50 protein-coding genes (1 of these 50 running past the window's edge) are annotated in these 47,666 nt (G+C 59.5%); 11 read left to right on the top strand and 39 right to left on the bottom strand.

Annotated elements, in window-relative coordinates; translation table 11 throughout:
* Positions 1 to 285: 285 nt before the first annotated feature.
* A complete protein-coding gene (locus BWR02_RS05300) occupies positions 286 to 2,187 on the bottom strand; it encodes a DUF8201 family protein (RefSeq protein WP_139556702.1) in 1,902 nt (633 codons plus the stop codon).
* A 182-nt stretch (positions 2,188 to 2,369) separates the two neighbouring features.
* Between BWR02_RS05300 and fae the strand changes: the two genes are divergently transcribed.
* Both fae and BWR02_RS05290 read left to right on the top strand, forming a co-directional pair.
* Positions 2,370 to 2,918 (top strand): formaldehyde-activating enzyme, encoded by a 549-nt coding sequence (gene fae / locus BWR02_RS05295; RefSeq protein WP_139556701.1) that lies wholly within the window; start codon positions 2,370 to 2,372, stop codon positions 2,916 to 2,918.
* A gap of 100 nt (positions 2,919 to 3,018) precedes the next feature.
* Positions 3,019 to 4,377, top strand: coding sequence for a porin (locus tag BWR02_RS05290; protein ID WP_162560029.1), 1,359 nt, complete (start codon positions 3,019 to 3,021; stop codon positions 4,375 to 4,377).
* Between the two features lie 30 nt (positions 4,378 to 4,407).
* On the opposite strand, the gene BWR02_RS05285 is transcribed toward BWR02_RS05290, so the two are convergent.
* The 6 genes from BWR02_RS05285 to BWR02_RS05260 all read right to left on the bottom strand — a co-directional run bounded on the left by BWR02_RS05285 (position 4,408) and on the right by BWR02_RS05260 (position 11,721).
* The gene (locus BWR02_RS05285; RefSeq protein WP_139556699.1) at positions 4,408 to 5,691 is read right to left on the bottom strand and encodes an MFS transporter; all 1,284 of its coding nucleotides are present in this window, start codon (positions 5,689 to 5,691) and stop codon (positions 4,408 to 4,410) included.
* A 47-nt stretch (positions 5,692 to 5,738) separates the two neighbouring features.
* Entirely contained in the window at positions 5,739 to 6,236 is a 498-nt protein-coding gene (locus BWR02_RS05280; RefSeq protein WP_139556698.1) for a tetratricopeptide repeat protein, read from the bottom strand.
* Positions 6,237 to 6,478: 242 nt separating this feature from the next.
* Positions 6,479 to 7,195, bottom strand: coding sequence for a radical SAM protein (locus tag BWR02_RS05275; protein WP_139556697.1), 717 nt, complete (start codon positions 7,193 to 7,195; stop codon positions 6,479 to 6,481).
* Between the two features lie 4 nt (positions 7,196 to 7,199).
* The gene (pflB, locus tag BWR02_RS05270; protein WP_139556721.1) at positions 7,200 to 9,431 is read right to left on the bottom strand and encodes a formate C-acetyltransferase; all 2,232 of its coding nucleotides are present in this window, start codon (positions 9,429 to 9,431) and stop codon (positions 7,200 to 7,202) included.
* A gap of 134 nt (positions 9,432 to 9,565) precedes the next feature.
* Complete coding sequence (locus BWR02_RS05265) at positions 9,566 to 10,003, bottom strand: low molecular weight protein-tyrosine-phosphatase (RefSeq protein WP_139556696.1); 438 nt, start codon at positions 10,001 to 10,003, stop codon at positions 9,566 to 9,568.
* A 365-nt stretch (positions 10,004 to 10,368) separates the two neighbouring features.
* Positions 10,369 to 11,721, bottom strand: coding sequence for a sugar transferase (locus BWR02_RS05260; RefSeq protein ID WP_162560028.1), 1,353 nt, complete (start codon positions 11,719 to 11,721; stop codon positions 10,369 to 10,371).
* A gap of 810 nt (positions 11,722 to 12,531) precedes the next feature.
* Here BWR02_RS05260 and BWR02_RS05255 point away from each other — a divergent pair.
* A complete protein-coding gene (locus BWR02_RS05255) occupies positions 12,532 to 13,041 on the top strand; it encodes a hypothetical protein (protein WP_139556694.1) in 510 nt (169 codons plus the stop codon).
* Positions 13,042 to 13,332: 291 nt separating this feature from the next.
* Here the strand turns inward: BWR02_RS05255 and BWR02_RS05250 are convergent, their stop codons facing one another.
* From BWR02_RS05250 to BWR02_RS05235, 3 genes are all read right to left on the bottom strand, one after another.
* Positions 13,333 to 14,091: a YdcF family protein gene (locus BWR02_RS05250; protein WP_139556693.1), complete on the bottom strand. Its 759-nt coding sequence runs from the start codon at positions 14,089 to 14,091 to the stop codon at positions 13,333 to 13,335.
* 443 nt (positions 14,092 to 14,534) lie between these two features.
* Positions 14,535 to 14,978 (bottom strand): REP-associated tyrosine transposase, encoded by a 444-nt coding sequence (locus tag BWR02_RS05245; RefSeq protein ID WP_139556692.1) that lies wholly within the window; start codon positions 14,976 to 14,978, stop codon positions 14,535 to 14,537.
* Between the two features lie 391 nt (positions 14,979 to 15,369).
* A complete protein-coding gene (locus BWR02_RS05235) occupies positions 15,370 to 16,896 on the bottom strand; it encodes an alpha/beta hydrolase family protein (RefSeq protein WP_139556691.1) in 1,527 nt (508 codons plus the stop codon).
* A gap of 662 nt (positions 16,897 to 17,558) precedes the next feature.
* Between BWR02_RS05235 and BWR02_RS05230 the strand changes: the two genes are divergently transcribed.
* The gene (locus BWR02_RS05230; RefSeq protein WP_139556690.1) at positions 17,559 to 18,626 is read left to right on the top strand and encodes an SDR family oxidoreductase; all 1,068 of its coding nucleotides are present in this window, start codon (positions 17,559 to 17,561) and stop codon (positions 18,624 to 18,626) included.
* A gap of 267 nt (positions 18,627 to 18,893) precedes the next feature.
* Here BWR02_RS05230 and BWR02_RS05225 read toward each other — a convergent pair whose 3' ends face one another.
* From BWR02_RS05225 to BWR02_RS05160, 15 genes are all read right to left on the bottom strand, one after another.
* Positions 18,894 to 19,661, bottom strand: coding sequence for a prenyltransferase (locus BWR02_RS05225; RefSeq protein WP_201276166.1), 768 nt, complete (start codon positions 19,659 to 19,661; stop codon positions 18,894 to 18,896).
* 414 nt (positions 19,662 to 20,075) lie between these two features.
* Entirely contained in the window at positions 20,076 to 20,345 is a 270-nt protein-coding gene (locus BWR02_RS05220; RefSeq protein WP_139556688.1) for a DUF2442 domain-containing protein, read from the bottom strand.
* On the bottom strand, positions 20,342 to 20,545 hold the full coding sequence (locus BWR02_RS21615) for a DUF4160 domain-containing protein (RefSeq protein WP_201276165.1): 204 nt from the start codon (positions 20,543 to 20,545) through the stop codon (positions 20,342 to 20,344). Before BWR02_RS21615 ends, BWR02_RS05220 begins: the two co-directional genes overlap by 4 nt.
* A gap of 89 nt (positions 20,546 to 20,634) precedes the next feature.
* Positions 20,635 to 20,856 (bottom strand): HepT-like ribonuclease domain-containing protein, encoded by a 222-nt coding sequence (locus BWR02_RS21610; RefSeq protein WP_407941053.1) that lies wholly within the window; start codon positions 20,854 to 20,856, stop codon positions 20,635 to 20,637.
* A 45-nt stretch (positions 20,857 to 20,901) separates the two neighbouring features.
* Positions 20,902 to 21,306 (bottom strand): zinc-dependent alcohol dehydrogenase, encoded by a 405-nt coding sequence (locus tag BWR02_RS05210; protein ID WP_201276164.1) that lies wholly within the window; start codon positions 21,304 to 21,306, stop codon positions 20,902 to 20,904.
* A gap of 381 nt (positions 21,307 to 21,687) precedes the next feature.
* Positions 21,688 to 22,122: a DUF29 domain-containing protein gene (locus BWR02_RS05205; protein ID WP_139556687.1), complete on the bottom strand. Its 435-nt coding sequence runs from the start codon at positions 22,120 to 22,122 to the stop codon at positions 21,688 to 21,690.
* Positions 22,123 to 22,160: 38 nt separating this feature from the next.
* Entirely contained in the window at positions 22,161 to 22,412 is a 252-nt protein-coding gene (locus tag BWR02_RS05200; RefSeq protein WP_201276163.1) for an MDR/zinc-dependent alcohol dehydrogenase-like family protein, read from the bottom strand.
* Between the two features lie 38 nt (positions 22,413 to 22,450).
* Complete coding sequence (locus BWR02_RS05195) at positions 22,451 to 22,843, bottom strand: DUF6431 domain-containing protein (RefSeq protein ID WP_139556686.1); 393 nt, start codon at positions 22,841 to 22,843, stop codon at positions 22,451 to 22,453.
* Between the two features lie 71 nt (positions 22,844 to 22,914).
* Positions 22,915 to 24,456: a heparinase II/III family protein gene (locus BWR02_RS05190; protein ID WP_201276162.1), complete on the bottom strand. Its 1,542-nt coding sequence runs from the start codon at positions 24,454 to 24,456 to the stop codon at positions 22,915 to 22,917.
* Positions 24,457 to 24,589: 133 nt separating this feature from the next.
* Positions 24,590 to 24,961, bottom strand: coding sequence for a HepT-like ribonuclease domain-containing protein (locus BWR02_RS05185; RefSeq protein ID WP_139556684.1), 372 nt, complete (start codon positions 24,959 to 24,961; stop codon positions 24,590 to 24,592).
* The gene (locus tag BWR02_RS05180) at positions 24,958 to 25,329 is read right to left on the bottom strand and encodes a nucleotidyltransferase family protein (protein WP_236101941.1); all 372 of its coding nucleotides are present in this window, start codon (positions 25,327 to 25,329) and stop codon (positions 24,958 to 24,960) included. Before BWR02_RS05180 ends, BWR02_RS05185 begins: the two co-directional genes overlap by 4 nt.
* 192 nt (positions 25,330 to 25,521) lie before the next feature.
* Positions 25,522 to 25,881 carry a Gfo/Idh/MocA family protein gene (locus BWR02_RS21065; RefSeq protein WP_201276161.1) on the bottom strand — a complete coding sequence of 120 codons (360 nt, stop codon included), beginning with the start codon at positions 25,879 to 25,881 and terminating at the stop codon, positions 25,522 to 25,524.
* A gap of 154 nt (positions 25,882 to 26,035) precedes the next feature.
* Positions 26,036 to 27,364 (bottom strand): group II intron reverse transcriptase/maturase, encoded by a 1,329-nt coding sequence (ltrA, locus tag BWR02_RS05170; protein ID WP_201276160.1) that lies wholly within the window; start codon positions 27,362 to 27,364, stop codon positions 26,036 to 26,038.
* A 677-nt stretch (positions 27,365 to 28,041) separates the two neighbouring features.
* Complete coding sequence (locus BWR02_RS05165) at positions 28,042 to 29,007, bottom strand: Rpn family recombination-promoting nuclease/putative transposase (RefSeq protein WP_139556683.1); 966 nt, start codon at positions 29,005 to 29,007, stop codon at positions 28,042 to 28,044.
* A 1,132-nt stretch (positions 29,008 to 30,139) separates the two neighbouring features.
* On the bottom strand, positions 30,140 to 30,625 hold the full coding sequence (locus BWR02_RS05160; RefSeq protein ID WP_139556682.1) for a hypothetical protein: 486 nt from the start codon (positions 30,623 to 30,625) through the stop codon (positions 30,140 to 30,142).
* A gap of 661 nt (positions 30,626 to 31,286) precedes the next feature.
* On the opposite strand from BWR02_RS05160, the gene BWR02_RS21430 reads away from it, so the two are divergent.
* From BWR02_RS21430 to relB, 3 genes are read left to right on the top strand one after another with little or no spacing between them, the layout of a single operon-like run.
* Positions 31,287 to 31,415 carry a BrnT family toxin gene (locus BWR02_RS21430; protein WP_268921380.1) on the top strand — a complete coding sequence of 43 codons (129 nt, stop codon included), beginning with the start codon at positions 31,287 to 31,289 and terminating at the stop codon, positions 31,413 to 31,415.
* A 26-nt stretch (positions 31,416 to 31,441) separates the two neighbouring features.
* Positions 31,442 to 31,567, top strand: a complete 126-nt coding sequence (locus BWR02_RS21605; RefSeq protein ID WP_201276159.1) for a BrnT family toxin — start codon at positions 31,442 to 31,444, stop codon at positions 31,565 to 31,567.
* On the top strand, positions 31,548 to 31,877 hold the full coding sequence (gene relB, locus BWR02_RS05150) for a type II toxin-antitoxin system RelB family anti-toxin transcriptional regulator (RefSeq protein ID WP_139556681.1): 330 nt from the start codon (positions 31,548 to 31,550) through the stop codon (positions 31,875 to 31,877). Before BWR02_RS21605 ends, relB begins: the two co-directional genes overlap by 20 nt.
* A gap of 322 nt (positions 31,878 to 32,199) precedes the next feature.
* On the opposite strand, the gene BWR02_RS05145 is transcribed toward relB, so the two are convergent.
* Positions 32,200 to 32,583 (bottom strand): DUF1640 domain-containing protein, encoded by a 384-nt coding sequence (locus BWR02_RS05145; protein ID WP_139556680.1) that lies wholly within the window; start codon positions 32,581 to 32,583, stop codon positions 32,200 to 32,202.
* 563 nt (positions 32,584 to 33,146) lie between these two features.
* Here BWR02_RS05145 and BWR02_RS05140 point away from each other — a divergent pair.
* Positions 33,147 to 33,371: a BrnT family toxin gene (locus BWR02_RS05140; protein WP_139556679.1), complete on the top strand. Its 225-nt coding sequence runs from the start codon at positions 33,147 to 33,149 to the stop codon at positions 33,369 to 33,371.
* A gap of 25 nt (positions 33,372 to 33,396) precedes the next feature.
* On the top strand, positions 33,397 to 33,627 hold the full coding sequence (brnA, locus tag BWR02_RS05135) for a type II toxin-antitoxin system BrnA family antitoxin (RefSeq protein ID WP_139556678.1): 231 nt from the start codon (positions 33,397 to 33,399) through the stop codon (positions 33,625 to 33,627).
* A 378-nt stretch (positions 33,628 to 34,005) separates the two neighbouring features.
* On the opposite strand, the gene BWR02_RS05130 is transcribed toward brnA, so the two are convergent.
* Together BWR02_RS05130 and BWR02_RS05125 are read right to left on the bottom strand one after the other, a co-directional pair.
* Complete coding sequence (locus BWR02_RS05130) at positions 34,006 to 34,380, bottom strand: DUF5615 family PIN-like protein (RefSeq protein ID WP_139556677.1); 375 nt, start codon at positions 34,378 to 34,380, stop codon at positions 34,006 to 34,008.
* Positions 34,377 to 34,604: a DUF433 domain-containing protein gene (locus BWR02_RS05125; protein WP_139556676.1), complete on the bottom strand. Its 228-nt coding sequence runs from the start codon at positions 34,602 to 34,604 to the stop codon at positions 34,377 to 34,379. Before BWR02_RS05125 ends, BWR02_RS05130 begins: the two co-directional genes overlap by 4 nt.
* Positions 34,605 to 34,675: 71 nt before the next feature.
* Between BWR02_RS05125 and BWR02_RS05120 the strand changes: the two genes are divergently transcribed.
* Entirely contained in the window at positions 34,676 to 34,855 is a 180-nt protein-coding gene (locus BWR02_RS05120) for a ribbon-helix-helix domain-containing protein (protein ID WP_139556718.1), read from the top strand.
* Positions 34,780 to 35,211 carry a DUF2887 domain-containing protein gene (locus tag BWR02_RS05115; protein WP_139556675.1) on the top strand — a complete coding sequence of 144 codons (432 nt, stop codon included), beginning with the start codon at positions 34,780 to 34,782 and terminating at the stop codon, positions 35,209 to 35,211. Before BWR02_RS05120 ends, BWR02_RS05115 begins: the two co-directional genes overlap by 76 nt.
* 781 nt (positions 35,212 to 35,992) lie before the next feature.
* On the opposite strand, the gene BWR02_RS05105 is transcribed toward BWR02_RS05115, so the two are convergent.
* From BWR02_RS05105 to BWR02_RS05050, 11 genes are all read right to left on the bottom strand, one after another.
* Positions 35,993 to 36,748, bottom strand: a complete 756-nt coding sequence (locus tag BWR02_RS05105) for a glycosyltransferase family 2 protein (protein WP_236101938.1) — start codon at positions 36,746 to 36,748, stop codon at positions 35,993 to 35,995.
* 130 nt (positions 36,749 to 36,878) lie between these two features.
* The gene (locus tag BWR02_RS05100; RefSeq protein ID WP_139556673.1) at positions 36,879 to 37,790 is read right to left on the bottom strand and encodes a glycosyltransferase family 2 protein; all 912 of its coding nucleotides are present in this window, start codon (positions 37,788 to 37,790) and stop codon (positions 36,879 to 36,881) included.
* Positions 37,791 to 37,841: 51 nt separating this feature from the next.
* Entirely contained in the window at positions 37,842 to 38,435 is a 594-nt protein-coding gene (locus BWR02_RS21525; RefSeq protein ID WP_139556672.1) for an LbetaH domain-containing protein, read from the bottom strand.
* A 72-nt stretch (positions 38,436 to 38,507) separates the two neighbouring features.
* Complete coding sequence (locus BWR02_RS21600; RefSeq protein WP_162560026.1) at positions 38,508 to 39,155, bottom strand: class I SAM-dependent methyltransferase; 648 nt, start codon at positions 39,153 to 39,155, stop codon at positions 38,508 to 38,510.
* A 355-nt stretch (positions 39,156 to 39,510) separates the two neighbouring features.
* A complete protein-coding gene (locus BWR02_RS05085; RefSeq protein ID WP_162560025.1) occupies positions 39,511 to 40,656 on the bottom strand; it encodes a glycosyltransferase in 1,146 nt (381 codons plus the stop codon).
* A gap of 28 nt (positions 40,657 to 40,684) precedes the next feature.
* Positions 40,685 to 42,289 carry an O-antigen ligase family protein gene (locus BWR02_RS05080; protein WP_139556669.1) on the bottom strand — a complete coding sequence of 535 codons (1,605 nt, stop codon included), beginning with the start codon at positions 42,287 to 42,289 and terminating at the stop codon, positions 40,685 to 40,687.
* A gap of 61 nt (positions 42,290 to 42,350) precedes the next feature.
* Positions 42,351 to 43,502, bottom strand: a complete 1,152-nt coding sequence (locus BWR02_RS05075) for a glycosyltransferase family 4 protein (RefSeq protein WP_139556668.1) — start codon at positions 43,500 to 43,502, stop codon at positions 42,351 to 42,353.
* 15 nt (positions 43,503 to 43,517) lie between these two features.
* Positions 43,518 to 44,378, bottom strand: a complete 861-nt coding sequence (locus tag BWR02_RS21595; protein WP_139556667.1) for a glycosyltransferase family 2 protein — start codon at positions 44,376 to 44,378, stop codon at positions 43,518 to 43,520.
* A 919-nt stretch (positions 44,379 to 45,297) separates the two neighbouring features.
* A complete protein-coding gene (locus tag BWR02_RS05060; protein WP_139556665.1) occupies positions 45,298 to 45,531 on the bottom strand; it encodes a hypothetical protein in 234 nt (77 codons plus the stop codon).
* Positions 45,532 to 46,007: 476 nt separating this feature from the next.
* Complete coding sequence (locus BWR02_RS05055) at positions 46,008 to 47,228, bottom strand: glycosyltransferase family protein (RefSeq protein ID WP_139556664.1); 1,221 nt, start codon at positions 47,226 to 47,228, stop codon at positions 46,008 to 46,010.
* 5 nt (positions 47,229 to 47,233) lie between these two features.
* Positions 47,234 to 47,666: the end of a DegT/DnrJ/EryC1/StrS family aminotransferase gene (locus BWR02_RS05050; RefSeq protein WP_139556663.1), read on the bottom strand. 680 nt of this gene lie beyond the right edge of the window; 433 of the gene's 1,113 nt are visible here — the last part of the coding sequence; its start codon lies off the right edge, out of view; its stop codon occupies positions 47,234 to 47,236.

Genomic DNA, 47,666 nt, shown 5'->3' with positions numbered 1-47,666 from the left:
CAAACCCTGTCAACACCCCCCGCTCCCGTCCGCCTCAGCACCCCAGCAACCAGAACCAAAGCCCCAATCACTCAGCACCAGACGAGCCGCACATTATCCAGAAATAGGATCAGGGTGTCAACACCCCAATCAAAAGAAGGCGGCGCCAAACAGACACGAGTTTCATCGACTGCTGCGTGACCGCGTCGCGCCAATGACTTAGCAAGGCTACGCCCCTTCAATACGGCAAACCGCGGCAATAGATGCACGAGCATACCATTACCGACTGCCCGTTGCGCGAGGACCCTATTTCCCACCCGCCTTGCCACCGGCCTGCTGCGCCTCCCACTCCCTTGCCAGACGGCTGCCATCGAAGTCCCCCACGGAACCGGGCACCGCACGAAATCCCGCCGCGAGACCAGGACCACGCGCTTCGATCCGTCGATAAAGATACGGGGTGCACGGGAGCGCTGCATCCCAACAGTGCTGCCCTGTCGCTGGGCGATAGATCTGGAGGCCGCCCAAAGGGAATAGCAAGGTTTCGACGCTCGGATACGGCGTCTGATAAACGAGAGCGGCTCGGTCCACTTTGCCTCTCCGGATGCGGTCGACCCGGTTTACGTAGAAGTCGGAAACCGCTACGCCGCTACCGAGGGCATCGCCCGGGAACGGTCGCGGCGTAGTGAATAAAAGGGCAGCCGCGAAGATTACCCCCACTCCATCGACGAGCGCCCGCCGCCCTGCCTGACTGCCGGCCTCACAACGGACCAGGCCCGCAGGCGCTGCAGGAGTGAGACGGGGCAGGCCGCGGCCGGCGGCCAGCAGCCCCAAAATACCGGCGGCCGAAAGAAAACCATAGGCAAAGCGCACGTGCGGGGCTGTCACGAACCAGTAAACCAATGCCAGGAGCACGACCGTAAACGCAACCCAATAGATACGGACGATTTCCAGCGCACCTCGGCGCCGCATCAGTAGCGTCACCAGGAACGCGCTGAACGTGAAGGCCCAGGCCTGCGCCACCGGCGCCGAGAAGAATCGCGGCACCCAGTCGGCGAACCAGTCGCCGAAGCCACCCGCCAGAAGCTCCCCCGGCCGATCGAAGCGGATTCGCGCCATCGATTCCACGTACGCCTTCTCGATAGCGACCACCTCCCGTGGCATCTTCCAGTCAACATCGAACCAATCGAGGCCAGGAAACGGATAGACCAGATACCCGGACAGGAGCACGCTTCGAATCAGTTTGGGGCCCAGCATGACAACGCCGAGGGCCGTCATGGAGGCCAACAACCGCCACCCGGCGGCCTGAGCGCGCTGCAGGGTGAAAGCCGCCGCCAGCAGAAGCAGGGGCAGCACACTCCATTTCAAGCCGACCGAGAACAGCGCCAGGATCGCGATCGCCATGAAGAGCGCGCTCGTCTCCCGCGCGTCGCGTTGCCGCTCGATATAGCGGCAACCCAGTGCCAGCGTGACCAGAACGAAGACAGCCGAGGGCTCGTCGCCCGAGTCCGAGACGATGTAGTTCCCGAGTTCCAGCAGTGGCAACATCACCAGCGCCCGGAACAGATTGCTCGGCGTCCGCCCTGCCCCGCCCCCGACCCACTCGCGCAGTCCGCCGAACGCAAAGCAAAAGGCCCAGAACACCACGAATCCCATCAGCGCGTGCAGCCGATGCGGCAACAGGAACGAGAAACCGAAGAGCGCTGCTGGCTGGAACCACAAATAGTCGACCGCGAGGGGCGCTAGCAGGTTGCCCAGACCGGGCACGACGCCATACTCACTGATCCAGCGAATCGAGGGCGCATGATAGTAGGCGGTGTCGGAGTGGAAGACCCGGGTCAGGGTACCGTCCACGACGATCGCACTCTTGACGAGCAGCACCACGAACAGCAGGGCCGGCACCGCCAGCTCCCAGCGTCGGGCGATGCCTCCCACCCAGCGACGACGCAAACAGTCCAGACGATGTCGGCGGATCCACAGCAAGACGATCGCCACCACCGCGACGATGACATTCGCCGCCAGGCCGATCGGCATCGCAAGCGAAAGATAAGCGGTGAGGACGGCAATCTCGGCCAGGCCAATCAGCGGCAGAACCGACAGCGGCACAGTCAGACCGCGGTCGTCGGCAGAAGCGTCGATCGCGCCGACGCTCGCCCACCCGAAGGCGAAGCAAAGCGCGGACATATAGACCCAAGCGAGGGCAATCGTCACCATGAGAAGGGAGAAGGCAGCTCAAAAGGCGCACATTGTGGCGAGCGACCGTAGACCTGTCCACGTGCGCGGTCGGCCAACGTACCAAGCACCAGTAGCCACCCGGGGGTCGCTTCGGCAGAGCGCGGCTGCGGGCGTGTTACCATCCGGCGAGAATCGTCGCTACCAAGGAGCCATGCAACATGAGCCAGCGAATCATCATGCGCACCGGCGAAGCGCTCGTTGCCGGCGGCCCGCCGGGTACGGCAGCCGAGCCGGAAGTCATCATCGGCGCACTCGACGGCCCCGTCGGGACGGCAATCGCCACACTCACCGGCGATCAGGTCCAGGGACATACCCGAGTGTTCGCTATTTTGAACACCGACATACAGGTTCGGCCCGTGACCTTGATGGTCAGCAAGGTCACTGTCAAGAACAGCCGTTACACCAACATCCTGATGGGAACGGTCCAGGCCGCGATAGCCAACGGCGTCCTCGACACCGTTCGGAGCGGCGACATTCCCAAGGAACAGGTCGACGAACTCGGCATCATCGTGTCCGTTTGGTTGAATCCCAGCGTGATCACCGACGATAAACTCGACCACAAGATCCTGTTCGACATACACCGGGAAGCCATGTCGAAGGCGTTGCGGAAGGCGCTGCGCAATGAGCCGACCATAGACTGGCTGCTGGAAAACCAGGAAAACATCACCCACAAGTATTTCCAGATGGGGCTGGACGGCAAGATCTAGCAGCGCCCTGCGCGGGGCCGCCATCGCCCGCGCTGGCCAGGCTGCGGTTCCCCAAGGCGCTGCGACCACTGCATTCAGTCAGATGCGGCACGCGGGTTGGATGACATCAATCGCGATCGCCGCAGCCTGTTCGCAGCTTCCGGCCAACGCCAGCGACCCGACGGGTCTCCTGCCCCTGCTCGGGCTGCACCCCACCGAGTGGACGTCGCTGTCGTCCCGGGGGCTGACCTTCGGCGGCTGGATCAGCGGCGGCATCACCGTCAATAACCTCTCGCCATCGAACAACTTCAACGGCCCGGTCACCTTCGGCTCGCGCAACGGCGAGCCGATGCTCAATCAGCTTTACTTCTTCCTAGAACGGGCAATCCAGGTCCAGGGAGACCACTGGGACTTTGGCGGGCGCGCGGATTTCCTCTACGGCACCGATGCCATCTACACCCAAACCTACGGCTCCCCGTTCGGGACGTGGGATTACTATCTCGCGAAAGGCTGCAACGACAAGAATACCGACTGCAGCATCCGCTTCTATTCCGCCGCAGTCCCCCAGGTCTACCTGACGATCAATGCGCCGGTTGGCAACGGCCTGGAAATGCGCCTCGGCCATTTCTACACGCCGTTTGGGTACGAGGCCGTCAAGGCACCGGACAACTTCTTCTATTCCCATGCCTACACGATGCAATACGGGGAACCCTTCACTCACACCGGACTGCTGGTCCGCTATCCCGTGACGCCGAACATCGGCCTGGGCGCCGGCAGCGCGACCGGTAACGCCGCGAACGGTTGCACCTGGCGACGCTCGCCCTCCGGCGAGCCGGTCCGTGCGGGCCCCTGCCTGAGCGGGGGCGGCTGGGATGGCGACTTCAATTCAGGCCTGAATGCGTGGTCTTTCATGGGCGGCGCCCAGTACACCAGCGACGACCAGGCCACCCAGGTATCGGCCAAGGGCACCATCGGACCCACTTCGGCGGAGAATCGCAATGACTGGGGTTTGATCAGCCTGATCCTGCAACAGGATTTCGGCGAGAACTGGCATTACGTGCTGCAGCACGACCGGGGATTCGCCGACCGCGCCGTCCTGGACCAGCAGAATGCACTGCGCAATGCCACCTGGTATGGCGTCAACCAGTATCTGTTCTACGACTGGAGTGACCGCCTGTCCGTCGGCATTCGCGCGGAATGGTTCAGGGACCAGAACGGATTCCGCGTTTGCGAGGACCCCGGGCCAACCGTAACCGTTTGTCCGAATCCCCTGGCGGGAATCCCCAATGGGGCGGGCAACAGCTATTACGCGGTCACCGCGGGTCTCAAATGGCGTCCGTTGCCGTGGGTCGCGATTCGGCCCAGTGTCCGCTTCGACAAGTCGGCCGACATCGACGCCTTCGGTTACGATCCGACGACCCAGGCGGGCACGGCTTCCAGCCAGGTGCTCGTTGCCACCGATGTCATCGTGAACTTCTGAATGGGGCGGGCAGATAACCCAACCAACGCATCATGCGAGCGGCTCGAAGCGCGTTTCCCGGACCAGAAACACCGCAGTCAACAACGACACCGTGGCCGCCGCGGCGATCCAGTAGGCCGGGCTGACCGGATTTCCGGTGCCGACAATCAGGGCAGCGGCAATCAGCGGAGTGCTGCCGCCGAAGTACCCGATGGAGGCGTTGTACGCGAACGCCAGACCGGTACAGCGCACCGGCGCCGGTATCAACTCGACATTCGCAGCGACGGTCCCGCCGCTGACCAGCCCCATGATGACCGCGAAGCCGGCCTCACCCAGCGCGATGTGCCAGTCGACGGGGCTATGGATCAGGTGGAATAGAGGAATGGCAGCGCTGGCCAGCAAACCCAACGCCACGATCATGACCGGTCGCCGACCATAACGGTCCGACAGCCATGCGGCGAATGGCAACACCAGCAGCATCAGGGCCATCGCCGCCGAGTTCAGTCGCAGCGCCAGTCCTTCCGGCACCCGGTCGATGTCGCGGATGTAGGTCACCGCATAGACGAAGGCGGCATAAAACCCGACACCGGCGCCAATGTTCAGCAACGCGGTCCGAACGACCGGCCAGCGATAACGCCCGAAAACGTCCCGGACGGGCGACGGCGAATGACCCGCGACGACCGGCGCATGCAATCCGGCGCGGAGCCAGTAGCCTATCAATGCGACCAGCCCCCCCAGCGCAAAGGGCACACGCCAGCCCCAGGCGGTGAGTTGCGCCTCATCGAGCATGCCAGTCACCAAAGCACCAACACCAGACCCGAGCAGTATGCCGGCCGACGCGCCCCAACTGCCCCAGACTGCCGTCAGGGCGCGCCGATTGTGCGGGGCATGTTCCACCAGGAAGATCAGGGAACTCGTGTACTCGCCCCCGACGGACAGCCCTTGGACGATACGCAGTGCGACGATCGCGACCGGTGCGGCGATCCCAATATCGGCATAGGTGGGCAACAGCGCCATCAAAACCGTCGGGCAGGCCATGGCCATGACCGACAGCATCAACGCGCGCTGGCGGCCAACCCGGTCGCCGATACGCCCGAACAACAATCCGCCCAGGGGGCGCACGAGAAACCCGGCGGCGAAGGCCCCGAACGAGGCGATCAGCGAGACCGAGGGACTCTCGGCCGGGAAGAACAGCTTCCCGATAACCGTCGCGAAGTAGCCATAGACGGCAAAGTCATACCACTCCATCACGTTGCCGATCAGGCCGGCGAGGATGATGCGCAGCAGCGGCGCCAATGGGGCCGCGCTGGACGCGGCCGGCGGGATTCCGGTCATAAGAGCGAATACGGCAAGGATGGACGGGTGTGTGACACGCCCCCAGTTCAGCGCCGACCCGGCGCTCCGGACCGTGATTTCCAGTCGGCCACGAGCCGAGTGACCTCGGCTTTCTGTTCCGGCGTCAACGCCTTTTCGACCGCCGCCGCATCCGTCTGGGCACCGGCCAACCGATACCACTTTGCTGCCTCCACCACGCTCTGCTCGACGCCGCGCCCCTCACGGTACAGGGTGCCGAGATTCTGCTGTGCCTCGGGATTGCCCTGTTCGGCAGCGCGTCGGAACCACAGCACCGCCTGAGTCGGGTCCGCCGGAACCCCCTGCCCATCCAGGAACAGGAAGGCCAGGTTGAGTTGCGCCGCAACAACCCCGAGTTCGGCGTCCCGCCGGTATAACGCGGCGGCTCTCTCGAAGTCGCCCGAGGAGTAAGCCTGATCGGCCTCCGTCAAACCCGGATGGTCATCGCCTGCTGCAGCCCATCGCGTTGGCGCCAATGCCACCAATAGCAGTAGCCCCCGCAGTAAGTCCGAAAAGCGGTGCGTCATATGCAAGCTCCCCTCTGCAAAATGCGGGAGTGTACAAGACCACGCCGCCGCAGTTCACCTCAACGCGGCCCCAAGCGGCGTCGCGCGGAGCGGGTCAGGCGGTACCTGCCCGCCCCGGGGGTGCTCGGCAGCTTCCGCTGCCCACCGCAGCCCGATATCGCGCCTGGGAGACGGGATTTCGATCCCTTGAGCGCGCGGGGTCACGATGGATTTCGAGTACGGCCGCGAAGGCCCAGATCAGGTCAGTGCATACAGAGATCCACACCGACCAACTCACGGGCTCGCTGGATGGCCTGTTCGTGCAGTTCGGGGAGGGGGGAATCGAACAACGGACTGTGCATGCCCAGCGCTTCCCATTTTTCCCGGGCCAGGCTGTTGAAGGGTTCCAGTTCGACGCTCTCCAGGTTGGGAAACGTCCGGGCAAAGGCCCCGAGCGACCGCAGCACGGCATCATCGTCGGTGAAACCGGGGATGAGCACGTAGCGCAGACGCACCGGTGTCGGTTGGTCGCGGAGCGCGGCAATACTGCGCTGCATGGGTTTACCGCAGGCCTTGCAGAGCCGAGTGGCATCGGCCTCGGGCTTGAGCGAACACATCATCAGATCGACCGCCGCTGCGGCCGCCAACACCTTCTCGGGAGTCGCACAGGCCGAGGTGTCCAGCGCGACATGCCAACCCTCGTGCCGTGCCGCCGCACACAAGGCCATCACGAAATCGAACTGCAGCAGCGGCTCCCCGCCGGTAATGGTCAAGGCGGGGCGCGACAGAAAGGAGCGGAACCGCTCCAGCCGGCGCATCAGATCGTCGAGCGTGATCAGCGTGCCGCCGGCCGGATCCCAGGTCTCCGGGTTATGGCAGAAGAGACAACCGACCGGACAGCCCTGCATGAACACGACGGCCCGGGTTCCCGGGCCATCGAAGGTACTGAACGACAGGAGCTGGTTGATCCGGCCTTGCATGCGGCTACATGCGCTCGAAGATCGTGCGTTCGATGACTTCCTGCTGCTGTTCCCGGCTGAGGCGATTGAACCGCACCGCGTAACCCGAGACCCGGATCGTCAGATTGGGGTACTTTTCCGGATGATCCATCGCGTCGATCAGCATCTCGCGTCCGTACACGTTCACGTTCATGTGATGGCCGCCGGCGCCGAAATACCCGTCGATCAGACTGATCAGGTTGGCGCGGCGTGATGCCTCGCCGTCGCCCAGCGCCCGCGGGGTAATCGAGAAGGTGTAGGAAATGCCGTCGCGACAAATGTCGTATGGCAGCTTCGCGACCGAACGCATCGCCGCGACCACCCCGTTACGCTCCCGGCCATGCATCGGATTCGCCCCCGGCGCGAAGGGCTTGCCTGCCTCGCGCCCGTCGGGCGTTGCACCAGTCTTCGAGCCATAAACCACGTTCGACGTAATGGTCAGTACCGACAAGGTCGCTTTTGCCCGGCGATAAATCGGTTGCCGGGACAGCAGGTCCTGAAAGGTCCGAACCACCCGCACGGCCAGGCCGTCGGCCCGGTCGTCGTCGTTGCCGTAGGCCGGGTACTCCCCGACGACCTCGAAACGCTCCGCGAGGCCGCTCGCGTTGCGCACCGGCCGCACGCGCGCGTAGCGCACTGCCGCCAGCGAATCGGCCACCACCGACAGGCCGGCCACCCCGAACGCCATGTTGCGGTTCGGGACCGAGTTGATCATGGCCATCTGCACACGTTCGTAATTGAACTTGTCGTGCATGTAGTGAATGCAGTTCATGGTCCGGCTGTACAGCGTCGCGAGCCATTCCAGCACCTTCTCGAAATTGGCCCAGACGCTCTCCCACTCCAGGTAGTCGCCCGATAATTCGGGCACATCGACCACTGGCTCGCCGGTGAACTCGTCCCGCCCGCCATTCAGGGCCAGCAGCAGCGCCTTCGCCAGATTGACCCGGGCCCCGAAGAACTGCATGTCGTAACCGATACGGGTCGCGCTGACACAGCAACTGATGCCGTAGTCGTCACCGAAGATGGGACGCATCAGGTCGTCGTTCTCGAACTGCAGCGCCGAGCTTTCGATGGCCATCTCGCTGCAGAACTGCCGAAAGCCCCTGGGCAGACGCGGGCTCCACAGGACGGTCAGGTTGGGCTCGGGGGACGGGCCGAGATTACGCAGGGTCTGCAGCCAGCGAAAGTCCGTTTTCGTCACCAGCGGCCGGCCGTCCTCGCCCATCCCGCCCAGCGATTCCGTGACCCACGTGGGATCGCCGGCGAAGAGCTGCTCGTATTCGGGCGTGCGCAGGTGGCGCACCAGCCGCAGCTTGATCGTGAGCTGGTCGATCAGTTCCTGGGCTCCGGCCTCGTCGAGCCGGCCTTCGGCCATATCCCGCGTGATATAGATATCGAGAAAAGCGCTGTTGTGGCCGAAGCTCATCGCGGCGCCGTTCTGCTCCTTCACCGCGCACAGATAGGCGAGGTAAAGCCATTGCACCGCCTCTTGCGCGGTCTCGGCCGGGCGGCTGATGTCGCAGCCGTACGCGAGGCCGAGCTGCGCCATCCGCTCCAGCGCCCGGATCTGGTCGGCGATGTCCTCGCGCGTGTGGATCGCGAATTCATCGACGTTGTCCATGCGCTGCAGGTCGTCCTCCTTGTCCTGCATCAGTCGCGCCGTGCCGTACAGAGGCACGCGGCGGTAGTCCCCAATCAGCCTGCCGCGACCATACGCGTCCGGCAGGCCGGTGATCAGCCCCAGTTTTCGCGCCTGCCGCATCGCCGGCGTGTAGTTCCGGAAAATGGCCTCGTTTTGCGTTCGCCGATAGCGCGTAAAGATCTTCGCCATCGCAGGATCGGGCGTGGCGCCATAGGCCTCGCAGGCGGCCTCGACCATCCGCCACCCGCCCCAGGGGTTGACCATGCGCTTCAGCGGCTGATCGGTCTGCAGGCCCACGATTACTTCGAGTTCCTTCGCGATATAGCCCGGAGGCCAGGCCGTGATACCGGCGACGCGCTTGGTATCGATATCGAGCACCCCGCCCTTGGCCCGTTCCTGGCGCATTAAGTCCTCGCACGCGGCCCACAGTGCGGCCGTGCGCTCGGTTGACTTCGCCAGAAACGCATCGCCATCGTAGTAGGGCGTGTAGTTTTCGCGGATGAAATCAGCGACCTCAACGCGCTTCTTCCAGAGCGTGCCATTGAAACCGCGCCACGCGACGCCGTTGTGCTGCATATCCACGGTCTTTCCTCGATTTCGTTTTTCAGAGTTTCGGAGCGCGCCGGCCGGGCTGAGTCAATGTGTGACCCCAGCCCTCCGCGCAAAGCGCGCAACATCGAGCCCTTCGCGCCATCCATTCGATGCCCGCCTCACCATCGCGCCAACCACTCGTCGACACCTTGGTCGATCAGTTGATAAACCCGGCGGAATGTTTCGACCGATCGGCCGTACGGGTCGGGAATTTCGCTGTCGGACCAATGACCCAGGCAGTAGATGCGCCCGCGGGCGAAGGGGGCCCGCTTTTCCAGCTCAGCTTTGTGCCAGTGCTCCATGACCAGCACCAGCGAAGAGTCCCGCAGCATGGACGTGCGGAGCGGTTGGGAACGGTGCGTCGAGGCATCGATGCCGGACTGCACCAGCAGTTCGGCCGCATCCGTGTAGATCTCCCGTCCTGGCTCGGCTCCGATGCCGGCCGACCAGCCCGTGGCTGCCAAGCCCTTCGACACGCGCCGGGCGTTCCACAAGGCCTCTGCTGTGGGACTGCGGCAGATGTTGCCGACGCAGACGAAAAGGACTCGATCCAACATGAGTCATCACTATACAGGTTCACACGATTCCGGGCGCCCACTCAGGCGGCGTTTTCTTATGTAGGCGTCGCATCAACCCTGGCCGCGCGGTAAGCGCTCACACCCCTCTTGTTGCGGGAGGGACCGGGGAGACGAGACACGCCGTGAAGACGTCCTTGTCGGCTCGGCTGCGGGGTCGGTCCCGCAGACGGTCCCGTCTCCCCGGTCCCCCTCCCGTTACCGATCCGAGGCGGTGTGAACGGTTACGCCGCGCACTGGATTTGGCAGAGGCCTCGGAACGGGCGCCCCGCCCCTGTGCGGGGAGCGGTCGCACACTCGATCGACTGGCATACCTCTCGCCCACGCCGCGCTCGCCGAAGAAACCGCTACCGGCTGCGCTTGAAAAGCATCGTGAAGACCGTGCGGGCAATGATCTCCAGATCCAGTTGCAACGACCGGTGACTGAGATAGTACAGATCGTATTCGAACTTTTCCTGGTAGGCAGCAAGATCCGAGGTATGCCGGAACGCCACCTGTGCCCAACCGGTCAGTCCGGGTTTGACATCCAGGCGCAGGCGATAGAACGGAATCTCGCCTTCCGATGCCTTGATGAACATCTCCATTTCCGGACGCGGACCAACGAGACTCATGTCGCCCTTCAGAACGTTCCACAGCTGGGGAATTTCGTCGATATGGGTTCGCCGCAGAAACTGTCCGATACGCGTGATGCGCGCTTCCTGTCCGTCATGCCAATTTTCCGGATTCCGGAGCCCGACTTCCGGGCTTGCTTCGCGCATCGTGCGCAGCTTGTACATCGTGAAGGGCTGGCCGTGCTGGCCGATGCGCTCCTGCCTGAAAATCGCCGGACCCGGCGATTCCCTCCGGATCAGCATCGCGGCGACAAGCAGCACCGGCAGGCTCAGCGCTCCGAGGAACAAAGCCACAGCCTTGTCCAACAGCGTCTTCAGGTGCGCCTGAGCAAAGCGGTTGCTGCGCAGGCATTCTTCGATCAACCAGCCGGCGTCGATCAGGTGGTGCGGCACACGCCCCGTAATCGCCTGATAAAGCCCGACCGCCGAAATCAGATGCACACCATGCAGGCGTTCGCGAACCAGCAATTCGTTGACCTTGTGGTTGGCGCGTGAATCGAGCGCGTAGATCATCAAGGTGACATCCCGCTTCCGCCGGATATCCGGGATATCCAGGGGCCGACCCAAGTAATCGAGTGCGCTCGGCGCTTCGGCAGAGGACTTCTCGGCGACATAACCGATCGTATTGAAGCCGAGCAAATGCCCGGCCTGGAGTTCAAGGGCGATGCTGCGCATCAACAGGCGCGAAGCCGGTGTATCCCCGATGATGATCGCATTGCGGATGAAAACCTGAAACCGAAAAAGCGACAGAGCCAGTCGCGAAAGGTAGGTGAAGATGATCAGCAGCCCGGTGAACACCCAGAACTGCAAGGATGAATGAAAGAACGGATGTCCAATACTGCCTTGTATCTTCCCTATGACCGCCAGGATGAGACTGAAAATGGTGATTGCAACAAGCAGACGGATCGCAGCCCGATAGTGACGGAAATCCCTCACCGTGTAGTAGAGATCCAATACGAATGCAATTGCAATAAACGGTAATATGAGATAAATAACCGTAAAGTGGGTACGGATGTACTCCCCGAAAGTAATATTGCTTGACAGGACCTCCGAAAGAAAACCGGACCCCAACAAGGCGAAGATGTCCATGACGGCCTGAATTGCGCCATCATGTCTTTGAAATCGCTTACGCATTAACCACTTGAGATAAGGGCCAGAGTGGGCCGCCAGGTTTTATTCACAGGACCTGGCGAAATAAGGCATTCCCCTATACACACCCAAAATAACTAGGCCTTTTCCTGTACTAATGGGGAATTCTTAGCCTGTCTTGAGTAATGTAGCACACGATGAAGGGCCGCCGCGAACACCAGAACCAGGCAATCGCAGGTAGTTATTCAGCACCCTTCCGATAACCCCATGATCCCCAAAAAGAACCCAATCCAGGTTCGCCGAGAGGGCTCGGCTCCTACAAAAAAGACCGATTCGCACCCTGTAGGAGCCCGGCCCTCCGGGCGAACCAACCACCGCCCCCGACCAAAGCCTTTTCGCCGAGAGGGCTCGGCTCCTACAACAAAGCCGATCCCCACCCTGTAGGAAGCCCAGCCCCCTGGGCGAACCAACTACCGCCCCCGATGAAACCCATTCGCCGAAAGGGCTCAGTGTTTACATCATTAAATGGACCAGGCCAGGCCCGATTGCGCCTTGCGCGAATAACCCGTTCCGAATATCCACTTCGGGCAATTGCCGGGATGCGGTCGAATGCCTGTGGCACACCCCATCTTCATGCGATTGCCACCGATGGCTCGGCCGTTTATGCTCCGCCGCGAGCGAATTCCCGCGCTCTCTGCATTACCAACCCGGACTCAATTCACGGCGTACCTACGCCAAAGCCAACCGAGGTAATCCATGCGTTCCACCCTCCCACGATCGAGACTGATTGCGTCAGGCGTACTCGCTGCATTGGCCGGAACCGGTCAGTACGCGCTTGCCGGCCCAGCTGACAACCGGCTCTGTATCGAAGAAACGGCGCCAATCGGCGCACCATTGAGCGGAGGCTACGCCGACCTCTATGTGAGCGATCAACGCCTTGGCAGCGCCCAGGTCTATGGCCGGGCGTGCTTCAAAAATCCCGCATTAGGCAACAGAGAGGAATGTTTTGCTGTTGATGGCGCGATGGTCGTTGACCCGGCGTGGAGCAATCAGGTCCAGATCTCACTCGCCGCATCGGCTCTGGCCAGCGTGCCGGCGGCCGCTACTTATCTCGGCTTCGCGCAGCAATCCCTCACCCTCGATGCGTCCACCTTGACGGGAACCTATCGGAATCTGGGCTCTCTGGTGCAGGCTGGGGTCCCGACCGAAAGCTATTTCGAGGGTTCGGCCAAGGGTATCGCCTGCCCGAAGCGCCCGGTAGAAGACGAGAAGCGTGAGAGACGGATGAGTAACTTCATCCGCAAGATGGGCCGTCTGTAAGCCGGCTCCTTTAGAGCCTGCGTCAAACCTGCCCCCACATTTCGCTCCTGCAAGACCCTGCCGCAGCCTCACTTGACGAGCTCGGCGGGTCTGGCTGGATGAAATCGCTGTCTGATCGTTTTGCGCGATGCAAACCACGGCCAGACTTACGCTGCGAGGCGCTTTTCTGACGGCTTGGGCGACCAAACGCAGGCTGGCAGATCGACGACATGTGCCAACGCAACGTAGACACCCGCTCAGCACGGAGACTCACCCCACGACGCGGGCCCTAATCCATGCTCGGGCAACTCATCACCGACAGCCGCGAACCATCAAGCACCCGACATACTCCTTAATGGCCTGGCTACTGCGGCGCAGTGCATCGGCATCCGGCAACACATCCAAAAGGGTACTCGAGCGTTCCTCTGCGGTGTAGTCAGCCGCCGCCGGCATGGCATCAATGCCGGCCAAGCGGGCTTCTGCGTGGGCACGTCGCATGTGCAGAGCCGAGGTGACCAGTAGCACACGAGAAAGACCGAGCTGATTCAGCAACGCCTTCGATCGTTGCATATTCTCACGCGTGTTGGCGCTCGCGGTCTCCATCCGGACAGACGAAGCGGGCACGCCCAGAGCGGTCAGCACCGACCGCATCGCCTCCGCCTCCGACATCGATGCGTTCAACCAAGGCAGGTTGCCCCCGCTGACTACGATCAGTGGCGCGCGGCCGGCATGATACAAGCGCGCCGCATGCCACAGGCGGTCCGCCGAACTCGCCAGATCCGGGTCCACCCGCGGCGGCCTCGGCGCCGTGACACAACCGCCCAACACCAGGATGGCATCGGCCTGCGGTGCACTGTCCGCACTGGCTGCCGGATAGCGCCACTCCAGTGACCCGACGATCCTGTCCGCCACCAGCGGCATCGACCAAACCCACAGCCACAGCAGGGCGGCACCGAGCACAACGCGGGCAAGTCTGACGCTACGACAGAATATCAACGCCATGAGCATCGCCAGCAGCGACTGCGTCAAGGGGTAGAGCAGCAAGGAAATCAATTTGACTACAAAGATCAATGCACCGACTCCCCTACCCCACCGCCCCTTCTCCAGTCCCCGGCTCCTACAACAAAGCCAGCGCCCCACCCTGTAGGAGCCCAGCCGCCTGGGCGAACCGACCACCGCCCCCGACCGAAACCCATTCGCCGAGAGGGCTCGGCTCCTACAAAAAACCCGCGCCCACCCTGTAGGAGCCCAGCCCCCTGGGCGAACCAACCACCGCTCCCGACCGAAACCCATTCGCCGAGAGGGCTCGGCTCCTACAAAAAACCCGCGCCCACCCTGTAGGAGCCCAGCCGCCTGGGCGAACCGACCACCGCCCCCGACCGAAACCCATTCGCCGAGAGGGCTCGGCTCCTACAAAAAAACCGCGCCCACCCTGTAGGAGCCCAGCCCCTGGGCGAACCGACCAAGAGCCCTTCACAGATACGATACAGCCGGGCTCGGCAAGGGAACGTCATTTAAAGCCATATGGCATCCCAGTGCGGGTAGTCGGTCAGGCGCTGCACCAATCCTGCCCGTAACGGATTCGCCACCACGTACCGGGCAATCGTGAGCAGATCCTCGTCCCGGCGCACCGCATGATCGTGGAATCCGCGCTGCCAGATGGTACCGCCCAAGCGCTTCGCCGTTAACGCTTTGACCGCACGGACCACAACCGACAAGTCAGCATCCGCCCCGAGTTCCAGGAGCCAATGGAGATGGTCCGGCATGACAACGAATGATAGGGTTCTGGCTCGCCCCAATTCCTGCTCCCGACGCAGGACTCGGATCAAAATGCGCGCGGCGGGGAGATCGTCGAACACACGTTGACGATGCAGCGTCACCGCGGTAACCAGATAGATGCGCCCCGATTCCGAGTGTCGGCCCTTACGCAGGTCTCTTGCATGCCGGACCGCCTTCATGCTTCCTCCGGATCGCCGCGGGGCGAACCCACCACCGCCCCGGACCAAAACCCCTTCGCCGAGAGGGCTCGGCTCCTACAACAAAACCGATCCCCACCCTGTAGGAGCCCAGCCCTCTGGGCGATCCAACCACCGCCCCGGACCAAAACCCCTTCGCCGAGAGGGCTCGGCTCCTACAAAAACACCAGCGCCCCACCCTGTAGGAGCCCGGCCCTCCGGGCGAACCGACCACTGCCCCAGACCAACACCCATTCGCCGACGGGGCTCGGCTCCTACAAAAACACCGATGCCCACCCTATGGGCCTCCCGACCCTCGGGGCGAACAACGGTCCCCCGGGGATGGTCGGCCGGAACGGCTCCGGCCGACCACCGCCTGGCTCACTCTGCTGGCTCACTTTGGATCAGGGAGGTAAGGCATATCGGCCAAGCTCTTGGCTTTGAAGAACTTCGCCGCAAGAATCGCGCAGGGGATAAACCCATCGCCATGGGTCATGCTCTCCTGCGGACCTACGTTGCCCGAAACCATGCCGTTGAATCCCATCCAGCCGACACGCAGCCGGCCGAACTTTTTCGCCCGCATCAGTTCGATGGTGTTCTGCGCGTTACCCTGCGCGAAGGGAGCCGGGAGCCCCTTCTCGTCGAGATAGGGCTTCGGTAGCGCATAGTCGGAGCCGGCAAACGTGACCAGCGGGTCCTGAATCACACCCAACAGATAGACCGGTGTTTTCGGCCTCCAGTCGGTATTGTCGTTTTCCGCCCACAGCGCCAGCGCCGGAAAGCTCGTATCCCCAGTTCTGATCGCCGCGATCAACTCCGGCTGCAACAGCTTCTCGGGATGCGGCGGATCCGCCGAAAGCGTCACATAACCCAAGGGCATCGCGCTCGTCAGCAAGCGTGCGGCCACCGTCGAGTCGGATTGCGCTCCCGGTAACAGGCCTCTCGTCTGGGCGGCGAATGCGGGCTTTAGCAGGCCTGAAGTCGGCTGAAAAGTCAGCTGTGCAGTCGACACGCCCGCGAATGCCATCAGCAGCGGCTTCGCCATGACGTTCTGGGTGATCGTCAGCGGCGGTTGTTTGGCGACGAAGGACTTCGCCGTAGCCGAACTCATATCATAGGGCCCGGACATCGGCGCGGTGGCCGTGGGTTGCAAGCTCGGGTCACCCGTCTCCTGAAGGGCTCGAGCAAGCCACAAGGCATTGCCTCCGCCCTCGCTGTACCCGGTGACAAACAGATCAGCGCCGACAGACCGGCCGTGCGCCGCCATGAGTTCACGGACAGCCAGGATCATGTCCTGCCCCGCCATCGCGTTGAGCTTCCCCAGCGCATAGGGATGGGGCTGGCGGTTGACGCCGTAACCCAGGTAGTCGGGCATGGCGATCACATAATTCTCGCCACCAAAGACCGTGACTGCCCCGTAGACTTCCATCTCGCGATCACTCGGTGCGTTGCTCCGCTGAGCGGTCGTCGCATGCATATAGGCGATGATCCCGCCAGAGGCATCGCCGACCGACGTGCCATCAGCTGCCGCGGGCAAGGCAGCGAGTCCGCTCAGTATCGTGGGTCGCCCCGTCACGTCGGTAGAGTTGTAGGTAAGGCTATACAAGTCCATACCTTGGGTGGGTTCACCCAATCCTTCAAGGATCTCGCCATCAGGCAACTTGATCGGCTTCAAACTGATCTGGAGGTCTACCAGGACGCGCGCCAACAAGATCGTTTCCTTCGGAACACGTTGGACAAGCTTGGCGCTTCTGAGATAGCGGCTCGTCGATGCGGTGATGGCCTGCGACGATACCGAGGCGTCTTTGGCCACAGGTTTCAATCCGGCGTACACGCCGTTCCATGGTCCGGATATGTCAGTGGCTGAGGCCAGACTGGCAAAACCCAGACAGCCCAGCACGACCAGATGTAGCGATTTCATTGAAATTCTCCGAATGCTGAGGAAATCACATGTAGCGGCAATCAGCCCGCCATCACGTGGCAAGTCTAGGTCACCCGACGAACCTCGCCCGGAGACACGACCTCAACAGGAGATCACTGGGATTGACAGGGTACGAGTTGACTAAGAGGCAGGAGGCGAAGCCCTGCGAGCGTCGCGTTCAAGGGCTGGAATGAGTGACTTGGACCGATCCCACCGCGACCGACTGCCACACTCGGTCGCAGAGCGCAATGCGCTCGGCTCCGACAACAAACCCGACGCCTACCCTGTAGGAGCCCGCCATGCGGGCGACCAGACCACCGCCCCAGACCAAAACCCATTTGCCGAGACGGCTCGGCTCCTACAAAAAAATCAACGCCCACCCTGTAGGAGCCCAGCCGCCGGGGCGAACACACCACCGTCCCAGCCCGAAACCCCATTCGCCGAGAGGGCTCGGCGCCTACAAAAAACCGGCAATCCTTCCATCCGAATCCCGCGTTTCCTCGCTCTTCCCGCCCTTACTCCCAACCCCCTGGTCTTGTAAACTACCGTCAATCTAGCCACCTGCGGGTCTTCCGCAACCGGCACGACCTTGGCGAACGAAACAGCGCCAACAGGCCACCCCAACGCCCCCCGCCCAACCGATCGCCGATCTGCTAAGAGCGATGGTTCCCTACCAGCAACTCCTCGCGACACTCCCTGAGTCACCGAAAACCTGGCTGGTCACGGGTGCCGCCGGTTTCATCGGCAGTAACTTGACCGAAGCCCTGCTGAAACTCGACCAGCGAGTGGTCGGGCTGGACAACTTTGCGACGGGACACCAGCGCAACCTGGACGAAGTGCAGCGGCTTGTTACGCCCGATCAGTGGGCGCGGTTTCACTTCATTAAGGGCGACATTCGCAACCTCGAAGACTGCCGGCAGGCCATGACCTGGCAAGCACCGGGGTCGGCCCCTTCACCTTCATCCGCTAGCGTCGACTACGTACTACACCAAGCCGCCCTGGGCAGCGTACCGCGCAGTCTGAAAGACCCGATCACCACTAACGAAACCAACGTCAGCGGCTTCTTGAACATGCTCGTAGCGGCAAGGGATGCCGAAGTGAAAAGCTTCACCTACGCCGCCAGCAGCAGCACCTATGGCGACCACCCCGGCTTACCCAAGGTCGAGGACCGTATCGGCAAGCCCCTGTCGCCTTACGCCGTTACGAAATACGTCAACGAACTGTATGCCGACGTCTTCGCCCGCAGCTATGGCTTCCAGACGATTGGCCTGCGCTATTTCAACGTGTTCGGACCACGCCAGGATCCCGACGGAGCGTACGCCGCAGTGATTCCACGGTGGATTGCCGCGATGATCATCGGCGTGGATGTGCGCATTAACGGCGATGGCGAAACCAGCCGGGATTTCTGTTTCATCGACAACGTCGTCCAGGCCAACCTATTGGCCGCGACCACAACCGCTGCCGACGCCCGCAACCAGGTCTACAACGTGGCGGTTGGTGAACGTACCAGCCTCAACCAATTGTTCGAACTCTTGCGCGGTGAACTGAAGGAGCACGACGTGTGCTTCGACAAAGCCCCCATATACGACGACTTCCGGGCAGGCGACGTACGGCACTCCCTGGCCGACATCACCAAGGCTGGACAGTTACTCGGCTATGCCCCCGCGCACTCCATTCGCGCGGGCATTCGCAGAGCGATGCCGTGGTATCTGCAATTCCTGCGCGTTTGACGATACAAACAGGGCAATCGCATGAAGCCTCCGAGCGATTTCGTGTGCACAGCGCACACTACGAGATGCCCCTGCTGTAGGGTGCGCTGTGCGCACGAAAGCCCCCCATGCGGAGGCGGCTTCCGGTAATCCCTGCCGGCAAGATGCGCTTCAGGAAGCCCCTTTGGCCTGCATGCGATTATCCTGAGAATACAGGGACTCGTTGCGCAGCGGTCTGCGGCCGCGGACAAGACGAGCCCGCGAATCCCCCCCCCCGCCGGTCCCTCGCTAGCGGGATGCGCCCCGTGTGATGCCTGCGAAAGTCCAGAGGTAGGCCAGTCCAGCAATGAGTGGATAACCCCAACGCGCAAGCCGCGGCCCAAGCCGGACGACCCAGGTTCGCTTACCGGCGGCCTCGTCGGCGTTTTTATCTGGAAACTGGTTGATGAAGAGGATGTTTGTTACCAGCAGGGCGTAGCTCGCGGTAACTTCCAGCGGCATGACAGCCCAGTGTCCGCGCTGAGCGAAGTCAGCGCCAACGGCCACCAGCGAAAATCCTGTCCAGACACAGAGTTCGCCAAATCCTCGCGCATTGAGCATCAGGGGCGGTGCCGAATAGGCCCAGCCGATCGCGAGACCCAAAGCACCCACGATGAGCAGTCCTGCCCCCGAGGCCCATGCCAGGAGGATTCCAGCCAGCGCTACCAGTCCCAGCAGTGCGGCCCCATACAGCAATGTCTCTCGCGGACTGAAGACGCCGTTCTGAATGAACCGGCTGCCGCCGGTGAACGGAAAAATGCGATCGGTGTTGAGAGCATCCGTGCCGTTCAACGCATCGTAATAGTCGTTCATCACCTTGACGCCCGCGTGAGCAGCCAGCGCAACGACCACAGTGGCGCCCGCGGTTACGGCATTCAGTTCGACACCGGAAGCAAACGCCGTGGCGAGCCCGATCAGCACTGCAACCAGAGTAACCGACAGAAAGCCTGGGCGCGTGGCCAGAAAATAGCGCAGGCCTCTATTAGGGAGTGCCGCGAGAGTCGGTTCAGAGGGCAAAGTTCGTCGCTCCTTGGGCCTTGTCGCCATATGGCAAATCAGCCGGATAGGTACCAGGTAAACGGCCCGTCTGGGAATGAATCAGTTCATGTGCGGGCTTTCATGTAGCCTGGTCGCATTGAAGAAGACCGGCAGAATCGCCCGATTCGCAGGAGCACAACGCACCCCCCGTCATTACCGGAAAAGCGGGATTCCACCCTTTCGCGGCCGCAATGCCGGCGCCGGCCGATGGTCCGGCCTAGGCGTGTATAGCCGAAACCACAGCCGTCCGTAGATCTGCTCAGCTCGCAGATAGCGCAGAGTGTTTACAAAACGAACAAGCCTCACGACGGGCGGGTATCGCCATATGTGTCCGCTGACCCAGCGTTGAGCGGCGCGGGCGGATTTATCGCCCGCGTCCGCTCGAACGGTTCGTTACGCATTGATTTTACTGACCAACGGGAATCTATCGGGATAACGAATAGACTCAACGGCCAAATCCACATCTAGCTCAGGCCAATATAAATGGTTTGACGATTGAAGCTCGACATTAAGTATCCTCCTGACTGTGGCATCCTCAAACCAAGGGAAGTTGGAGAACGGGAGAAACAGTTCTTCATCTTCCAGCATTAGCCAGAAACCAAACCGAGATATATTTGTTACTTCAACTGGGGAAGTGTCTAAGCCAAGCGTTGCGGATTTCATTTTCGTGTTCCTGTACCGAGCGAAGCGCTTCGCTGATTTCGCGCCGGGAAAGTCCAACCTGCGGGGGCAATTTCAACGGTGGGCTCAAGCCAAAATTTTGCTTCTCCATTCTGCCCTTGAACATGGACCTGCATCCTTAGTTCTTCACGCGATAAGGAATAAAAACGAAAGCCGTTTTCTCGAAAAATGGTGGGACTCATTTTTTAATGCATACCGAAATAACGGCAGCGGGAATAACGCCTATTGCACCTGTTATAGCAACGACAATTTGTATGATTCTTGGGGCTATTTAACTATTATTCTTGGCAGGTTCTGGAACGGGATGTTCGGCCCGTGCCTCTTGCGAAACCCTGCTCGCGGCCTCGCCGATGATTTCTATCGCCTTGACGAGCGCCAAGGCAAGCATCTTATCCTGATCCAAGTCACTCCGATGCCTGGCAGCCGCGAAGTGGACGGCATCGCTTGCGGCCTCAAGCAGTTGCCGGAAACGGCTACGGTCACAGGGCGACATCTTGGTCTTCAGCGGCCGCCAACACAGCTGAGCGAAAGTCGGAACTCAGCTCTTGTGCCGTCCGGAGATCCACGCGCCACCAGGTCCAGTTTGTCCCGATCGAAACCCAGCCCGACCACCCCGGCAACCGCGCGCGCGCAGCAACTGGACAAGGATCAAGCCGATCAGCCCCAGCCCCGTGATGACCACAGTTTCACCCAGACTGGGCGCCACCAGCCGAATGCCCTGCAGGGCGATAGCACCGACCACCGTGAACGCGGCCGCATCGTCGGAGACGCCCTCCGGCACCTTGGCGCACAAGTTCGTCGGGATGCTTACCACCTCGGCATGCTTGCCGTTCGAGGCGACCCGCTCGCCGATAACGAAGCCGGAAGCGTCCGGTCCGACTTCCAGCACCGTACCGACATTGCAGTAACCCATGGGCAGCGGCTGGTCCAGCTTGTTGCGCACCGCCTCAAGGGTCGGGGCAGCCCATCGGTCTTCACTTTCTCCAGCACCTGCCGGACTTTGTCCGGCTGCTGGCGTGCCTTGTCGATCAGATTCGCCTTCCCGAAATCGACCAGCATCCGCTCGGTGCCGGCCGACACCAACGTCCGGCGGGTGCCAATCAAGACCTGCCCCGCGCGGACTGCCGGACACGGGACCTCGGCCACTTCCGTGCGCCCGTCACTCAAACTCTGCAAAATCTGCTTCATCTTGATCCTGTGTGCCGGCCCATCGATTTCACCCCCGGCCCTTTCCCTCGCTCGGCAGCCTCACATCGGTTTTCGCCAAGGCCGCAGGCCTTCCTTGGCGTAGGTGTACCCGAAAGGCGTCTGAAGGTAGTACTTCCTATTCCGGCAAAAACTCTGCATTCAGCGCTTCGTCGATGCCAAAAGGCGGCTGCTCGGGAAAGTTTGCTTCATCGATGGCCGTTTCGTCCGTCGCGAGGATGCGCGCTCTGCTGTACGCGCTGGCAAAGAGTTCCGGCAGCCGGTGCCTAAGCCCAGGGTTGTCTTCCAGAACACGTAGAACATCGATGCGCTGGATCTTGATCGTCCGCAACCAGCTAACCCCGCGCCGCTCAGGCTGATACCGCCATTTCAGCAAATGCTGTAGCAGGATCGAGAGTCGCGTCTCCAGTTCCCGCCGTTCCCGCGCACCCATGCTGTCCAACTCCTCGATTAAATGCTCGGTATCAAGCTCGCCCAACCGTCCTTGGCGCAACAGTTCGGCCTGTTGGTGAGTCCACGAATAGAAATCCTGGTCATGCAGTTGTGCGCTCATGGTGTCCTCGCTATACGTGCCGAATGAGTTGAACGGTATCACAGTGCTTCTGCTTGTAGGCGCGTATCGCCCTCCGGCACCTTGGCGTACAAGTTCGTCGGGATGCTTACCACCTCGGCATGCTTGCCGTTCGAGGCGACCCGCTCGCCGATAACAAAGCCGGACGCGTCCAGGCCGACTTCCAGCACCGTACCGACATTGCAGTAACCCATGGACAGCGGCTGGTCCAGCTTGTTGCGCACCGCTTCCAGCGTGGGAGCCAAGCCGTCGGTCTTCACCTTCTCCAGCACCTGCCGGACCTTGTCCGGTTGCTGGCGCGCCTTATCGATCAGATTCGCCTTCCCGAAATCGACCAGCGCCGCACCGTGTGCCGATCAACACCGCCTCGCACCGCCGCCTGATGCAGCGAGCCACCTGCGAGCAGCCACAGCAACACCACCTGTTGCACGGCCCAGCCATACCAACGCCTTGGCGCGATACATTCCGGCAGTCGTGAACAGGTGTGGCGGCAACCCTGACAAAAGAAACGGGGAATCAACACCGGATTCAATGAACCCGGCGACGACCGATCCCGATCCGCCTTGCGGACATAACCGCCGTGACCCCACAGCCTGGCGAGACCGCAATGCGGACAACCCGCAGGCCGGTAGGTCACCGGCTCGCGTTGCAGTGTGTCGCGATGTTGTTCAAAAGAGAGAATCGCAGGCACAATCCGCTGCATAGGCCGGTCTCGTTTGTCAGGGTGGAAAGCGTCAGGAACCTTCCACGATAACAGAGGAGCACCGGCCTTCCTCAGCCCTGGATTGTCTCGCCGTGTGAAAGGAAGACTTCTTTCGATCGCCCTGAAACACGAAGAGATGATCGAGTCCGGGCGGACTCAACTACGGAAGGACGTAACACCGCCTCTCGAAACGGCCCCTCGACGGTGTCCATGACGGACAACGAACCCTGGCCGAAACGCCAGACACGGCGATGCACCGGCTTGCCGGTCAGGCGTCGGTAGCCATCGTGCGAACAGGCGACGCACCAGACCTCGCCCACGTCGTCGACTTGCAATCCGAACGGCCTCGCGCGCCGCGCCACCCGAAACCCAGCCCAAACCTCCGACGAATCGGCACCATCAAGGGTCACGGTAGTGTGAGCCGCCGTACCCCGCTGCCGCTGCCGTTCGGGCCCGGTGCCATAGACGGAGGTTCCGGAATTGACCAACACCCGCCGACCGAAAAGCGACAACTCGAACGACAAGGTATCGGCGTGCGCATGGCCGGGGAGGTATTCAGGGCCGATCGGGGCAACGTCCAGAAACGCCACGCACTCGCCGCGCTGCACCCGCAGATACCCGCTGTCCCGCAAACGAACGACACCGTCCGTTAACGCCGAGAGCGCCGGCAAACGGAGCCGCACCGTATAGCCTTCCAATTCCCTGCACGATGGCGCGATGCCCATCGCCGCATCGTTGAAGAGTGCGATGTCCCCGTCTGGGTGCCGCATCACGGCAAGCGGCCGGTGCATCCTTGTGGCCAATTCGGGTAGGCTCGAGACTAAACCCTGCCACCGCTCGGGCACCGCGTTGGGAAAAGCGGCAAACAGATTAATCAGGTCCAGGACATCCTCGAAGGCCAGCGCGTGATACATCGGACTGCGCTCGAACTGCCCGCCGTCCGGCAGGACCTGTTCCGGCAGTTCCCGCTCCAGTATCCGCAATCCTTTCGCCAACCAAGTGGCCGCTTCGGCTCCGTCGAAATAGCACCCGGCAAAGATCAGCGCCTTGGCGTTGGCGAACAGGTGGTTGCCCAGCAGATGCCATTCCAGCCGCTTCGCCAGCCAGCGGGCCTGCACGGCCAAGCTACCCTGCCACTCGGCACACATCGCATTCCCACCCAGCGCCCACTTGATCCAGTTGACGATACGCAGCGAGGTTGGATAAGGCTCCCACCCTGTGCCCTCGCCCGGCGGATTCTCCGAAATCCACCGCTCGATTAACGCCGTGTGCCACGCGGAGCGCCCCGCGGCGCCCTCCGCATTCAAGTCATCGAAATAGTGGAGGTTGTACAGCCACAGCTTGTCGCAGCTGGGATCGTCCCACGCCGCCGCACTGCCGATGTCGCGCTCTTCATTCAGAAACCGGCAGCACGTAGGGCTGGACAGACTTACCCGCCGCTTTGCCGGTTGCTGCCACGTACCCGCTCCCGTCCGCAATGCCAGCGCCGGCCGATGGTCCGGACTGGGCGTGTATAGTCGAAACCACACCCGGCCATAGATCTGCTCGGCTCGCAGATAACGCAGTGTATGGAGGTAGCGGGCTAGAAGATGAACGGTACGGGAAACAATCACCGATAAATTCCGCTGCGATGACCCACTTCGACGAACAAAACGCTTGCCGCGTAAGACCGGCTTTGGCCGGACGCTTACCCGGCCACCGCGATGGTGCGGCCTAAAGGCGGCACCGGATGACTGAGCGCAAATCTCAGCTTGGAGGGTCGCAACTGAGCCAATCCACCAGATGGCGCTCAAGCTCGGGGACACTACACTGAAGCGTCGTCCAGACGATCGTTGGGTCCACGCGAAAATATTCATGAGTCAACACGATGCGCATATCGTAGGGATCACGGAGATGCTGCCACAGTTCGGGTTGGCGCGTTTGAAGACCGGGCTCCAACTCGAGAATACGCTTCCCCGCTTCACCCATCACGATCAGGCTCTCGATGACCGCGCGTTGCGTCTTGCCGTCGGTAAGAAATTCATCTCTGCCAAACTCACCGAGATCGGATTTGATGTTTTCGATAGCCTCCAGGACATCAGCGAAGCGCTCGTTAACCCGTCGTCGATCGCGCGTCATACGGCCGTCGCGTCCGCTAACACGCCTTGCCGAATACGATCGCGTAGCCCGTTGGGCGTCACGACATCGGCCCTTACACCAAGCGCTTGCTCCAGTTCGCGCTTCATCCTCACGAGGCTGATCAGCGTGGTCCTGCCGTCGATCGGATCAACCAAGAGGTCAAGGTCACTTGCCTCGGTATCTTCGCCGCGAGCGACGGAGCCAAACACCCGGGGATTCCTGGCATCATTCCGTTCGACAATGCGACGGATATCTTCCCGGTGCAACTCCAGAGCCAGAGAGGGTTTCATTGATGCCTCAATAGGAGAAATGTCCACAGAAGCCGTTGGTGCCTCGACCATTCGCCGCATGCGCAACGCGAGTTCCATTTTAGCCCCTCCGCTGCCTCGCTTGCTCCCCTAACTCAATCGTCACCCGGCTGACCTCTGCCACCTCTTCCCACGGAATCGGCGACGCGCCGCCTTGCTCAACCGCCTGGACGAACGCTGCGGCGCAAGCCTTCTGCCCCCAGTCCTGACGCCACAGGTTCATTTTGGTGAAGCCAGGCCACCCGAACGCCGTCAGCTTTCGGAAGTTATCCAATTGCAAAATCCGCCCTGCACTGAACACTTCCAGCCGTTCCTTGGGGAAAGATTTGTGCCCATTGGCTGGTAGTGCACCGTCCCAATTGACCCGTCGGTGAATTGCAACTGCAAACTCACCGAATCCCGAGTGGCGGAATCTAGACGGATTACCGAATGTTCGCGGATAGGAACGCCGGCCAGAAACCGCAGCAGGTCGATGAAATGGCAGGCTTCGCCGATAACTCGCCCGCCACCGACCGCAGCATCCTGCGTCCAATGTTCGGCTGGAATCGCCCCTGCGTTCACCGTCATCACGAAGGCCTTAGGCTCCGCTACCATGCGCAGCAGTTCCTTCATCTTGACGACCTGCGGTGCGAAGCGGCGGTTAAACCCGACCATCAGCACCGGTGGCTTGGAACTGGATGATAGGGGGAGGGAAGACAGTTGTCTCCCCTCCCTCCGAACCGTGCAGGCGGTTCTCCCGCACACGGCTCTCCAGTCGGTAGTTTCCTCATCGGGAGTTTCTCGCCGTCTGCCAAGCGGGATACAGTGCGAACAACCCGGCAGCAGCGAAGAAGGCCTTGGGCCAGCGTTGATGGTCGGCCTGACAGGCCCCACGACCCGGTCGCTTGGTGTGCTTTCGCAGCACGGCGCGCAAACGCCGGCGGATGAACTTGTCCAAGCGTTCGAACGTGAACGGGTGGGCCTGCTTGAAGTAGTGGAACCAGCCCCGCAACAGGGGGTTCAGGTCCTGGACGATCCGCGCGAGACTCTCGCCCCGCGTCCGCCGGGTCTTCCCCCGGATGGCGTCCTTGAAGCGCTGCAGACTCTGCTGCCGCACCCAGCGCTTACCGGCTTCGAACCGATAGCCCAGAAAGTCGAACCCTGCGCCCGGCTGACGGCTGTCACCGATCCGGGTTTTCTCCGGATGCAGGGTCAGGCCGTGGTCCGCGACCCAGCGACGGATCTCCTGCAACGCGCGTTCCGCCTCCTCCCGCGTGGCACACAACACCACGAAGTCGTCAGCGTAGCGCACCATCCGGTAGCCTTTGGCCATCATCCGCTCATCCAGCGGATGCAGGTAGACATTGGCCAGCAGCGGACTGATCACCGCACCCTGCGGCGTGCCGCCGGTCGGTGTCCAACGGTCCAGCCCCTGCAAGATGTCTTGCTCCAGCCAACCGCGGATCAGGTCAAGCACCCGGCCATCGCTGACCGAGGACGCCACCCGTGCCATCAGGCGCTCGTGCGGGATGCGGTCGAAGTAACCCTTCAGGTCCGCCTCCACCACCTGGGTGTAGCCGGCCTTCAGCAGCCGATCGACTTCCCGCAGTGCCTCCTTACAGCCTCGACCGGGGCGAAAGCCGAAGCTCGTCGCCAGGAACTGCACCTCGAAGATCGGTTCGATCACGAGTTTCAGCGCCGTTTGTACAATCCGGTCTTGCACCGTCGGTATCCCCAACGGTCGGGTTTGACCCGGCCCTTTGGGAATCTCCACCCGCTTCACCGCCGCGGGACGGTAGCAGCCTTCCCGCAACGCCCGGCTGAGCTCCGCCAAGTACCGTTCGGCTTGCGCGGCAAACCGCTCCACGCCTTGCCCATCCACGCCCGCCGCACCGCGGTTGGCCCGCACTCTCGCCCACGCCAACGCCAGTGTCTTGGGCGCACAGACCTTGTCCATCAGGCTGTACCATTGCCCTCCTGCGACGCCGTTCACCAGCGCCGAAACCATACGCTCCGTCCAGATCGCCGCTTCCACCCCGGGTATTCCGCAGGCTTCTGCCTCTCGTTTAGCCTCGCTCGGCACTGTCGATGCCGTCTTGCGGGTCTCTGGCGTCACGTCTCTACCTTCCTGCCCTGCCTTCCCTCAGCCCGGTTTTGCTCTCCGCGCCTCTCACGGCTCGCGCCGCCTCGGTACTATGCGGGCTCCGACTCCTGACCCGCTTCGCGTCCGCGGACCAGGTCTCCTCGCTTCTCTCGCACACACGTCCCAACATTCCGCCTCCCACCACGTGGCCGGCCCGGACAGCGTTTCCTATCGCCATCCCCAACGTGTCCGATGTGTTTCAGGCTTCACCCTCTCCTAGCAGGCTCGCCGCCGTTTCCCCGCCGCATCGAGTTCGTCATCCTGCGGACTGCCAGTTCGCCTCCAGTTGCTCCCCACCCCGCCTCACGACGACGCAGTTACCTTCAGCTACGGGGTCATGGCTTGCCCCGACACGGACTTCCACCGTGCTATGTGTGCGCCTCCACGAGCGCACTAGGAGCCCAGCCATCTGGGCGAACCAACCACCGACCCTGACCAGAACCCATTCGCCGAGAGGGCTCGGCTCCTAAAACAAACCGATCTCTGCCAGTATGTGCCCCGTGGTCAATCGCCGGCCCCGTGCCTGCCATTGACCCGCTGCTCCACATCGAATTCGAGCAGTCGAACCGAGCGCTGGCAGCAAGCCCGAATGACCTGTTGCACGATTCGCGATAAATCCGTTGAGCGGGGACGCGCTCCTGCCAACGGTGTCAACTCTGCCGGAAAACCGCATCCAACGAGTCCGCGTCGAGGATACGATCGGCCCACAGTTCCAGCCGGTCGGTTGACGCCTGATTCAACTGCATCTCAACCCAGTCGGGCAACGGACCAAAACGGCGTGCTAACTGACGGCGCAAAATCTGTGCTTCGCCCTGCGAGATGCCTCGTTCGAGACCCTGTTCGAGACCTTGCTGCTTCCACTCTTCGGTCCACTGTTTCACACGTTCCGCCAACATGCTCTGCACCTCTTGAATATCTTCAAACTCCTCGAGTTCGACCCCAGGAATCCTCGCCGGCAGCAACACCCGCCGCATCCACACCGCGAAGGCGCGCCGCACCGAGCGTTGGGCCGGCTCCTGCAACCAGTCAATCAAACACGCCAAAACCTCTCGGATATCCTCCGGACCGCGGCTCGCCTCCAGCCGAAATAACGCCGCCGCCAGATTCTTCATCCCGCTCAAATCGCTCTCGGCGATCCGGGCCTCGTCCAGCAGCAAGTAATGGAACTGCGGCCGGTAAAGCAACAGATCCCGGCTCGGCGCCGCCTCAATGAGTTCGCTGATCTCCAGCGGTGCCGTCCAGCGCGCTTGGCCGTTGTACAGCACCAACGGCAACACCGGCGGCAAGCGTCCGTGGCGGGTCAACTGACCGCCACGTTCCAGATGCTGGTATAGCAGGCCCACGTACACCATCATCCGGAGCGCCATGAACGGATCGACCGTGGACTGGAACTCGATCGCGAGATAGACGTACAACCACTCGTCCCGGAATCTGACCCGCCACACCACGTCATCAGAACGCTTCACCAAGTGCTCGCTGACGAAGTTACCGTTCTCGATTTCCAGGGTCGAGAAATCAACGTCGCCGAGCCACTCTTCATGCACGAACCCGCGTAGGAGGTCCTCGACCATCGCCGGGTTACTGAAGAGCAGCTTGTAGCTCGGATCGTGTTGCATTTGAGCTCCACAAGGGACTGTTAAGCGATTTCCGCAAATCAGCCCTTACCTACCTGAGCCCGATTGTACGAGTTCAGTCTGCGCGCACCAACCGCACGTCCGTAGAGCCAGCGCCTACCCTATAGGAGCCCAGCCCCCTGGGCGAACCAACCACCGCACCGATCAAAACCCATTCGCCGAGAGGGCTCGGCTACTACAACAAAACCGATGCCCCGACCTGTAGGAGCCCAGCCCCCTGGGCGAACCAACCACCGACCCTGACCAAAACCCGTTCGCCGAGAGGGCTCGGCTCCTACAAAAAACCGGTGCCCACCCTGTAGGAGCTCAGCCCCGTGGGCGAAGCAACCACCGCCCTGATCAAAACCCCCTTCGCCGAGAGGGCTCGGCTCCTACAAAAAGACCGACTGCCCCGAACCGCACCGTTCTGGACCAATCCGCACGAGATCCCGGCTCTTTGCACCGCTGCGCGGCGCTTTGAAACGCGTCACTCCCGCTCTGCACAGGGGCAACGGCATTCGGAGATCCCCGCCGGACACTCCGAGAACCGCCAGCGACACTTCCGAACCCCAACGCGTCGCAAAAAGAGTCGACAGGGACATTGGCAAACTCGCCGCCGGCGTGTGCTGCTCCGACGGCGGAGCTCTGAGTATCGGCGTCGATTCTCAGAATGTCGACGGCGACTCTCTACAACCCGAGGGCGGCGCTAAATTAACGCAGACCGCCCCATTTTGGGCCGGGCGCGTCCCAAAAAGAATCGGCGGCGGGAAAAAAAGAATCCACGGCGGCTTTTTGATAATGGCCGCCGTGGTTCAGAGAGTCGATCGCGAGATTCTGGACACCTGAGTGGGTCCTACGCGTTCCGATGGGCCGTCATCTGTGCCCGTCGCCCGAGTCGATCACAGGAAGGTCCACTCCTGCCATCCCTTTGCTGCTCACCGGAGCCCCGGTACCGACTGGTCATGCTGAGCCGTCGATCGCGCGCTATTTGGTCGCTAAGGAAAGACGCTGGGCGATCCATACCGCATTCCCCGCTCCGCAGTGGCGTCGCTCGCTCGTTCACTGCCGCTTCATCCGTTGCCCGACTCGCGGCCCCGCGGCGCGGCTCAGCCGAGGACCCGAAACTTGGGCTCACTCACGCTTCGGTCGGTTCAACTGTTTCCTTACGCCGCCCGCCCCCAGGGAACCGCGTACTGAGATCATTGCAGATGGCTTCCGCCCCGGGCAGTTTCCGACGGGCTGCATCCTGCGCATTATGGTAGAAGGCGAGATCGGCCATCCAAATCTCGCTGCTGACGGCCATCAACGTGTCCTCCATTGCGGTGGACAAGCCCTGCAGCGGCAAGAAACACCGCATCAATTGGTTGCGCAGGGCCCGTTCCTGGTTGATCTGGTCGAGCGAAACGAAACCCGGAAGGAATTCCGGATGCGATGACATATGCCCTGCGCATTTTTCCTCGAAGCCGATCGAGCGTTCGCCCATCTTCGGCAATTCGCGACGTTCCTGCGCCGTCAAGGTGATCAGGAAATCGAACTTGGCCCTCAGCGCCGCGATCATCGTCAGAATCTCGCCGAGGTCCTGTTCGGAAAGGGTCGTCGTCAGCTGATGGTGATTGGACATGGGATTTCACCTGAATGGATTGGTGGCACACCGGAAGCGCTTTGGCTTCCCCCGCGCGCCGCGGCCGAATACCGCCACACGCGAGAAGACACATTAGCCACCAACTGCAAGGTTAACCACTGTTTCCAATGCCTTTTCTCCGGAACTGCGCAGCCCGTCACAATTCCCCGGCCGAGACACCGCGACATCGCCCGGAGGACGGTGCGGATTTCCAGGTATCGCCGCGACGGCCCAATCCCAACAAAAACATTGCTGCCCACCCTGTAGGAGCCCGCCATGCGGGCGATCAGACCACCGCCCCGGACCAAAACCCCATTCACCGAGACGGCTCGATGCCTACAACAAAACCAATGCCCCACCCTGTAGGAGCCCGCCATACGGGCGATCAGACCACCGCCCCGGACCAAAACCCATTCGCCGAAACCGCCCGGCTCCCACAACAAAACCAACGGCCACCCTGTAGGAGCCCAGCCCTCTGGGCGAACACACCACCGCCCAGACCAGAGCCCATTCGGCGAGAGGTCTCGGCTCCTACAAGACACCGAGCGCAGCCAGGTAGACGCCGCTATGTCAGTCGCCGCAAAGCCTCCCTGTCTCGCTGGCCGATCTCTGGAACTCACCCTGTGTTGCTGATCGCCTGCCGTTGGACTAACTTTACCCCATGCAATTCGAATGGGACGACGACAAGAGCGAAGCGTGTTTCCCGCAACGCGGTTTCGATTTCGCTTATGCCGCCATGGCCTTCTTCGACCCGAACCGAGTCGTCACCGAGGATAAGCGGTACAATTAGGGGAAGACCGCTACCAGTTAACCGGGATGATCCACCAGCGTTTGTTCATAGTGGTCTACACGCCCCGCCACGACATCATACGAATTATTTCGGCGCGTAAAGCGAATCGACGAGAAGTGAGGCACTACGAGCATGGCACGCGTGACGCTTGACCCCCGTCGTCCTGCCTCCCTGTCGATCGGGCGCATTGATTTGGCGCGCGTCGACGCCACTTCGGAGGAAGAAATTGCCACCCACCGTGCAGCTGATGACGCCGAAGCGATGCTTGATGCTGGGAAATTCGCGCGACGGGTCCGAAAACGCCTTGGCCTTAGCCAGTCAGAGTTCGCACGGCGCATCGATGTCCCCGTCGGAACCATTCGTGACTGGGAGCAAGGAAAGCGCTTGCCGACAGGGGCTGCAAAGTCGTTGTTGAAGGTTCTAAACAAAGCTCCAGAAGCCGCATTGGACGCCTTGGACTAAAGCGGCGCCACAGCGAGGATACCCTGCGTAACCCAGCCCCCTGGGCGAACCAACCACTGCCGTGATCAAAACCCAATCGCCGAGAGGGTTCGGATCCTACAACAACACGACGCCCCACCCTGTAGGAGCCCAGCCCCCTGGGCGAACCAACCACTGCCCCGGACCAAACCTCATTCGCCGAGAGGGCTCGGCTCCTAAAAAAACCAACGCCCACCCTGTAGGACCCCAGCCCTCTGGGCGAACACACCACCGCCCAGACCAGAGCCCATTCGGCGAGAGGTCCAGGACCTGCCTACGGCCGAAGAAGTTAGCCGTCGTGGCGTTAGAGAAGATGCGCGATCTTCATTAGCACACCGATGACCAGCGTCGTTTGCAGCATCCCAACCGCTACCACCCACCGCACCAGATCGGCGCGATTCTTTTCGCCGCGAGCTTCCAACGCTTTGACATCCAGCCGAACGCCCTCGATCTCCTTGGTCAGCTTCAGCTCGACTTCGCGGATTTCGTTGCCTAGTTTCAGCTCGACTTCCTTGATTTCTTTCTGCAGCCGCAGCTCGGTTTCGCGCAACTGCCCTTGCGTCGCCGTATCCCGCAGTGGCGCATACCGCTCCTCCATCTGCTCGAAGCCATCCGCGATCGCCCGCGCCCGCACTTTGTCCTCGCCGGCATCTGTCAGCTGTTCGTATACCCGCAATGCCACACTCATCGGAAGACCCTCGAATTCCTGGGCAATGAGTATATCAGCGGCTCACTGCGGCGAGCTGACTGTTCGCTGGTCGCGTCACACACCAACCCTGAACCCAGAAAATGCCTCTGCCGTACCCGATCACGGCCCCTTCGCCGAGACGACCCCAGCCCCTACAACAAAACCGATCCCCACCCTGTAGGAGCCCGCCATGCGGGCGATCAGACCACCGCCCCTGACCCAAAGCCCATTCGCCGAGAGGGCTCGGCTCCTACAAAAAACCGACGCCCCACCCTGTAGGAGCCCGCCATGCGGGCGATCAGACCACCACCCCGAACCAAAACCCATTCGCCGAGAGGGCTCGGCTCCTACAACAAAACCGGCGCCCACCCTGTAGGAGCCCAGCCCCCTGGGCGAACAAACCACCGCCCCGCGCCCAAACCCAATCGCCGAGAGGGCTCGGCTCCTACAACAACACGACGCCCCACCCTGTAGGCGTCCGGCCCTCTGGGCGAACAGACCACTGATTCCGGATTCCGACTCAAAGGCTTGTTCCACCCTCGGCTTTATGCCATACAGTGCGCATGGTGTTCGAATACGATCGAGAGAAAAGCGCAGCGAACAAATCCAAACACGGCATCGATTTCGACGAAGCGCAGGCTTTGTGGGACGATCCTGACCGCCTGGAAATTCCCGCGAGAACGGTCGACGAGCCGCGTTGTATGGTCATCGGCATCATACGCGGCAAGCATTGGTCGGCGGTGATCACCAACCGCAGTGATAACATTCGCCTGATTTCTGTCCGGTGATCTCGGAAAGAGGAAGTTGAACTTTATGAAAGCTTCGGATTTTGACAACCGATTTGACGCGGGAGACGATGTCACGGGCACACTCGACATGAGCATGGCCCGACGCCCCGGCCTCGAGCCAAAACGCATCAAGCTAAACTTCCCCGCCTGGATGGTCCGTTCGCTCGACAAGGAGGCCCATCGGTTGGGCGTAAGCCGCCAATCGCTGATAAAGCTCTGGCTCGCAGACAAGTTACGCCATCATCAAGAGCCCTGATGGCTGAGAACGGCCGCTAGGTGTCGCGCCAGTACCATCCCTTTCCCGGCGGGTTATCCGCGATCAGCTGCTCCATCAACGCCATCACGTGGCGCACCGATATCTCCGGGATCGCGGGTTGCAAGGCCCGGGTCACAACCAAAACCCATTCGCCGAAACCGCCCGGCTCCTACAAAAAACCGACGCCCCACCCTGTAGGAGCCCAGCCCTCTGGGCGAACCGACCACCGCCCTATCCAAAGCCCAATCGCCGAGAAGGCTCGGCTCCTAAAAAAAACGGATGCCCCCCCCTGTAGGAGCCCGGCATCCGGGCGATCAGACCACTTAATTGGGGTGGAAGCCCAGACCCCAAAAAACGCCGTCAGGCAAGTTGCGGTCTTTACCCGGTAGTAAGGGGGAGATTTCGCAAGCGGATGGTCTTTTCGGTAACGGTCACCATCGCGCCTCGCTGAATTTGAGCTTCGATTCTCGACCAGATGACGAGAAGGAGCGCTGCGACTTCCCTACCCTTCAAGCCCTCCTGGCGAATGCGAATCACTGAAGGACCGGATTCGTTAGCGACTGCAAGCAGAGTGTGAAAATCGGCATCCAGGGTGACAACAGTTCTGTCTTGAGCAAGCGCAAAGTTTAAAATGGTGCGGTCGGTGGATTGACTCATCCCCAGCTCGCTAACATGTACCACGTCCCACCCCGATTCCCGGAGTACCGCAGCGGCGGACCTCGGGAGACCCTGATCCAGAAGAATCCGATTCACGCAGCTTCCACAGGCAAAACCTCATCGGCCAGGCTGAGAGCAGCAAATGCCAGCGCTTGGCGAATGTCTTCATCCTCCAACTCCGGGTATTCCGCTTTGAGTTCCGCACGGTCTGGGTACAAGGCGACCGCTTCAACGACGCGCCGCACCGTTAGCCGCATGCCACGCATGCAAGGCTGCCCGTTCATGATTTCAGGGTTCACCGTGATTCGATCCAGCTTCATAAGCACCTCGTTTGAACGTTCAACGCATTGCGTTTGACTTTGGGCTTTCTTATAGAGACACCGAAGCTATCATGCATTCAGTGCGCTGGAACATCGCCGTGTCGCCGGATACGGATCGGTCCGTGCGCATGTTCATCGCTGCGCACGGCACACCTTCTCGCGCGTTGCACCATCCATGGCGCCAGAGGTCATCACACTCTACTCCTCTGACGCCGTCCCTCGTGCTCGTACGGCGGTGCCCACGATTGTGAAGCACGCCACTCCGCCAGAGAGGATACAACGTATCCGCGAAAGCATCGCGCAGCGACACCCTGGCTACCTCGGCGACCTGCTCGGCGCCGAGCACCTCGGGTGCAATGCGCGCTTGGCCCGGTTGGTGATCCTCGGCCCAGCCGCCACACCGGCGGAAGCCCGCGCCCTGGCGACTGAACGACATATCACCGCCGACCCGCTCGAAACCCGCGACCTGATCGAGACGACTTTGGTATCGAAATGCCCCCATGGGTCCCGCAAGGAGATCCGCGACATGCTGCAGCTACCGATCACCGATGAGAAAAAGCCCCGCGTTTTGCCAGGGGGTCTTCGCCGAGGGGCGCGACGAAGCTGAACGCGCAGTAATTCCGTGACAGCTCGTCCGGCGCTGCCATCCCCAACGTGTCCGATATGTTTCAGGCTTCACCCTCTCCTAGCAGGCTCGCCGCCGTTTCCCCGCCGCATCGAGTTCGTCATCCTGCGGACTGCCAGTTCGCCTCCAGTTGCTCCCCACCCCGCCTCACGACGACGCAGTTACCTTCAGCTACGGGGTCATGACTTGCCCCGACACGGACTTCCACCGTGCTATGTGTGCGCCTCCACGAGCGCACTAGGAGCCCGCCATGCGGGCGACCAGACCACCGCCCTATCCAAAGCCCAATCGCCGAGAAGGCTCGGCTCCTACAACAAAACCAATGCTCACCCTGTAGGAGCCCAGCCCCCTGGGCGAACCGTCCACCGCCCCAAACCAAAACCCCTTCGCCGAGAGGGCTCGGCTCCTACAAAAAACCAACGCCGCACCCTGTAGGAGCCCGCCATGCGGGCGACCAGACCACCGCCCCTGACCAAGGCCCCTTCGCCGAGACGGCTCGGGTCCTACAACAAAACCAATGCTCACCCTGTAGGAGCCCAGCCCCCTGGGCGAACACACCACCGTCCCAGCCCGAAACCCAATTCGCCGAGAGGGCTCGGCTCCTACAGCAAAACCAACGCCCACCCTGTAGGAGCCCAGCCCACTGGGCGAACACACCACCGCCCCGGACCAAAACCCCTTCGCCGAGAGGGCTCGACGCCTACAAAAAAAACAATGCCCCACCCTGTAGGAACCCAACCCCCTGCGCGAACCAACCACTGCCCTACCGCCGCACGAACTGCCCAAGTTTGCTGAAATTCTTCCAGCACAACGCGCCCACGCCACCCACACGGTTACTGCGCAAAGCCCGCCAATCATCCAACGACTTTCGCACGACATTCCCCAACGATCGATTGCTTGCCCCACCCAAGCGCATCCGTACCAGCACCGTTGGGATGTAAACCGCCTTGAAGTCCGGCTGTGAAAACAGCCGCAGGATCATGTCGTAATCCGCCGCGATGCGGTAGCGCAAATCGAAAAAACCCACCCGCGCGTACATTGACCGCCTAACGTACAAAGTCGGATGCGGCGGCATCCAACCCCATGCCAGCTTGCTGCGAGAAAACGGCCCCGACTGCCAATGGCGGATCACGCGCGCTGGATCGTCCCGGCTTAGGTACTCCAGATCACCATACACGGCTTGCACCTTCGGATCCTCAAAGGCCAGCGCGACGCGGCCCAGTACATCCGAATCTGCGTAGACATCATCCGCGTGCAGAAACCCGACAACGTCCCCGGTACTAAGTGCAATCCCTTTATTCAGCGCATCATAAATGCCCTGGTCGGGCTCACTGATCGCGACCGCCAGCGAGCCTCGCCGCTCCGCCACGATATCCCAGGTGCCATCCGAGCTGCTGCCGTCGATGACGACATGTTCGATTGACCGGAATGTCTGTTCCCGGACCGAATCAAGCGTTGCCTCGATCGTCGATGAAGCGTTGAAGCATGCGGTGACCACAGAAATTCCAATGCTGCCCATCTGAAAACGATACCTACCTTAGAAGCGCCGGGAGGCTCCACACATCACGGCAGGCCCATTCTGCTGTCATAAAGCTCTCCAGCCTTTGCTCGAACGTGGGCAAACCAAGGGATCGCTTTGAACCAGATCTTTAACCGATCACGCCAGCCTTTCTTTTAGCCTCCAAACGCATTTCATGGAGTTTCGCATTAACCTGTGCAATGTAGCTTGCGCGAATCTGGCTAGCTATAAGGCCCGCTCGACCCTCAAAAACCCCGAGCCGAAAGAAGTAGTGATAGCAAAACCAAACCCAGTGTTCGAAGGGAACGCAAATTATCACCTCTTTCAAAGCCCGACGCCGTTCTTGTGAGTTGCCAAAAAGCCTTGCCTGAATAATGTCCTCACCGTATCTCCCTTTCGTAAAGTACCAATGACGCACCCTTGCTTCCCACGTGGAATATTTGTTGTGGCGCGCTATGTACGCCTCCAAACCCTTGAAGTCCTCATGAATCAAAGGTGTTCTAAGGCCGCCTAGTCGCCCGTCAACGACAACCCGCTCGTGTATCTCCATATCAAGACTGTCGGAATTATCATCAAACAACCGCTCAAAGCGTGCGCACCCATTCCGAAAAAGTAGCACCGCACTATGCGAGAAACCTCCATACCGAAAACGACGTCCAAGAAAGTGAAAGCCCTTCGTAATCAGAAAGGCATCACTACAATCCGGGCGACTTAAGGCCGCGCCAATTTCGTCCCAAAGCGCATCCGGCACAACTTCATCCGCATCGATTAGGAGCACCCATGGTGTAGAGATGTCTAAATTCTCCATCGCCCACTGCCGCTTTTTCGGATAGCCTCCTGCGTAGCAAAACTGCACAACCTCGGCACCGAGTCCCACGGCAATATCCGCTGTGGCGTCCGTGCTCTGGGAGTCGAGCACAATCACTCGCGCAGCTCGTCTCAACGCGGCCAGACATCGCGGCAAATTGATCGCCTCATTTTTGGCTGCAAGAAGCACAGTAACAGGAAGCGCGTTCTCTTCCGTATCAGTTTGCCTTGTCATACCGTCGTAGTTCTCGTATCTCCGTTGCCCAACAACCAGGCCGAGCTGGCATCAAACTTCCTCTGCCGCATCTTGTCCGTCTGTTAGCCGTCTGCGTTTAAGAAAACGTGCTGGATTCCCACCCACTATCTCCCACTCGCCAACGTCCTTCACCACCACTGCGCCAGCAGCAACAATCGCACCCCTCCCGATCCAGACATTCGGCCCAATGAAAGCGTCCGCGCAGATCCAGGCATCCGCGCCAACCTCAATTGGAAGCCTGCGCAACGGAAACGCAGGCGTTGTGTAGTCGTGTGTTCCTGCACAAAGATGTGCTCGGTGCGACACAGTCGCTCGGTCACCGATAAAAACCGGACCAAGGTTATAAATAAGTGCCCATTCGCCAATGCATGCGTCGCGCCCTATCGTTAGGTTCCACGGAAGGTAAATGGTTGCACTAGGATAAATATTAGCCCCGGGAGATACCGTGGCTCCAAAGATACGCAAAAGCAGCCTGCGCCAGCAAAAAAACGGGCGAGGACTAAATCGAAACAGAGGAAACACCCCCCACCACAGGGCCCGCGCGAGGTATTCTGCCCGAGTATAGGGTGTTGCCTCACGACAGCACCGGACGTCTAATCCAGGACCCTCTTTATCCGATACCATTTAAGCAACCCAAGACATATGTTACCGCGCCGATTCAAAAAAACCTGCACACTTTGCACAAAAAAAATCAATTCATTGCGCCTTTCTGGCAACAACCGAGATGAAGTCCGGCCTATCAAAAAAAAACGCGGCAAAAGTATAAAATGGTCCCAAGATTAGAAATATGCCGTGAGCGAGAGGGCGAAGCACGGACGGCAAATATGCTCCTAAGGTAGATCCGAAGATTCCAGGCACCCCATACCCATGGACTCGAACGTCAACGAAACCTACGGATTCCAAGAGTGCCCTGAGAGATGCCTTACTATGAAGAAAAAGGTGAAAGGGAGACTGCCGGAGGGTACATTTTTCCGGGGAGATCCCAAACGCAAAACCAGCTGCACTAGGAACTGTCATGACCACAAACCCGTTTTCACAAAGGAGTTCCATCACGCATTTTAGGACACGAATCGGGTCACTAACATGTTCCAAGACATGCTCCATTCGGATGAGGTCATATGACGCTTTTCCTAGACCGGCCTCAAAGCACTTCCCGTGAAAGACCGAGATCCCGATGTCACGCAACCTGCCTTCATTCTGTCTATTTTGCGGAATATCAAAACCAGCCAGCCTTTTATACCCGCACTGCGTCATCATGCGAAGCCAGCCACCCGCACCATATCCGAAGTCAAGCATCCTTGCACTGACGGGAAGAGTGAACGGAAAGGCTAAGGTATCTGCCATGACCCGGCCCGAGAACCATTCCAAGACACGGACCACGTTTCGCACGGCCACAGCGCCGCTGTATCTATTTCGCGCAGCCCATATTTTCAACCGCCGTGAGACCCCCCTTTCCCAATCCCCCCGATCGGCGTAACATTCATATTCATTGGTATAGAACGACTCTACAGTACTCTCGTCGGGCGTCGGAGACACACGTACCAAAGCGCAGAGTTCACAGCGTTCAAGGCTATACCTGAATTCTCTTACATCACCCTTAGTTTGATACCTATGAGAAAGCCCCTCTAATACCACCGTAAAACGCGAAGGACCACAAACATCGCAGGCAGATCGCTGTCCTATTTCCATTACTCTTCACCTAAATGACGTGCGATGGCTGGTCACCACCGCCCAAAACCCATTGGTATACCTCAGCCATCTGCAGACCGATGGTTGCCCAGGAAAGGCTGTCGCGGACTAACTTCCTTCCCCTGGAACCCATCTCCCATCGGTCAGCGTCGCTAAGGCTAAGGGCGATACCGAGAGCTGAGACGAGCGACGACACCCCCGGCCTAATCCACCACCCACATTGATGAGTCTCGAGCGCAGACCATGGTGTTGCGGTGGTTGTTATTACCGGCAGGCCAAAACTAAGCGCCTCTCCGACAACGTTCCCAAAATTTTCGCTATAACTCGGAAGTATAAATAGATCGGCTGCCTTATACAGCCCCTCCTTTGTCTGCCCCGCTACTTGTTCCAGAAACTCGAACGACCTCATTAAGCCAAGCTCTTCGACGCGCCGCATGACCTGCGCGCGATGACCGCCTTCATCAGGACCCACGATCTGAACGCGCCAGCCCTGAGGCCTTAGATGGTGCCATGCCTCAACGAGGTCAAACAAACCTTTTTTGGGGTGAACGCGTGAAAGGAAAAGTGCTAAGCGCTCGCGATCTGGAGGTTTCCGCTGCAACGGATCTGTCCTCGACACGATCCCGTTTGCAACGATCGCAATCGGCTGTGCGAACCCTAAGTCGCGCAGAGTTTCCGCTTCTTGTTGAGAGGTCGCATGTAGAGCGTCCGCCCGTTTTAGATCACGCCGTTGATACAAAGCCCATGCAATACGCTTGCGAGTAGCATGGTGTTGCCGCGCCCAAGGTTCCAACATACCTCGTGGACTCACGATACGTGGAACCCTATGATCAAAGGCAATGACAGCCGCTTTATGGTTATTCCGGAGCCATAGACCATGATCGTGAATGATAACGTGCTTCCCCGGGGACACTGATGAGAAAAGTAGTTTTGCGAAGTCGCCACGGGTGGTTTCCAGAAATATCCCAACACCGTTTTGAGTTAGTCCTTCCCCGAGTTTACAGACCACCGCTCCCGCCTTTCCCGAATACCGATTCGCCTCAATAATCGCAATGTCCGGTATTAAGGCAGAAAGAGCGCTGCAGAGTCCCGGAACAGAACCAGATGGACCACCTGTGGAGGGATCAAGGCTGGCAATGGTATGGATGATCTTCAAGGCATTTTCCCTTTTCTTCGATAACCATTCAAATTCTGAGAGGCCTTTTCGGACGGGATAGGTCTCGTTTGTTATTGCGACATTCCCGATGAATGTGTCCGTCCCGGGAGTCGAGTTCAGAGAATTCCACTTCACGCTCTTTCAAATTCGATTTTTGGCCCACACACGCTGCTTTCGATGATCCGAGTTTTGCCCACGTTGCGACCCCTTGGGATGCGCGCGCGACTACCCGTGACGAACATACACCAAGAACCAGGTAGAACTGTGGAGCCACATAGGTCCGCCCGAGGAAAAAGAAAAAGAGGACCCCAGCTAGACACGTTAAACTATGCAACAGTACCTTTTCTCTGGGGTTCTGGACGCGCTTCGCGGCGACGCCCAGACGTCGAATAATGGAAATAACCGACACACAAAACAGAGCAAGCCCTATGATGCCCGCCTCGGAAATAAGGCGCAGATATCCACTCTTGGCGACAAATGCCATTCCATGTGCAAACGCCGCCGTTAGCGGATCAAGGAACTCGTCAGCATAAAGATGAACATTGCCGAGGCCTACGCCAAGGATGCCGTATAACGGGGCTTGAGCCAAAAAGCCAAGTACAGCCTGATCAAAATCCTCGATCAAACTACGGCCAAGAGTTCTTTCGATAAGGATATCACTCACTGAAGCCCCCCCCGGCACGACGCTCCCAGGTCCAGAGATCGAGACGTAACCAACAAGCGCCGCCGCAAGAATTCCAAGGGCGAGCGGAAAGATTAGTGGCGTATTTTTCGTTTCACGCGAGTTTCGCGATGAAATAGCCTGAAGCGCGACGACGAGGCTACCAATCGTCCATAAAGCAAGCGCCGAGGTGGAAAGGGTCGCCACTGCAGAAATGGCAAGAATCAGGGTAATCGATATCCTCCGAGCCGGCTTTACGCCAAGCTGCGCCAACACGCCCGTCTGAATTAAAAGGAGTGCCACCACTAACGCCTGCCCGAGACCCTTTGGCTCCCCACCGAACGAACACATCCGAATGAATTCCCCAACATCGGTCCCGTATAGGCCGGTCCTTAGGATAGAGTCGCTGCCGGTCAGCACCGATTGGAGAAAGCCTATAGGTAACGGATCCCTACCGGTGACGCGCCACCAAATTACTTGAACCCACCCAATTCCGGCCAGTATGAGACATGAAATCAAATACGTTCTACCAAGTCTAAAAAGATCGTTCGCTTGCCGAACGGCCGTTGCTGCAAGCAATACCGGAGCTAACGACAGAAGGAAAACAACTATCTGCAGCACGGCGCGCGTCGTGGGATTTCTTGCCTCACCGATCGACAACGTAACATCCGGTAGAAATGGGAGTTGTGCCAAAGAATTAACGATTACGTAAACAAGAAAGACGTAAAAACTACCGGGAAGCAATAGAAAGCCTGACCGAAAAAGCCTCGAACTTCGCCGTATATAATTCCCGAGCAACGCCCCTAAAACTACCAACTGGAAGGCCGACACATTGACGCCAACGTCGGCGGACAGCCCTTGCCAAGGTGAAAGAAAGATAACCGGCTGAAGGGCGCGTACATGGACCCCCGAACATCGAGTAAACCCAAATACGATGAAGACTACGATAACGGAGACTGCGACGCTATTCATTCAAGGTAGTACGGTGTTCTGCTGAACAAATTCCCTGATCTTTCCTGTTGCCCCTCATTGCCTAAGGCTCATTGCTCTTAAGCGCTCGTGTGAACACTTCTGCGTTACGCTCAGGCGTCCAAAATACCGCTGTCTGACGGGCCGCATGCCCGAGTCGGGCCCTTTCTTCGACATTATCAATAAGTTGGCCTAACGCTCCTTCCAAGGCAGCGATATCGCCGTCCGGAACACAAAGGCCATTAAGCCCGTTTACTATACGGTCCCGTGCTGCTCCAGTCGCAGTTGTGCTGATCACTGCCTTCGCCAGCTGCATGCCTTCATCGACTGCAATCGCCCAATTATCTTCGATCGATGGTACTACCAGGATATCGCACTGACCTAACAGCCAGCCATGTACGTCCATTTGACAAAACCCAAGGAAGGAGCATTTCTCCCTTATTCCCAATTCCAATGCCTCTTTCTCGTAGCTCGCACGTTCCGGGCCATCCCCTTCAATCCAAAGGACCCAATCTGATTCACATTCTACCCTATTTAAAGCATGCAATAGAACGCTTAAGCCCTTCCGTTCAATTAGGCGTCCGCTAAACATTATTATGGTGGTAAGTGGTGTTAACTGCCTAAGACACACCTCCGGCACTTCCCTTGGAGTTGCTGCTTCAAGCCGTGAAACGCTAACACAATACGGAAACACGATCACCTTTGCCTCGGGACATCCGAGATTGACAGCATCTCTACCAACCTCGCGGCTACCAACCAAAAGTAAGTGCCCGTACTTGAACACGCCGGCGCGCATCATGCTCCCTAGCTTTTGCCGCAATCTTAGGCGCAGCCCTCCACGCGTCTTACGAAATGAATCAGAAAATACCGCGAACTTGATAGACCTTATCGCGCAAGTTAAGATACCAAGCGCGAGTTCCGCGCGAAAATAGCCCCACACTAAAACCGCATCTGGCGCCGAGAAGAAAGTTGCATATGCTACTACTGCCGCAGCCCCTAGGCGGGAAGGAAGAAATCGCCCCTCAAAAGTTTGATATTCGAACGCTCTTCGGGGAAGTTCCTGGAAGTTATGGCCCGCATCTTTCGCGTAACTTCGCGCCCTCGTGTAGATCACGGTCACATCCCAAACGCCAGAGGCTTGGAACGCGTTGAATTGATCAACATTGTATGGTGTAGGCTCCAATGCGATCACAAGCAATCTCGCCTTCTTCGTCATTTTTAATAACGCATTTCAATCTTTATGAAACATCATTTTCCAGTGTCTCCCGCTATATCGTCGGGTATCCAAAAAGCTCTTGTAGGTATTCATGGCTAACAGCGCATTCAATCGAGAACATATCAAACTTTTTTTCTCATCATATGGCCCAATTCGATACGTGGACCGAAGATAATTCCTTTCGTCTCGTCGCTTCTGCCAGACTGAGTGATCAGGGTTGGCCATTGGGCTTTCCTGAAAGTGATGTCCGCTCATCTTCGCTGCCGGATGTAGTCGCAACGCCCAAACATATCCTTCCAAAACAGAAAATCGGAAATTATTTCTTGCAAACTTGATCCAAAGCTCTGTATCCATCATATAGTGTAGGTCTTCGTTTAGCAGACCCACACTTTCAAGGCAGGCACGGGAAAAAAAAGAGCTAGGACCGAAGACGCCCAGGAAGCCGCTGGCGCCACAGGGCGCCCATCGTCGCGCTCTCGTGCACTTAAGGACGCATCCATTCGTATCTATCCAAAGACATCCTCCAACAACCCATGTTTTTGAGGAGCTGCCTTTCTCACTGAATTTCCGCGCTACCGCACCTAGGCTGCCGGGCATTAATACGTCGTCAGAGTTCAACCACGTTAATATGTCGCCGGACGCGCGTCGAAACCCTTTATTAAGAGCGTGACTCTGTCCTTTGTCCGGCGTACTCTCCCAATACGTTAGGCGGGAGTTGAAGCATTCAATAACTTTAACAGAGTCATCGTTACTCCCCCCATCCATCACTATAATCTCAAGGTTCCTATAAGACTGATTTAGGACAGACTCGATCGCCTCAGCTAGGAAAGCGCCTTGATTGAAGGAGGGTATGACAATTGAGATTTTTGGGCACATTTGCTGTGTTTTCTTTAGACCTTCTCTTCGGTTGCGTTTGAACTCCTCGTGCGAGCCGACATACTCTTTGGACGGTTACAGTGCTCCTATCCCTCCCTCGCGGTTGAAGCTTCCGTGCTGCTGCTCCGGACTATGAACCGGGTTTCCCGCCGTTCAGTGTAATCCTCTCAACTGAAGAAAGGCGACTTCCAGCGTGGGGCGCTCGCTGGTAAGATCTTACGGTATTGGATCTATGAGATATAGACAATCAGCGCTTGAATTCCTCGAGATTCTGTGGGCGTTCACATGTCGAAACTTTTCGACGCCGTTCGCCACTGGCCGACTGCCTTTCGCCGCCACCGCACGCTGCCGTTTGTTCACTGTCTGTCGACGCCGTTCTGGCCTGCGCGCCAGCGCCTAGAACGAACTCAACGTCTTCGTCGCCCACCTCGATAACAACGTCGAACTGTGGCGAGAAGTCACCGCCCCTGCCTGTTCGAAAGCATGCCACGGCGTCGCTCATCGGTTTCTTTTCCCTGCTCAACCAGCATTTGCTCTCCCCGGCGGAAGAGCATCTCCCGCCACCTCGCTTGGGCGGCTTCCCCCTGATCGCCGCTGACACGTCGAAACTGCCACTGTTCCTAAAGCACGCCGCGGGCCGCAGAATCGGCGTAGCGATCGGCTTCCTGTTCTCCTTTGCCGGTCCCGAAATGACCGCCCGCTTCCAACTCTATTCCCCTCGGTCGCTGAGCGGCAGATGTGGTTCGAGCAGTTGCCCCTCTGACCGGACGATGTGATGCTGCTCGATAGCGGGCTATCCGGCCCGTCGGGTTATCGCGGCGCTTGACCAGCGACAGCGGCACTTCTGTATGCGCGTCGACCAAGTCGGCGCCGCCACCGTCAAAGCGTTCCGTAGGTCCGGTCAACGCTTAGCGGTGATTCAAACATCGTCCTGCCTTCTCAACTGGACGCCAAGGACTCCGGGATCGGACGCAAGCCGGACGCCGTCAGTCTCAGCCCTATTGTGACACCCATCGGTAAAGGCTACGTGCTCATCACCTAGCTCCTCGACTCGTCCGCCTATACCGCCGCCGATGTCGCCGACCTCTATCCTCCCCCTTGGCGCATCGAAGACGCCTTCAAGCGCAACAAACACCGCCTGTAGTCGCAGCACCTTACCGGTCTCTCCTGGCACGCCGCGCAACAGGAATGCCGCCACGAAATGGTCTAAACAACCTCAATGTCTTGGCGATCTAGGCCGCGCAGACCGGAAAAGAACCGCTCCTCCGATCCCGGCGTGCACCGAAAGCCCAGACGGACGTACGCCACCGCCTTACTTAAACGTTGGTTCCCGATCTGGCTCATGAACGGGTTCCCGGGAATCAATACACTCCTGGCCGCCATCATCGATGAGCTACTCGCGTACGTCGGGCGATTAGTTCCGGGGAAATCCAAGGCACGGCCGAAGCGGCCTAAACCCCACCTTCATCACGCGTACAAATACACCGTCTAGAGATCCTTTCAATTTAAGTTGGGAGAATCGCCGTGAAGAAAATGGCGGATACGGTTTAAAACTGACTGACGTCCGAACTTTCGCGACTCTTTGACAGCAGCGCCAAATCGCTCTTTGTCATTTAACCACTCGACGAATCAGGCTAGACTGGCGGTGTCTTCGTGCTCTATCGCACCAGCAATTTTCTCTAGCAGCGCTGACTTGTACAAGTTGTAATCTAGCCTTTCCAGGAAAAATTCTTTCGCTTGAAGGGAAAGTCTGTCCTTATCATCAAGGTTGGATAGCGCGTTCGGCAAACACGCGGGCCGCTCCACTACAACCCCGAATTGATTAATACGTGCTAGCTCGGAATAGGTCCCGATTTCATTCATAATGACCGGAACCCCATAGCGCAAGGAAGTACTAATCTTTCCGGCAGCGAGACCGAGAACTTTTAAATTGATGCCAGTGTGGGGGCTCTTATAAGTCGGTCGGTAAAAAGCTAGTGTCGCGGACGCCCCATTTAGCAACGGCCCCATATCGTTTACGTTGTTCATTTCCACGTTGGAAAGATAAATTCGATCTGATAGAAGATCGTCTATATCGATACCCTGCGCCGCAAGCGACGCATGAGTGTTGCCATAACGCTCATGAATTAATAGGACCCACTCCCTCGGCCAAGCGCGCACACCATTTATAACTTGCGCGGCCAGCGTCCATTCACTCAGACTACCAAAGATTAAGGCAACTTTCTTCTCCGCCGGGATCCCTAGCTCGTCACGAATCCTTCTATCACCGACACCCGAGACGGCAGGTGACGAAAGGGGAAGGTAGAAGACTCGTTGAGGATCCAGTTTGTTTTCGGCCTGAAGCAATTCCCCGCGCTGTTCATCTTGGACGACCCAGAAAGAAACCCCTCGCGCACACACTCGCTCAATATCCTTGTATTTCTTTGACGTCTCACGCTCGACAGTTATTTCAAAAGAAATAAAACAATATGGGATCCCCAAAATCTCACTGATGAGTGCGGCCTCAATCAGCCCATTGCGATCGATACCGATACATAGATCGAAAGACCCGCCCTTCAGGAGCAACTCTACACGGAGAAGAATTTTTGCCAAAAAGCGTGAGCAAACCCTATCGAAAATGATGCTTTTTATATAAGACAACAGACGGTTTGTCTGTGCATACGTCACAGTAGGTGCGTTTCCTACTGGTGACGGCGGAAACCAACTGCTGATGTGCACAGAATACCCGGCACCCGTGAGGGTCTCGACAAGGCTAGCGAGTGTGGGGTTGCTTGCAACATTGCCTTCAGGGTGGCGAATCACAATCGAAAGTCCGTTTCGTTCTCCCGTGACTAAGGTCCGTTTGCCCATTGGGCTCACCTCTCAATAATTTCCCGCAGTCTGTCGGCCACATGCTCGATTTTTTCTGAGGTCAGCGCTAAGCCACTTGGCAGATAGAAACAACGATCACACAGATATTCTGAAACCTTATATTCTCCCTTGACTGTCATTCCATCACTTGCTAAAACGGGTTGCGCATGCAGCGGAAAAAACGCGGGGCGTGTACCGACTCCGTAGGATGCCAACTCGCTGCGAACATGATCGACAGATAGGGGAGAGGACTCGCTGATCACCACGGCATAAACCCAATATAGGTTCTCCGCGAACTCCGTCCGCATCAAAGGCAGCACGAGCGAATCTAAATCACAGAGTGCGGCAGTGTATAACTTTCCCATCGAACGCTTTCGCTCCAAGAACTCATCTAGTCGCTCGAGCTGGGCCAATCCCACCGCGGCCTGGAGATTTGTC

It is taken from the genome of Methylotetracoccus oryzae (genome assembly GCF_006175985.1).
In the GTDB taxonomy this organism is placed as follows: domain Bacteria; phylum Pseudomonadota; class Gammaproteobacteria; order Methylococcales; family Methylococcaceae; genus Methylotetracoccus; species Methylotetracoccus oryzae.
This window is presented reverse-complemented; position numbering and strand designations above follow the sequence as displayed.

Bases quoted from the DNA above. Each gene is read 5' to 3' on its own strand.
- BWR02_RS05115 (WP_139556675.1), top strand. From the start codon at position 34,780: ATGGCGCCAGAGGTCATCACACTCTACTCCTCTGACGCCGTCCCTCGT.
- BWR02_RS05230 (WP_139556690.1), top strand. From the start codon at position 17,559: ATGGTTCCCTACCAGCAACTCCTCGCGACACTCCCTGAGTCACCGAAA.
- BWR02_RS05245 (WP_139556692.1), bottom strand. From the start codon at position 14,978: ATGAAGGCGGTCCGGCATGCAAGAGACCTGCGTAAGGGCCGACACTCG.
- BWR02_RS05055 (WP_139556664.1), bottom strand. From the start codon at position 47,228: ATGGGCAAACGGACCTTAGTCACGGGAGAACGAAACGGACTTTCGATT.
- BWR02_RS05280 (WP_139556698.1), bottom strand. From the start codon at position 6,236: ATGACGCACCGCTTTTCGGACTTACTGCGGGGGCTACTGCTATTGGTG.
- BWR02_RS05140 (WP_139556679.1), top strand. From the start codon at position 33,147: ATGGTGTTCGAATACGATCGAGAGAAAAGCGCAGCGAACAAATCCAAA.
- BWR02_RS05100 (WP_139556673.1), bottom strand. From the start codon at position 37,790: ATGACAAGGCAAACTGATACGGAAGAGAACGCGCTTCCTGTTACTGTG.
- relB (WP_139556681.1), top strand. From the start codon at position 31,548: ATGGCACGCGTGACGCTTGACCCCCGTCGTCCTGCCTCCCTGTCGATC.
- BWR02_RS05165 (WP_139556683.1), bottom strand. From the start codon at position 29,007: ATGCAACACGATCCGAGCTACAAGCTGCTCTTCAGTAACCCGGCGATG.
- BWR02_RS05080 (WP_139556669.1), bottom strand. From the start codon at position 42,289: ATGAATAGCGTCGCAGTCTCCGTTATCGTAGTCTTCATCGTATTTGGG.
- BWR02_RS05160 (WP_139556682.1), bottom strand. From the start codon at position 30,625: ATGTCCAATCACCATCAGCTGACGACGACCCTTTCCGAACAGGACCTC.
- BWR02_RS05285 (WP_139556699.1), bottom strand. From the start codon at position 5,691: ATGACCGGAATCCCGCCGGCCGCGTCCAGCGCGGCCCCATTGGCGCCG.
- BWR02_RS05205 (WP_139556687.1), bottom strand. From the start codon at position 22,122: ATGAGCGCACAACTGCATGACCAGGATTTCTATTCGTGGACTCACCAA.
- BWR02_RS05105 (WP_236101938.1), bottom strand. From the start codon at position 36,748: ATGGGCAGCATTGGAATTTCTGTGGTCACCGCATGCTTCAACGCTTCA.
- BWR02_RS05125 (WP_139556676.1), bottom strand. From the start codon at position 34,604: ATGAAGCTGGATCGAATCACGGTGAACCCTGAAATCATGAACGGGCAG.
- BWR02_RS21605 (WP_201276159.1), top strand. From the start codon at position 31,442: ATGATCCACCAGCGTTTGTTCATAGTGGTCTACACGCCCCGCCACGAC.
- BWR02_RS05185 (WP_139556684.1), bottom strand. From the start codon at position 24,961: ATGACGCGCGATCGACGACGGGTTAACGAGCGCTTCGCTGATGTCCTG.
- BWR02_RS05275 (WP_139556697.1), bottom strand. From the start codon at position 7,195: ATGCAAGGCCGGATCAACCAGCTCCTGTCGTTCAGTACCTTCGATGGC.
- BWR02_RS21065 (WP_201276161.1), bottom strand. From the start codon at position 25,881: ATGAAGGAACTGCTGCGCATGGTAGCGGAGCCTAAGGCCTTCGTGATG.
- BWR02_RS05180 (WP_236101941.1), bottom strand. From the start codon at position 25,329: ATGGAACTCGCGTTGCGCATGCGGCGAATGGTCGAGGCACCAACGGCT.
- BWR02_RS05220 (WP_139556688.1), bottom strand. From the start codon at position 20,345: ATGAAATCCGCAACGCTTGGCTTAGACACTTCCCCAGTTGAAGTAACA.
- BWR02_RS05290 (WP_162560029.1), top strand. From the start codon at position 3,019: ATGACATCAATCGCGATCGCCGCAGCCTGTTCGCAGCTTCCGGCCAAC.
- BWR02_RS05265 (WP_139556696.1), bottom strand. From the start codon at position 10,003: ATGTTGGATCGAGTCCTTTTCGTCTGCGTCGGCAACATCTGCCGCAGT.
- BWR02_RS21610 (WP_407941053.1), bottom strand. From the start codon at position 20,856: ATGTCGCCCTGTGACCGTAGCCGTTTCCGGCAACTGCTTGAGGCCGCA.
- BWR02_RS05120 (WP_139556718.1), top strand. From the start codon at position 34,676: ATGCATTCAGTGCGCTGGAACATCGCCGTGTCGCCGGATACGGATCGG.
- fae (WP_139556701.1), top strand. From the start codon at position 2,370: ATGAGCCAGCGAATCATCATGCGCACCGGCGAAGCGCTCGTTGCCGGC.
- BWR02_RS05195 (WP_139556686.1), bottom strand. From the start codon at position 22,843: ATGCAGCGGATTGTGCCTGCGATTCTCTCTTTTGAACAACATCGCGAC.
- BWR02_RS05235 (WP_139556691.1), bottom strand. From the start codon at position 16,896: ATGAAATCGCTACATCTGGTCGTGCTGGGCTGTCTGGGTTTTGCCAGT.
- brnA (WP_139556678.1), top strand. From the start codon at position 33,397: ATGAAAGCTTCGGATTTTGACAACCGATTTGACGCGGGAGACGATGTC.
- BWR02_RS21615 (WP_201276165.1), bottom strand. From the start codon at position 20,545: ATGAGTCCCACCATTTTTCGAGAAAACGGCTTTCGTTTTTATTCCTTA.
- BWR02_RS05075 (WP_139556668.1), bottom strand. From the start codon at position 43,502: ATGACGAAGAAGGCGAGATTGCTTGTGATCGCATTGGAGCCTACACCA.
- BWR02_RS21595 (WP_139556667.1), bottom strand. From the start codon at position 44,378: ATGTGCCCAAAAATCTCAATTGTCATACCCTCCTTCAATCAAGGCGCT.
- BWR02_RS21525 (WP_139556672.1), bottom strand. From the start codon at position 38,435: ATGGTATCGGATAAAGAGGGTCCTGGATTAGACGTCCGGTGCTGTCGT.
- BWR02_RS21430 (WP_268921380.1), top strand. From the start codon at position 31,287: ATGCAATTCGAATGGGACGACGACAAGAGCGAAGCGTGTTTCCCGCAA.
- BWR02_RS05145 (WP_139556680.1), bottom strand. From the start codon at position 32,583: ATGAGTGTGGCATTGCGGGTATACGAACAGCTGACAGATGCCGGCGAG.
- pflB (WP_139556721.1), bottom strand. From the start codon at position 9,431: ATGCAGCACAACGGCGTCGCGTGGCGCGGTTTCAATGGCACGCTCTGG.
- BWR02_RS05260 (WP_162560028.1), bottom strand. From the start codon at position 11,721: ATGGACATCTTCGCCTTGTTGGGGTCCGGTTTTCTTTCGGAGGTCCTG.
- BWR02_RS21600 (WP_162560026.1), bottom strand. From the start codon at position 39,155: ATGGCAGATACCTTAGCCTTTCCGTTCACTCTTCCCGTCAGTGCAAGG.